Here is a 55,428-nt window from a genome sequence, read left to right on the forward strand (position 1 = left end):
CGCCTGAAGAAGTGCACAAAAAAGCCAGCGCTGAATTGGCGCTGGCTTAATAGAAAACCGTCAACTTATTTTAGGACGGCACAAAGGTTTAGTTGCCTGTCAACGTCAGCGGCACCAGTAGGGTCATGCCTTCATCTTTTGGTGTACTGACTTCAATAGAGATAAAGCCAGCTTCCGTTGGATCTCCGGCTTCCAAAGTGTTGGTCAGGCTAAAAGTGAGTGTATTACGATAGGGCGTTGCGCTACCGATAGCCGCTCCTATACTGTTTGAGACGGTCAGGGCGCTTGCGCCGGCAAGTTCTCCCGCATCAGAAGAAACGGTAATTTCTGTTTGATATGGCAGGATCTGGTCTGCACTGTCGCCCGCGGCAAAGCTCAACAGAACTATCTCGCCTGCATCAAGTGTGATGCCACTGCTTGAAATCACTCCACTTGTTGCAGTTCCCGATTGTTGGTTAGTGGTATCGTCAAAGCTAGCGCCTTGAATATCCAGTTCCCAATTGGTGCTAGAATCAGACATCACCAGCACGATGGCACGACGGATATGCAGCTTGTTGGTGCCATCGTCAGCACTACCACAAAGTACCCCACTGCATTGAGGGCCATTAAACAGGCCATCTGCCGCACTGAAACTGCCGGTGTTGGAGTAATCCAGGAACGGCTCCCCCTGTTCCCAACTTCCGCTTTCGTCATCATCACGCCAAGCATCGCTCATATCGATGAAACCACTGGCCTGCACGCTGTTGCGGGCAAATCCCGCGTTCACTAAAGCATCGGGATTTAATGCAGAGCCATCCGCATCATCAAACTGGCCATTACCATTGGTATCGAAGAAGGTCTCGTGGCCAACCGCTGATGCCAAAATTGTCACCCTATGATTGGCGGGGCGAGGATCGGTACTGGTCCAGTTAACTGAGCAGGTGCCTGAGATCGTCGTACAACTGGCATCGACTTGGCCCCCTTCGGTGGTGAAGTTGACCGCGGTGCCATCTGGCACAGGGTTATTGAAGTTATCCGCCAGCCAAACCGTCAGTGGTACCGTTTCACCATTGTGACGCCAGGCCTCTGGATTCAATGTTTCCGCAGAGAGCGTGAAGGAGCTCTGCTCGGCCAAGCCGGTATTCACACTCAAAAGATCTGATTGTGTCTGAATGATGCCTTCACCGGTAAGTGGACACGCAGTTGCGTCTTGTTGTGTTTGTGCTGTTACACGCACAGGCGTAGGGATTGTGCCCGACAGTACCTTGGTCGTTACTAACCCTTCTGAATTTGTTAAACCTGACGCTTGGCTGAGTGCCAGTCCGCCAGCTTGAGTATCTAGGCTGAAACACACTAAACGCTGAGGGAGTACGGATCCTTCACTGCCTCGGACCAAAAACGTCACTGTCGACGTTTCCTGATTGCCCTGACCACCAGTACCTTTCAGCACGATCTGCTCAGGAACTGCGGAAACAAATTCAATGGCGCCAAGGGCTTCGGCGTCAATGGTAAAGCTGGCGGTTGCTGTCAGTGTGGTTGAGTTATTGGTAACCGTCGCCAGAAGCGAGTCTGTCACCTCTCCACCGCTGGCACAGCTAATATCCTGGAACGTCGCCTGAGCGCGGCCGGCAATCGTCTGTGCTGACGCATCTAATGTCGCTTTGCCATCCGCTGAGCAGCCAGACGTGAAGGTTACGGTTGCAGGCTCCAACAATGACGTTAAAGAGCCGTCGTCTGCTTGCTCGACAATATCTACCGTTAAACCCAGGGTGCCGCCTGCGCTAATCGTGCTGGTGGCCAGCCCGATCACACCTTGCTGGAAGCTGGCTGGGTCTGCTTTGTCTGGCCAGTAACCCAGCAGTAAAGTGCTGCCGTCGCCGATTGAGCCTGTCGGTAAAATCTCATAATTCAATGATGCTGACAGACCAGTGCCATCCTGGGTTAAGCTGGCTATAGCCTCTGATGCGCCAAGATCTGCGTCAGTGGCGGATAGGCTTACTTCGGCTTCGCCACTGGCACTGGTTAATGCACTGGCAGGTGTCAGAGTACCTAAACCGGCAGTAAAGTTAATCACCTGGTTTTCAATAGGATTGCCTTCGTCATCAAGCAGTGTAGCCCTTAGTTGGACAGTCTCGTCAGCGTTGAATCGGTTTACCGTGTCTGCACCGTTAAGCATCACCAGCGTCAGGCTGGGGTTTTCACCACCGATATCTCCGGTTGAGGTGAATTCATACACTGCTTCGTCGGTCAAATCGCCATTGGTGGCAGTAGCTGTGCTAGCGCCCAGAGTACTGCTGTCGCTGCTAACCAACACGTTGGCAATGCCATTAGCATTGGTAAGCGCAGTTGTTGTTGCCAATGTTCCCAGCGGTGCCGTGAAGGTGATGATGGTGTCTGCAACAGGTCCGTCATCGTTGCTTAAACTGGCTTGAAGACAGAAGCTGGATCCCGCAACAAAACTGAGGCCGGTTGTTGTGACACAATCGTCAGCCAGTATGGTCAGTTGCAATGCTTCATTGGCTCCGCCACTGCTATTGACCTGGAAGTTGGTTTGGGCGGTTAGGTCTTCCTCATCCAGAGTGGTGGTAGCTGTTAATGTGCCAGCACCGGATGTGCCGCTGGTAAGCAACTGAACCCTTGCTCTGCCGCCGCTGTCAGTCAGGGCACTGGCAGCACTGAGTGAACCAAGCGTGGAACTGAAGTCGACAATCTGCCCTTCAATACCCTCACCGTAAATATCTACTACTTTGGCTTCAGCCCATGCGGTTTCACCGGCAGTGATAGTGGTCGTTGATTCACCGTCGCTGTTGCGTAGCGTTAGCTCGATCTGGCTGAACTCTTCAAAATCACCATCGCCTGAACTGCCATTACATGCAGCCAGAACAAACAGGGACACCAGAGTGAAAAGTAATCTGGAAAGCGCTTTGGTTCTGATCATATCCGTGCCTTTGTCGACGCGTGTTATTTATTGCTCATCTTCGCCCACCGTTTCACGCAGATAGCGAAACAGCTCTCTGGCAGCTTTCGGCGGCTTGTTTTGTTGTTGTTCTTTCTTCGACTGACGAACCAGCTGACGTAGTTTCTGCCTATCACCGGTAGGGTGTTCTGACAGCCAGGCATTAATGGTGTCGTCATCACCTGCAAGCAATTTGTCTCGCCACTTCTCCAGATGATGGAAGTGGACATTGGCCTGTTGATGATGGCTATTCACACCATCCAGCGCATTTTTGATCGCTTCGCCGTCGGCATGGCGCATCAGTTTGCCAATCAGTTGCAGTTGACGGCGGTATCCCTCTCGTTTGCTTCGAATACGGATCGCCAGTTCGACCGCTTCCCTGAGGCTATCCCCAAGTGGCATTTTGGCCAGTTCACTGGGTTTTAGTTTTGTTAGCTGTTCGCCAAGTTTTTGCAGCGCTTCAACTTCGCGCTTAAGCTGTGTTTTTGAAACCCACTCGGTTTCTGATTGGTTGTGGTCGTCGTTGTGACTCATATGAGGGAAAAACTGTTTTCTCAAGCAAGATGAGTAACCTATACCACATGGATCAAGGTTCTCGCCAGTTCTAAGCTGAGAGATGAGGCCGATTGCAGTATTATGGCGAAATTGTTAACTCAAACCGCGGAGTTTTTGTGCACCAGAATGAATTTGAACAACAGTTACCCGTATTGAAACAAGCCGTTGCTGATGCGCTGGCGCTCGCTCAGTCGCAGGGCGTCTCTGGGGCTGAAGTCGCGATTAGCAGGCAACAGGGGCTGTCTGTGTCGATGCGAAAAAGTGAAGTCGATACACTAGAGTTCAATCAGGATGGTGCGTTAGGGATCAGCGTATATGTGGGGCAGCGAAAAGGCTCTGCATCGACCTCGGATCTGAGTCAGAAAGCGCTTGCTCAAGCGGTCAGTGCGGCGGTAGATATCGCTAAACACACATCGGAAGACCCATGCAATGGTCCCGCAGACCCGTTATGGCTTGCGACCGATGTACCCGACTTGGACTTATATCATCCTCAGCCGCTGGATGTGGAGCAGGCGATAGATATCGCAACAGAAGCCGAGTCAGTTGCGCTCGCTTATGATCCGCGTATCACCAATAGTGATGGTGCGACTTTTGGCAGCCACAACGGTATTCGGGTATATGGCAATAGCCATGGGTTTCTGCATGGATACAAGAGTTCTCGCCACAGCCTCAGCTGCGTAGTGATTGGCAGTGAAGGCGAGCAGATGCAGCGTGATTACGGTTATTCAGTGGCTCGTGATCCAGCTGATGTCTGGTCTGCTCAACGAGTGGGTGAAGAGGCTGCCAGGAAAACGGTGGAGCGTTTGGGTGCACGTAAGCTCGATACCTGTTCGGTACCCATATTGATGTCGCCTGAGATGGCCAGTGGATTAGTTGGTCATCTGGTGGCTGCTATTTCTGGTAGCAACCTTTACCGTAAATCCAGTTTCTTGCTGGATCAGTTAGGGGAGCAGATTTTTCCTGAGCTTTTCACTATCGAAGAGCGTCCCCATATGCCAAAGGCTCTGGGCAGTAGTCCTTTTGACTCTGAAGGTGTCGCGACGATTGATAGAGACATTATCAAAGACGGTGTACTCTCCTCTTATCTGCTTACAAGCTATGCCGCACGTAAGTTAGGTATGGCGTCAACTGGTCATGCGGGCGGTATCCACAACTGGCAGGTTACCAGTAATGCCGGCAACCAGGCTGCATTGTTGAAACAGATGGACCGAGGCCTGTTGGTGACAGAAGTGATGGGACAGGGTGTGAATATTGTGACTGGAGACTACTCCCGTGGCGCAGCTGGATTCTGGGTCGAGAATGGCGAGATCCAGTTCCCGGTTGAAGAGATCACGATTGCAGGCAATCTCAAGGATATGTTCAAGCAGGTGGTTGCTGTCGGCAATGATATTGACTATCGCGGCTCGATTCACGCCGGTTCGATGCTGTTGGAAAATATGAAAGTAGCTGGCAACTAAGCAACAGCTATTGTTCCAATGATTAGAAGGCTGCGTCAGATTAATAGAGTCTGGTGCAGCCTTTTTATTTGGTATTTTTTAATTTAGTCGCGTGGAGCCAGCTACAACAGCAGCCAGGTAGCGACCCCAAGGAAGGCGAATAAGCCAACCACGTCGGTAATGGTGGTGAGAACCACCCCACCAGCAAGTGCGGGATCGATATTGAGTCGCTTCATTAATAGTGGGATAAGTACGCCACTGGCACCTGCGCAAACCATATTAACCAACATGGCAAAGGCGATAACCGCTCCCACACGGATATCCTGTTTCCAAACTGCGACCACTGCGGCGATTAACAGGGCCCAGATAAGGCCATTCAGCAGACCGATTAGGGCCTCCTTACCCAAAAGCCACCGAGAGTTGCTTTCGCCGATATGACCCAGTGCCATGCCACGGATCACCAGGGTCAGGGTCTGACTGCCGGCAATGCCGCCCATGCTGGGTACGATAGTCATCAATACTGCGAGAGTGGCCATCTGTGCCAGCGTATCTTCAAACAGGTTGCTGACAAAGGCTGCCATCAATGCGGTTAGCAGGTTGATACCCAGCCATACTGTGCGGCGCTTAGTACTCTTCAATACCGGTGCAAAGGTATCCTCTTCATCATCCAGACCCGCCATGCTCATCATTGAGTGTTCAGCGTCTTCACGAATGATATCGACCACGTCATCAATAGTGATACGACCAAGCAGTATGCCACTGTCGTCGACTACGGGAGCTGACACCCAGTTGTAACGCTCAAACATCTGAGCGACCTCGGTTTCATCCATTTCAACCGGGATCTTTTCAGCGTCTTTGTCCATCACCTCTTCGATCGTGGCACTGGGGTTTGCGGTGACCAGGGTCGCCAGCGCTACCTGGCCAATGAGCTCGTCGCGCTTGTTGACGACGTAGAGGTGATCCGTGGCTTCGGGCAGCTCACCTTTTAGCCTTAGATAGCGGAGGATGACATCGACGGTGACATCAGGGCGCAGTGACACCGTATCGGTGTTCATAATGGCGCCAGCGGTTTCCTCGGGGAACGAGAGTGCGGCCTCGACACGATGCCTGTCCTGCGCATCCATTTGCGCCAGGATCTCCTGATAGACACTGTCGGGCAGACCTCGGAGCAGGTTTGCCAAGTCATCGGTATCCATCCCTTCGGTTGCCGCAGCAACCAGTTCAGGATCCATCAGGCGGATAATACTGTCTTTTACATCTTCGGAGAGTTCTTCGAGGATTTCACCGTGTTGATCAGGATCTACTAACTGCCAGAGTACGGTACGCCCTTTGGTTGGCGTTGACTCAAACAAGAGGGCGACATCAGAGGGCTCCATCGACTGGAGAATGCGGCGAACATGAATGAACATGCCGCTATCTAGCGCATCTCTGACTTGTTTTAACTTTTGCTGGGGAAGGTCCTGCTCGTAAATCTCAGACATCGATATTCACCTCCCCAAGTGTTTATTTAGAACAGATAGGAGAATTGTATCGTAACAACCAGAAAAATAGAGAGAATTTTTGTTTAAATGTGGTTATTCGTTTTCGTCGAAGCGATCATTGATTAACGCTTCAACGGCATTCATTGCTTCTTGCGCTTCATCGCCTTCACTGACCACGGATATCTCCTGACCCATGCAGGTTTCCAGCATCAGAAGTCCCATCACACTGGCTGCTGATGCGGATTTTCCCTGATGCTCGATTAGCACTTCAGCGTCAAATCGATTTACCAATGTCACCAGCTTGGTTGCAGCACGAGCGTGCAGGCCAAGTTTGTTCTTAATCAGGAGTTTTTTTTCTACACGTTGGCTCATGGACTAGTGATCTAATTCTCTGTGGCGGATCTGGATATCTTCGCGCAGCTCTTTGAATTGTGCGGCCAGTGATTCGGCGATAAACACTGAGCGATGTTGGCCTCCGGTACAACCGATAGCCACGGTCACATAGCTGCGATTATTAAGTTCAAGATGTGGCAGCCAGGTGTTTAGCAGATTATTTATCTGCCAGATAAACTTTGATACCAGCGGCTGTTGGCCAAAAAACTGCTGTACTGGCAAATCCCTGCCTGTCAGCGGCCTTAGTTCTGGCTCCCAGTGGGGATTTGGTAGGAATCTGGCATCGAATACATAGTCTGCATCCTGAGGGATGCCGTACTTAAACCCGAACGACTCAAACACTAAAACCAAACTCCGTTCGGCGTTACCTAATATCCGCTCTCGGACCAGCTCACTCAATTGGTGAATAGATAAGGACGAGCTGTCTATCTGCAGGTCTGCTCGCGATATTAAAGGTTCCAGCAGACGCTCTTCAGCTGCAATTGCCTGCTCAAGAGAGCCTCCGTTTTTAGACAGAGGGTGCAATCTGCGGGTCTCGCTGAATCGTTTTATCAGCGCGCTTTGGTCTGCATCCAGAAACAGTAAAGTGCAACGATACTGTTGGCACAGCATGTCTAAAATGGTTTCTAACGTATGCGGCTCTTCAGGCAGGTTTCGAACGTCGATGCTGACCGCTATCTCGCCATAGCGCTCACTGACCTGAGTGACCAATGTCGGTAGCATTTCTACAGGAAGGTTATCGACACAGTAATAACCAAGATCTTCCAGAACACGTAAAGCGACACTTTTGCCAGAGCCTGATCGGCCGCTGACAATAGTAAGTTTAATGGGTGACGCTACGTCCGTGTCGCTCATGGGTGAGTGATGATCTCGTAGAGTTCCTGATCGTTATCTGCACATCTTAACTTCTTCAGAATTTGCTTGTCTGAGAGTTTTGCTGCAATTGCTGACAGGGTTTTCAGGTGTTCCTGGCAGCTCTGTTCTGGGACCAGTAGCGCGAATATGAGGTCTACTGGTTGATTGTCGATGGCATCAAAGGCAATAGGCTCATCGCACTGCAACAAGACTGCAACAGCTTTACTGGCATTTGAGATCCGCCCATGAGGAATAGCAATACCATTTCCAATACCTGTACTGCCCTTTTTCTCTCTATCCAGAATGCTTTCAAAGATCATTTTGCAGCCGTGATCCGGCAGGTGCTTGGCAGCCAGTTCGCTGGCCATCTCAAGCACTCGTTTTTTGCTTGAACCGTGGACTGCACTTCGAGTGCAGTCCAGGCTGAGAATGGATGATATATCCATAGTGTAATTAGTGCGCGTTTAGCTTTTCTTTATGTTTAATTACTTGTCGATCGAGTTTATCGACCAACGCGTCGATTGCGGCATACATATCTGAATGCTCTGCGTTAGCAAATATCTCACCACCATTTAGGTGCAGTTTTGCTTCTGCTTTTTGCGTTAACTTCTCAACGTTGAGGATAACGTAAACGTTATTGATGTGGTCGAAATGGCGCTCTAGCTTAGTGAACTTTTCATTCACATAGTTTCGGAGTGAATCAGTAACTTCGACATGATGGCCGGTAAGATTGATTTGCATAGACCTCATCCTTTTATTGGTGAGCTTTTTACAGCAAGCTCTTTCGCTGATTTGACGGTGGGATAGACAAGGACTCCCGATACTTGGCGATCGTTCGTCTTGCTACCTGAATTCCCTGGTCTGCCAGTAGGTCAGCAATTTTGCTATCTGACAAAGGCTTGCTGGGGATTTCAGCCGCCACTAGTTTCTTGATCAGTGCTCGAATAGCTGTTGAGGAGCATTCTCCACCCCCTTCAGTACTGACGTGGCTGGAGAAGAAATATTTAAGCTCGAAGATACCTCTGGGGGTATGCATATACTTTTGTGTGGTCACACGGGATATGGTTGATTCATGCATATCAACCGCTTGAGCGATATCGTTAAGCACCATTGGCTTCATCGCTTCATCGCCGTATTCAAAGAAATCCCGTTGAAACTGAACAATGCAGTTTGCCACTTTCATCAGCGTATCATTGCGGCTTTCCAGGCTCTTGATGAACCATTTTGCTTCCTGCAGATGAGAGCGAATGTACTGGCTGTCTGCTGAATTCTTCACCGTGCGGCTCATGGCAGCATATTGCTGATTTACTTTGAGTTTAGGTACGGCATCAGGGTTGAGCTCTACAACCCAGCGACCGCTTTTTTTGGTCACCGATACGTCTGGAATCACGTATTGTTCTTCGCCACTGATCACCGCACTGCCTGGGCGAGGATTAAGTGACTGGATCAAGCGGAGAACTTCGCGTAACTGGTCTTCCTTGAGCTTGCTTTTACGCATCAACTGGCGATAGTCACGGCTGGCGAGTAGCTCGATATGATTGCCCAGAACCTGCTTACATTCTTTCAACCAAGGTGTATCTTCTGCAAATTGGTTGACCTGCACCAGCAGGCACTCTTGCAGTGAGCGAGCGCCAACGCCGATCGGGTCAAACAACTGAATACGTTTGATTACAGCTTCAACTTCATCCAGCTCAACCGCTTCTTCATCTTGTCCGAGCGCGGTAAGAATGTCTTCTGCTGACACAGTCAGATAGCCGGATTCGTCGATGGCATCAATGATGGCGGTGGCGATTGCACGGTCTACGTCACTGAATGGAGTCAGTTGCATCTGCCACTCGAGGTGGCTTTGCAGTGAATCTGTTGTCTCGCCCTGATAGCTGAACTCACTATCGTCGCCGTAGGAGGCTCCGGAAACTGGCGCTGCAGAGAGGTGATCATCCCAGGTGCTGTCTACTGGAAGTTCGTCAGATATCTGCTCTTTGTTGAGTGCTTCCGACGTTTCAACCGCAGCAGCATCATGTTCGTCTTGGAAACCATCGTTGCTGTCAGCTGATGCCGTTTCAGCTTTTTGAGGAAGATCTTGAGCCTCGCCGTTGACAGGCTGCTCAGCTACGTCGCTTTGTTCTGTCTGTTCCAGAAGCGGATTATTGTCGAGCGCATCCTGAACTTCCTGCTGGAGGTCCAGAGTCGATAATTGCAACAGCCGAATTGCCTGTTGCAATTGCGGCGTCATGGTAAGTTGCTGGCCTAAACGTAACTGTAATGACGGTTTCATTTACTTCCGTGACAATAAAAAAACGCACTTGCTTACAACGGACGTGGAGTTCGAGTGAGAGACTAAAAAATGCGTCACCCGTTAATTAAACTATAGCTGGAATTGCTCGCCGAGATACACGTCACGTACCTTTTGATCCGATAATACATCTTCCGGCTTGCCTTTGGCTATCAACTCTCCGTGGCTAACGATGTAAGCGTACTCACATACATCCAGAGTCTCTCTCACATTGTGATCAGTAATCAAGACACCAAGACCTCGATCGCGTAAGTGTTCAATGATTTTCTTGATATCGGTTACAGATATTGGATCTACTCCTGCAAAAGGTTCATCCAATAAAACGAACTGAGGCTCTGCAGCCAGTGCTCTTGCTATCTCAACTCGTCGACGCTCACCGCCCGACAGAGACATTCCTAAGCTGTCACGAATGTGAGTAATGCTGAACTCTTCAAGCAGCTGCTCCAGTATTTCCAGTCGTTGGACCCGGCTCAGTTCAGCGCGGGTTTGCAACACGGCCATAATGTTGTCGGATACAGACAGCTTGCGAAAGATGGAGGATTCCTGTGGTAGGTAACCAATCCCCTTGCGTGCGCGAACGTGCATGGGGGATAGAGTGACATCTTCATCATTGATTGTGATGCGCCCTTTATCATTTGGTACCAGGCCAACCACCATATAAAAGGTGGTTGTTTTGCCCGCCCCGTTGGGGCCCAACAAGCCGACAATTTGGCCCTTGTTTAACGCCAAAGAGACATCTTTCACCACTTGGCGCCCTTTATAGCTTTTTGCCAGATGGTTGGCGGTGAGGGTTGCCATGACTATTCGGTATCCTCTTCTTCATCTTTCTGACCCAACTGCTGTTGCAGCTGTTCGGGTAAAAAGATGGTTGTGACGCGGTCACCTTCCTGTTTGCCGCTTTCAGCCACCAGTTTTTGCTTGGCGATGTCGTAACGTATCAGCTCTCCTTGCACCACACTGTCCTGTTGAGTCAGGGTCGCGCCACCGGTAAGAATTAACGTCTTGTCCGCCAAGCGGTAGCGTATCTCTTTTGCTTCTGCTGTCATGGTGCGACCATTTTCCAGCAGTTGACTGAATTTTGCGGGTTCGCCTGCGGCGATCAAAACTTCTTTTCCCGCACCTGCAGACTGTTCAACCTGAAGGGTGTCAGCAAAAATCTTCAATGTGCCTTGAGTAACGCTGACATCTTCAAAGAACGAGATGATACCTTTTTGTATATCAATGCTTTGGCGCTTGGCATCCACACGGACTTCTTGCTGAAAGTCAGCTTCAACAGCCTGGATATGAGGGGTTACCGCGATCAGCAGTCCAGCCAGGCCGAGATAAAATCTATTTTTCAGGTTCATAGGTCGCTTTTACATCACTGAGCAGTTCAATCTGCTCTTTTTCTACATTGCCTCGCAATCCAACTCCCTGGAGTTGGTAGCTCGGCCCTTTGACCGTAACAGGTTGATCGCTGCTGACTTCATTTGATGCCAGATCCATTTCTACATACTCGGTCAGCAGAGTATTGGTTTGATTCTGTTCTGTTTGGGTTTCAATAACAACCTGCTGCTCAAGAATCAACTGGTTCTCTCTCAGTCGTCCCTGTTCTGCATTGAGCGTCCAGCCCGCTTGTTTACCATTAGGGTAGACGACCACTTTAGGTGACTTGAAACTGGTGAATTCATTGTTGCTGAAGTGCGCCATATCGGACGCCCAGATCTGATGAGCGAGCAAGCCATTTTCATCATAACTGCGACTGCGGAGCGTTTTGGCCGTGAAGTCAGGGCGCTGTTCTCCCTCGGCACCAGCAACTTCAATTTGTTGCTGACGAACGCTGTCCTGATAGTAGTAAAGCGCGATTGCAGCAGCGAAAAGAATAACGCTGAATATCAGCACGCGATTCATATACTCAGCCCCTGGCTGCTTTCAAGTTTACCTTGTGACTGCAGAAGTAAATCGCATACCTCTCTGACCGCACCATGGCCACCCTCAATGTTGGTGCGATAATGGCTGAACTTATGAAGCATTGGGTGGGCGTCTTGGACGCTGACAGCAAGTCCACACCGTTTCATAACGGGAGCGTCTACCATATCGTCACCTATGTAACCGCACTGTTCCGGCACCAGGCTTGTTTTCAGAAGCAGGGATTCGAATGCGGAGAGCTTGTCATCCTGCCCTTGAAAAATGTGTTCAACGCCAAGAGCCGTCATCCGTTGTTGGACTATGTTCGACTTTCTTCCGGTAATAACGGCGACAGAAACTCCTGCATATTGCAGCGCTTTGACACCATACCCATCGCGAGTATGGAATGCCTTTAACTCTTCCCCTTGATTGCCCAGATAGATGCGTCCATCGGAAAACACGCCATCAACATCGCAGATCAACAGGCGAACCTGTTTTGCTCGGTCAATGATGTCTGTGCTCACTTCGCCATATAGGGTGCTAATCAAATCTGCCATCTCGTCATCTGTTACGGCTTCGCAACGATACCGCTATCTTAGCCTAAGTTGTTGAATAAAAGGATCTGGTAACCAATAAATGCGGCCGCTAATACGCCACCTTCCCAGCGTGCCAGTATTCGCTTGCCTCTGAGCCCATAACAAAATAGGAACAGCAGCAGGGTCAAACCAAGCATCACAGGAATGTCTCGATGCAAGGCAAAGGCGTCAACAGCACCCGGCGAGATCAGCGCTGGCATAGCCAAAACTGCCAGTAAGTTAAATATATTCGAACCTATGACATTGCCTAGCGCCAGGTCACCTTCATTTCTTAAGGCGCCTGCGACGCTGGCAGCAAGCTCTGGCAAACTGGTGCCAATGGCGATAATGGTTAAACCAATAACTAAATCACTGACACCAAAATGGTGCGCCAGTTCCACAGCATTTTGTACCAGCAGTTCACTGCTTACCAGCAAAAGTGCCAGACCTGCAATCAGCCAAATTACTGCTTTGGGTGTTGGTAGATCATCGGGTATCTCTGCTTCGCTCTCCTCTATCAGAGGGTCGCCCTGGCCTGACTGTGCCATAGAGATCTTGAGCATATAACCGGTAAAACCGAGTATCCCTGCGACTAAAATAATGCCATCTACACGAGATAGATTCAGGTCAAGAAACATTGCACTGGCAGCCAGCGTAATGATGATTAGAAGCGGAAACTCTCTTTTAAGCGTACCTGAAGATACGCTTAGAGGACGAACTAAGGCGGTGATGCCTAGCACCATGGCAATATTGGTAATGTTTGAGCCCAACGCATTACCTACGGCAGTATCTGGATTGCCATTGAGAGACGCTGAAGCTGCAACAAGCATCTCTGGTGCGGACGACCCAAAGGCTACGATGGTCAGGCCAATGATTAGCGGAGATATCCCGAGATTACGGGCTAACCCTGCGGCGCCGTAGACAAACTTGTCTGCGCTCCAGACTAAAATTGCCAGTGAAACAATAATTATAAGCGCGGGAATCAACATAACATATCGCCGTAGTAGCTATCTCAAAGCAAGAAAGGAGCCATTTTGTGGCGAGAGAGTGACACTTTTTTACCTTAATGTCGATTACAGCAATAATCAGAAACAGTTTTTTGACTAGCTTTTAATTTTGCCGTCCGCATTAAAAAGGATACAATCGACGGCCCGCCATCAGGGATACTCGTAGTCCGCTGACAGGAGCTCGTCGGTTAAGGTTATGGAACATGCCAAAAGATAACGTCGTCGACATTCGCAATCTCACGTTTCGCCGTGGTCAACGATACATTTATAAGGACCTGAACCTCACTATTCCGAGAGGAAAGGTGGTGGCCATTATGGGGCCCAGCGGTATCGGTAAAACGACCTTGCTGCGACTCATCGGTGGGCAATTAAAGCCTGAGCAGGGCGAGGTTCTGTTTGATGGGGAAGATATTCCATCAATGAATCGTCATCGGCTTTATGAAGCCCGTAAGCGCATGAGCATGTTGTTCCAGAGCGGCGCTTTGTTCACTGAGCTGGATGTTTTTGACAATGTCGCTTTTCCAATTCGCGAACATACTGCCCTGCCTGAGGAATTGATTCGTTCCATTGTGTTAATGAAATTAGAGGCTGTTGGATTGCGAGGTGCCAGAGACTTGGCTCCGAGTGAATTATCAGGCGGCATGGCAAGGCGCGCTGCGTTAGCGAGAGCGATTGCACTGGACCCGGATTTGATGATGTACGATGAGCCGTTCGCTGGTCAGGACCCAATCTCGCTTGGGATCCTGGTTAAATTGATCAAGCAGTTGAACGATGCATTGAATATGACCTCTATAGTCGTGACTCACGATGTGCCGGAAGTTATGAGTATCGCTGATTATGTTTACATCATTGCTGACAAGAAAGTGATTGGAGAGGGAACCCCAGAGATTGTCGCTCAATCGGATTCCCCTCTGGTACAACAGTTTTTGAAAGGAAACCATGACGGACCGGTTCCTTTCCATTACCCAGCGGCAAGTTTTGCCGAAGATCTAAAAGGAGTCGATCCTCAGTGATTGAAAAGATCCGCCAGATAGGCGTCAGCGCATTGGATAGCCTGGCTGGAGCGGGAAGGGCAACTATGATCCTCGGCTCCGTGATTATAGGCCGATTCTCTATTCGTCGAGGCATACCGCTACTGATCAAGCAGATCTATGTGTCGGGTGTATTGTCGATGCTGATCGTGTTGGTATCAGGTTTGTTCATCGGCATGGTTTTGGGGCTACAGGCCTATAATGTGCTGGTGGACTACAGTGCTGAAGAGAGTATCGGCCCAATGGTGGCTCTGGCTTTGCTTAGAGAACTTGGTCCTGTTGTTACCGCGCTATTGTTTGCTGGACGTGCGGGTTCGGCGATGACTGCTGAAATCGGTTTGATGAAAGCCACTGAGCAGCTTACCAGCCTCGAGATGATGGCTGTTGACCCGTTGAAACGTATCGTTGCACCTCGGTTCTGGGCCGGCGTGATAAGTATGCCGTTGTTGGCGACAATGTTCAGCAGTGTTGGCATTTTTGGTGGTTACCTGGTCGGAGTGGAGTGGCTGGGTGTTGATAGTGGTGCTTTTTGGTCGGTGATGAATTCAGCGGTCGAATGGCGAGAAGATATTGGCAACGGGATGATTAAAAGTGTGGTTTTCGCTGTTGTCGTGACGTGGATATCGGTATTCAAGGGATATGACGCGGTACCAACGTCTGAGGGGATCAGTCGGGCAACGACTGAAACCGTAGTTCATTCTTCTTTAGCGGTTTTGGGACTGGATTTTGTTCTCACCGCATTAATGTTTGGGTAAATGGATGCAGAAACGTAAACGCTTTGACCAGCGCAAAATAGAAATCTTGGTGGGCTTCTTTGTATTGGCTAGCTTCTTAGCCTTGCTAATGCTATCTCTCAAAGTGGCAACCTCTGAGCTGGGTACCAGTACCAGCTCGTACACACTGTTTGCGAAGTTTGACAATATTGGCGGCTTAAAAGTGCGTGCACCGATCAAGGTCGGTGGTGTCGTTATCGGTCGTGTCGCCAGTATTGAGTTGGATCCCAATGACTGGGTTCCTGTGGTTGAAATGCGTTTGGACGCAGATTACAACCGTTTTACTGATTCAACTTCGGCTTCGATTCTCACCTCTGGACTGTTGGGTGAACAATACATTGGTTTGCAACCTGGCTTTGAAGATGAGGAAAGTGAATTTCTCGCCGATGGTGATCGTATTCCTGATACCAAGTCCGCTCTTGTGCTTGAAGACTTGATAGGTCAGTTCCTTTATAGCCAGAAAGATTAATGACTGGAGACCGCATGACTTTGTTGCTTCGCCGTTTATCTCTGTTGGTAGCCTGCTACCTGTTGGCATTTGCCGCAGTCGCGGCAGAGCCTATTAAACAAGAAGACCCATTTGCATTAGCACAGGAAGTGGCAAAGCGAACCTTTGGACGCATCAATAATGAGCAACCAAAAATTCAGGCGGATCCTGAGCATCTGAAAACCATTGTTGTTGAAGAGTTGATTCCTTACGCGGATTATCGTTTTGCTGCTTACAAAGTGATCGGTCAGAGCTCACTGAAAAAATCGACTAAAGAGCAGAGAAAACGTTTCGTCGAGGCATTTAAGGGCAACCTTATTGTTACCTACGCTCAGCTGTTTACTGAATACAATGGCCAGACAGTGGCATTTTTACCCGGAAAACTGAGTGATGAGAATTATGCGACAGTAAAGACCGTCATTCAGCAGCCTGGCAGACCGGATATCAGCGTCGACTTTAAGATGCGCAGGAACAAGAAGACAGGGTTATGGCGAGCTTATGACATGGTAGCAGAGAACCTTAGCATGCTTAGCCAGAAAGAGGCTGAACTTCGTGGTTTGATACGGCAGAAAGGGCTGGACGAAGTCAGCGCCATGCTTGAGCAGAAAAATCAGGCTAAGATAGTTTTCGAAGAGCCTGAGAAAGAGGAAGCGCCATGAGTGCAACATTCGACAAGCTTGGCCCCAACAAATTTCAGATAACAGGGGTACTGGACAGAAACTCTGTACCCACTCTTTGGGCGAAACGTGAGGGACTTTGCTGCGGTGATGGCGTAACTGAGGTAAATTTATCGAAGTTAGACCACTGTGATAGTGCTGGTATGGCGTTTTTGCTCGAACTCTATGTCTGCCATAGCCGTCACGGGCGCGAGCTTCACTTTGTAAACGCGCCAGAACAGTTAATGCGGCTGGTAGAAGTTTCCGACCTGAATAATATCCTTCCTATTGAAGCAGCTCAGGCTGCTTAAATACCCAAGAGGTTGTAATGGACAACGAAAAAATTCAGTCGCTGCTGACTGAAGCGCTGTCTCTTGACGAAGTGTACGTGAAGAGTGATGGCAGCCATTATGAAATTATTGCTGTAGGCGAGTGTTTTGAGGGCATGCGCTCTGTTAAACGCCAGCAAACGGTTTATGGCCCGCTGATGGACACTATTGCGGCGGGTGATATGCACGCTGTCTCTATCAAAGCGTTTACACCGAGTGAGTGGCAACGCGATCGCAAGTTAATGATGCCCTCCTGATAAGTTTTTGTAATGGATAGATTAATTGTAAAGAAAAGTGGCCCACTTAAGGGCGATGTCACTATTTCTGGTGCCAAAAATGCGGCTTTGCCGATCTTGTTTGCGACCCTGCTGTGCCCTGAACCTCTTTCTATAAGCAACGTACCTAGACTGCGAGACATCAATACCACTTTGGCGCTGCTGAAGCGAATGGGTGTTAACGCTGATTGGAGTGATGACAATCAGGTCGCCATCAATGCTTCAAACCTAACTAGCTATGAAGCTCCTTATGATCTGGTGAAAACCATGCGAGCGTCGATTTTAGCGCTCGGTCCATTGGTGGCTAGAACAGGTAAGGCACGCGTATCCCTGCCTGGCGGATGTGCGATTGGAGCAAGACCAGTCAACCTTCATATTCATGGTTTGGAGATGATGGGCGCTGAAATTGAGGTTGAAGGTGGCTATATCAATGCGACCGCGCCTAAAGGTGGGTTGCGTGGTGCGACTATCTTTCTCGACACGGTAAGTGTTACCGGCACTGAAAACTTGATGGCTGCCGCTGTATTGGCTAATGGCACAACCGTTATCGAGAATGCAGCGAAAGAGCCAGAAGTGGTTGATCTGGCGGATTTCCTGAATTCACTTGGCGCCAAAATTCGTGGCGCGGGTACCGATAAAATCGAGATTGAAGGGGTAGAACGCCTTACCAGTGGTGAATATGCGGTTTTGCCGGATCGCATTGAGACGGGCACCTTCTTGGTGGCTGCTGCGGTGACTGGCGGTGATGTCACTTGCCGTAAAACCAGCGCAAAATTATTGGAACCCGTACTGGCTAAGCTAGAAGAATCGGGCGCACATGTCACATCCGGAGAGGACTGGATCCGCCTGGACATGCGCGGCCGCAAGCTCAAAGCGGTAAGTATTAGAACGGCTCCTCATCCAGGCTTCCCAACAGATATGCAAGCGCAGTTTACCGTGCTGAATATCTTGGCCGAAGGCAGCGGCAAAGTGACCGAAACCATCTTTGAAAACCGCTTTATGCATGTTCCTGAGTTGGGACGTATGGGCGCGGATATCGAGCTGGAAGGTAACACTGCTATTTGCCACCACACCGATAAACTGACCGGAGCTCAAGTGATGGCAACGGATTTGCGTGCTTCAGCTTGTTTGGTGATAGCAGGCTTGATGGCTGATGGTGAAACCGTGGTTGACCGTATTTACCATCTGGATCGTGGTTATGAAACCATCGAAAAGAAATTTGATGGGTTAGGTGCCACCATTGTTCGAGCCAGTGCATAACTCAGTTCTGAACATAAAAAAACGCCGCCTTCGCGGCGTTTTTTTATGCTTAGTCTTGGATTCCGCTGGCCGGAAACGGCTAAGTTCCAGGTAGGGCTGGAGGCTCTTGCACGGTAACGGGAAGCTCCAGTAGTTCACCGCGACGCATAACGGTGATTTTCACTGATGTGCCGGGGCGAGTTTCGGCGATTCTGTCCATCGCGTCATGAACACCTTCAACGGCTTTGTTGTTCATTTTGATCATCACATCATTTGGCAACAGGCCGCCTTTTGCCGCTGGGCCATTGGGCTCCATGTTGTCGATAACGACGCCGGTTAAACTGCCCAGCTTCAGTTGCTTGGCTAGAACAGGATTAATCTGCTGCCCGGTAATACCCAGATAACCACGAATAACGCGACCATCGGCTATCAGTTTGGTCATAATTTTGTGGGCAAGCTGATAGGGGATGGCAAAGCTTATCCCCTGGCTTTCCACGTTAGGGCTGGTGTAGAAAGCTGCGGTATTAATGCCTACCAGTTGGCCAAGGCTATTAACTAATGCTCCCCCGGAGTTTCCGCGATTGATAGCGGCGTCTGTCTGCAAGAAATCCTGATAACTGGTAGACGCCATACCACTGCGGCCTGTCGCACTGACAATGCCCTGAGTGATGGTTTGTCCCAGGTTGTAGGGGTTGCCAATGGCAAGCACCACATCACCCACCATAGGCACTGCTTCTTGGTTTTGTGGAATCACCGGGAGGTGGTCAGACTCAATATATAACACCGCCAGATCGGTATAGATGTCGCTGCCGATAAGTTCTGCGGTAAAAATACGACCATCTTGAAGCGCGACGATAATTTGGTCGGCATCTGCAATTACGTGGTAGTTAGTCAGGATGTAGCCTTTTTTGCTCATTAACACACCTGAGCCGAGTCCCTGAGGACGTAATTTGGCAGGTTGTGAGTCGGTTAAAGAGCGCAGGCTTCGGGTATATACATTAACAACTGCAGGTGCAGCACGCCTTACGGCATCACTGAAGGTCAGCGGTGCGGGCTCATTACTGGTTAGAATGCCACCATTGCCGCCTTGCTGCCGCAAATTTGGAGAAATCAAAAGTAGTACGCCGGCAATGGCCAAGCCAAGCAAGATACTTTTGACAATATAAACGGTAATGGAGGTCAAACGAGCGGTCATTTACTGCAATATCCCTTTGATTACCTTGCCAGCATAGCACTGGAATAGATTAAAAGGGAGTAGGCCGCGCCATCAAGGCGCGGCTGGTTTTAGGTTTCTTTGCTATCTCACAACCAGGTAGAGTCGTTGATTGCCTCTTTGCACATTCAGCGCCATCACTGACGGCTGTTCATCAATTAATGCTCTCAGCGCTTTTAGGTCTTTGGTTGCTTGTTTGTTCAAGCCGATGATGACATCACCCTGTTTCAAGCCTATCCGTGCTGCAGGTGAGCGGGCTGCAACCTGTTCAACTACGACACCGGTGATATCTTCTTCATCAGTACTGTTGCGGAGCACGGCGCCTTCAAATACAGGGTGTAGAACCTGCGCTTGTACTCGAGTTTCTTCGGCTTGTTTCAGCGTCACCATAAAGTCAACTTGGTCGCCATCACGGATAACACCTAACTTAACCTGACTACCTGCGCCTCGTGTAGCAATCTTTGCTCTGAGCTCGCCGAAGCTCTTAATCATCTGGCCATCCACACTGACGATAATGTCACCGGCTTTCAGGCCTGCTTCTTCTGCAGCTGAACCTTCAAATACTTGATTTACAAAAGCACCGTGTTTGGTTTCATAGCCAAAGGCTTCAGCTAGGTCTGGGGTTAACTCGCCACCGGATACCCCCAGCACACCGCGACGGACTTCACCATACTCAATAAACTGGTTTACTAGGTCGTTTACCATGTCTATCGGGATAGCGAAGCCAATCCCCACATTGCCACCATTGGGCGCGACAATAGCGGTATTGATGCCTACCAGCTCACCATTCAGGTTCACCAGCGCACCACCAGAATTTCCTGAGTTGATGGCCGCGTCGGTTTGAATAAAGTTTTCGTACTGGCCAATGTTTAAGTTAGAGCGGCCCAGTGCACTGATGATGCCTGACGTTGCTGTTTGTCCTAAGCCAAACGGATTACCTACGGCGACGACAAAATCTCCCACTCTGAGTTTGCTGGCCTCTGCGCGAGGAAGCGCAATCAGGCCATCCTCTTCAACCTGGAGAAGTGCGATATCTGACTCCTGATCAGAGCCAATCACACGTGCTTCCAACTCTCGGCCATCTTGCAGTGTTACTTTGATTTTGTCCGCTTGGTCGATAACGTGGTGATTGGTCACGATGTAACCTTTATCAGCATCAATAATCACACCGGAACCCAGGCCTCGGAAAGGGCGCTCCTGGACCTGCTCTTGCGGCGCGCCGAAGAAATAGCGATAGATATCAGGAATGCGTTGTTTCGACACTTGGGTGCCAGACACCGAAATGTCGACTACGGCTGGTGTCACGCGCTCCAGCATGGGAGCCAAACTTGGCACGGGTTGCCCTTCAACGGAGCGCGGTAAAGAAGCGGCTGCTTCGGTAGGGGTCACAATAAGACTGGCGCAAAGGGCCAAAGAGGCAAGTGACAACAAATGTTTCATACGGCTTTCATTCTCCCTAACGGTTTGAGACGTAATACATCAGAAACAGACAGAGAGATGTGGGGAGGGTTCCCCACAAATTGTTAATCAGCTGTTTCTTTCTGTTTCTCTTTGTTAGCGCCACTGATCAGACCTGAAGGTGCACCTGAATAATCTCGAGGTTGCTGCTTCTCATCATCGCCCTCTGCAGGTAGTGCTTTTGCTGGCGCAGTTAATGCCTCCAGTTCTGGAAGTTCAGCTCGGCTCTTTTCGTCGAGCAGGGCGTGTGCGCTGTCGTTTAGCTGTCCGCAAAGTTTGCGATAGTTTTCGTTGGCCTGCTCCAGCAGCTCTGCAGTGGCAGCAAAGTGATCAGAGACCTCTTGCTTATACTGCTCTAACTCAAATTGGGTCGCCTCCAGTGCTTTTTCAACCGATGCTTTACCTGCACCGTCGCCGTTTGAGCGAGAAAAGAACCAACCAGCGACAAAACCCGCGGCGATACACAAAATTGCTACTAACCAAATCATTAGGCGAGGCCTCCATCAAATACTCGGCACAGGGCCGTCAACGACAATATACCTTGGTGAAATACGCCGTGGTACCATGCCAAGTGTAAACAATTATTCATCGAAGGTAAGTGGTAGATGTCTGATTCCCCGCGTGGGCGCTATATAAAGGATTTGGATTCGGCAGGATTTATGGCCGACGCAGCTCAAGCCCATGCCGTGGATCGCCTGGAGGATCTTTACCAACGAATGAACAATCGCCCAGAACCTGGCTGGTGGCAAAAATTGCGAGGGCAATCACAACCATCGGAACGAGGTCTGTATTTTTGGGGCGGGGTTGGTCGTGGAAAAACCTACTTGGTTGATACTTTCTTCGAATGTTTGCCCACGGACAAGAAACTCCGACTGCACTTTCACCGCTTTATGCATCGTGTGCATCAGATGATGCAGGCGTTGACAGATGTGTCTGATCCTTTGGAAACAGTATCTGCGCAACTTGCAGAAGAAGCTGAGATTATCTGTCTCGATGAGTTCTTTGTTTCTGATATTACCGACGCCATGATCCTGGGTCATCTGCTCAAAGGCCTTTTCAGTCGTGGCGTGACACTGGTTACTACATCCAATATTCCACCTGATGACCTTTATCGCAACGGGTTGCAACGCGCCCGTTTTCTTCCTGCGATTGCTCTCCTGAATCAACACTGCGAAGTGGTGAATGTTGACTCGGGCGTGGATTATCGTTTGCGTACGTTGGAGCGGGCAGAGATCTACCACTACCCGTTAGATGCTGAAGCAGAATCAAATCTTCTCACTTATTTTTCGCAGTTAGCGCCGGAGCACGGACAAACAGACGCCGAGATTGAAGTTAACAATCGACAGTTAAAGACTCGTCGATTATCCGACGGTGTGGTGATGTTTGATTTCAGCGAGCTATGCGAAACAGCGAGAAGCCAACTCGATTACATCGAACTGTCCAAAGAGTTTCATTCGGTGCTGGTACATGGCGTGAAACCCATGGGAAGCCACAATGACGACGTTGCGCGTAGGTTTATTGCCTTGGTCGACGAGTTCTATGAGCGCAATGTAAAACTGATTCTTGCGGCTGAAGTTGCCTTGGAGTCCCTCTATGGGGATGGGCGGTTGGCGTTCGAGTTTAAACGCTGTCAGAGCAGATTACTGGAAATGCAATCCCACCAGTATTTAGAGCTCGCTCATTTGCCCTGAAAAAATTCAAATCAAACCAAGAAAGTGGGTGATCTTTGTCCAAGGTTTGTCTATAATCCCGCGCTGCCCACGTTCCGACCTGTCAATACGACAGTGTAAATAGGCCAATACTTGTATTCGAAGGGATATAAGCCGGCTTCTTTAATGTCTCAAATTCAATTGAGGCGTGGTGTAAACGATTTTTTTAGGTTTGGATAAATGAAAACTTTTTCCGCAAAGCCAGAAACAGTGAAGCGCGACTGGTTCGTTGTAGACGCTGAAGGCAAAACCCTGGGTCGCTTGGCGACTGAAGTAGCTCGTCGTCTGCGCGGCAAGCATAAGCCAGAGTATACTCCTCACGTTGACACCGGTGATTACATCATCGTTGTAAACGCTGACAAAGTTCACGTTACTGGTAACAAAGCTCAGGGCAAGATCTACTACAGCCACACTGGCTTCCCTGGTGGATTGAAAGAGATGAGCTTCGAAAAGCTGATCGCTAAAGCACCAGAGCGTGTAATTGAAAGCGCAGTTAAAGGCATGTTGCCAAAAGGCCCTCTGGGTCGTGCAATGTACCGCAAGCTGAAAGTATACGCAGGCGCTGAGCACAATCATGCTGCTCAACAGCCTCAGGCTTTAGAAATATAATTGGGGGTTCAGACCATGGCAGATAATCAATACTACGGTACTGGCCGCCGCAAGAGCTCAACTGCACGCGTATTCGTTAAAGCTGGTAGCGGCAACATCACTGTTAACCGCCGTCCGCTGGATACTTATTTCAGCATCGAAACAGCTCGCATGGTTGTTCGTCAGCCGCTAGAGCTGGCTGAATTGCTGGAGAAGCTTGATGTGAACGTCACTGTTAAAGGTGGTGGTACCACTGGTCAAGCAGGCGCAATCCGTCACGGTATCACCCGTGCACTGATGGCGTACGACGAGTCACTGCGTGGCGACCTGCGTAAAGCTGGCTTTGTTACTCGTGACGCACGTCGCGTTGAACGTAAGAAAGTTGGTCTTCACAAAGCACGTAAGCGTCCTCAGTTCTCCAAACGTTAATTTGGATATACTGGCGATCGCCAGAAGCTTGCAAAAAAGCCCCGTTTTTCGGGGCTTTTTTTTCATAAGTAGGTTAGGGTTGTATGATGAGTCTCCTTGCCAGCGCAGGGGGTTTTTTTTACAATCTTGACTCTTTTTTGTAGCGAATCGTTTTCTTTCGGGTAAAAACCTGGCAAGAAACGGCTCGTCGCGCTCCAAAGCCGCAGGTAAAAGCGGATGGTATGTGGGAGAAAACTGGATGAGCAATGCGCCTGTCGATAACAGTCGTCGCCGCTTTCTAACTGCCGCGACAGCTGTCGTAGGTGGTGTGGGAGCAGTGGCCGCTGCTGTCCCTTTTATTAAGTCCTGGAATCCGAGCGAAAAGGCGAAAGCCGCCGGTGCCCCCGTTGAGGTGGACATCAGTAAGCTCGAGCCGGGGCAACTGCTTCGCGTTGAGTGGCGCGGTAAGCCTGTTTGGGTGGTTCGTCGCACAGATGCTGTGCTGGAAGAGATGAAAGCGAACCAAGACAAACTGAAAGATCCCGGTTCAAGTGAAGTGGACCAGCAGCCAGATTATGCCAAGAACGAATATCGTTCTTTGAAGCCTGAGCTTTTGGTCGCTGTCGGTCTGTGTACCCACCTGGGATGCTCTCCAACCTACCTGCCCGGTAACTTCAGTGAACAGGTAGAAGGCATGAACTATGGCTTCTTCTGTCCGTGCCACGGTTCCAAGTTTGATATGGCTGGTCGCGTATTTAAAGACGTACCGGCGCCATTGAACCTGGTTATCCCACCTTATCACTTCAAAGATGACACCACGATTTTGGTGGGTGTTGATGGAGGTACCGTATAATGTGGCGCAATCTACTTGAGTGGATCGAATACCGCATACCTATGCAGCGTGTATGGAACATGCACCTTGCTCAGTATCCGACTCCTGTAAATTTCAATTTCTGGTACTTCTTCGGTTCACTGGCAATGATAGTGCTGGTGAATCAGATTGTAACCGGTATTTGGTTGACCATGAACTATGTGCCTTCTGCTGAAGGGGCATTCGCGTCAATCGAATACATCATGCGTGATGTAGAATACGGCTGGCTGCTTCGATATATGCACTCAACCGGTGCCTCAGCCTTCTTCGTGGTTGTCTACCTGCACATGTTCCGTGGATTGATCTACGGCTCATATCAAAAGCCCCGAGAACTGCTGTGGCTGTTTGGTATGTTTATCTTCCTTGCGCTTATGGCGGAAGCCTTTATGGGCTACCTGCTGCCATGGGGGCAGATGTCTTACTGGGGCGCACAGGTAATTATCTCGCTGTTCGGTGCTATTCCTGTCATTGGCGATGACCTGACGTTGTGGATCCGTGGTGACTATGTGGTTTCGGGTGCGACGCTGAATCGCTTCTTCGCATTGCATGTGATTGCATTGCCATTGGTGCTTGTTGTCCTTGTCTTCCTGCACCTTGTTGCATTACATGAAGTAGGCTCTAACAACCCTGATGGCGTCGATATCAAACGTCCTAAGGGCTCTGTGGCTGATGAAGACAAGCCTAAGTTCAAGTTCCACGAGTACTACACAAGCAAGAAAGACATTATCGATGCGGCACCTTTCTTCCCTTACTTTGTTGTGAAGGATCTGATCGGTATCGGTGTCTTCCTGTTCTTCTTTGCCTGGGTGATCTTCTTTAACCCAGAGATGGGCGGATTTTTCCTTGAGCCACCTAACTTTGAAGCAGCAAACCCGCTTAAAACGCCTGAGCATATTGCGCCAGTTTGGTACTTCACACCGTTCTACGCCATTCTGCGTGCTATCCCACACAAGTTGGGTGGGGTGATTTTCATGGGCTTGGCCATCGTTGTTCTAGCGCTGCTACCTTGGTTGGACCGCTGTAAGGTGCGCTCCATTCGCTACCGTAGTGGTTTCCACAAACTGAACATCGCTCAGTTCTCAGTAAGCTTTATTGCTCTGGGTATTCTTGGGGCATTGCCTGCTACAGATACTTACACATTGTTCGCTCGTATATTTACTTTCCTGTACTTTGCGTTCTTCGTGTTGCTGTGGTTCTACAGTAAGAATGAAAATACTAAACCTGTACCGGCGAGGCTGACCCGATGAAAAGGATTATCGTTGTATTGATGACGCTTCTTCCCTGCTTCGCGTTTGCCGCAGGTAGCAGCGTGCCGCTAGATAAAGCTAATTACGATCTGAGTGACCAAGCGTCTTTGCAGACCGGTGCCAAGCTGTTTATGAACTACTGCTCTGGCTGTCACTCAACCCAGTATCAGCGTTATGAGCGTGTAGCGCGTGATTTGGGGATCCCCAATGAGTTGATGCAGGAAAACCTGATGTTCATTAAGGACACCAAAATTGGTGCTTTGATGGAAAACAGCATGTCTGAAGAGTTGGGCGCGAAGTGGTTCGGTGCCACCCCTCCTGACCTGACATTAGTTGCCCGTGTGCGCGGTGCAGATTGGCTTTATACCTATCTGCGTGGCTTCTATGAAGATCCGAGTCGTCCGTTTGGCGTCAACAATACGGTCTTCAAGGACGTAGGTATGCCACACGTGCTGCAGGAGTTGCAGGGCGTACCCAGAAAAGCGTTTGAAACTCAGCTTATTGACGGTGAGCAGAAAGAGGTTTACGTAGGTATTCGTGCGGATGGCTCTGGTGAGATGAGCTCCGATGAGTATGACAAAGCGGTATTAGATCTGGTTAACTTCATGGTCTATTCCGGAGAACCAATGCAACTTGAACGCCGCTCTATGGGCTGGTGGGTGATGGGCTTTTTAGTCATTTTCACCATCCTTGCTGTATTACTGAAGAAAGAGTACTTCCGCGATCTACACTAAGTTGCGGGAGATATAAGTTTGTTACCGGGAGACAGGGGTTACCTTGTCTCCTGTTTTTGCTTGAGAGATAAACGGAGGCTTCCCCATGGCCGTTGCTGCCAATAAGCGTTCTGTCATGACCCTATTTTCAGGGGCTGACGACCTGTACAGTCACCAAGTACGCATCGTACTGGCAGAGAAGGGGGTGAGTGTTGAGATCAACCAGGTTGACCCCAGCCACCTTCCGGAAGAGTTGATTGAATACAACCCGTACAACACAGTTCCAACTTTGGTTGACCGTGAATTGGTGTTGTATAACGCACGCATCATTATGGAATATCTGGATGAGCGTTTCCCCCATCCACCACTGATGCCTGTTTACCCCGTTGCACGTGGTAACAGCCGCCTGATGATGCATCGCATTGAGCAGGACTGGTACACCCTGGTAGACAAGATTGTTGCTGGTGAAGATGCCGATGCGGCTCGCAAAGAGTTGAGCGACAGCCTGCTGGCATTGGCTCCAGTGTTTGCTGAATCGCCTTACTTCCTGAGCGAAGAGTTCAGCCTGGTGGATTGTTATCTGGCCCCACTGCTGTGGCGTCTGCCCCAGTTGGGTATCGAATTGACTGGTCGTGGTGCTAAAGAGATTAAGTCCTACATGACTCGTGTATTCGATCGTGACTCCTTTCAGGCCTCACTGACTGAGACCGAAAGAGAGATGTTGGTAGGCCTGTAAGCGATGACACCTAGCCGCCCTTATCTGTTACGAGCCTTCTACGAATGGTTGGTAGATAACCACCTGACGCCACACATTGTGGTGGATGCATCGGTGGCCGGCGTACAGGTACCCAAGCAATACGTTAAGCATGGCCAGATCGTGCTTAACGTAGCCCCGCATGCTGTTGGCCAGTTAGAGCTGGGCAATGATGCTGTGTCTTTCAACGCCCGTTTCGGCGGGGCGCCGATGAATGTGTATCTGCCGATTGTTTCAGTGACTGCTATTTATGCGCGTGAGAACGGTGCAGGCACAGTGTTTGCGGATGATTTGGCACCTGAAGCGGGACTTGAAGATCAGCCTGTTTTGAAAGATGAGCCATTACCAGAGCAGATGGATGCAGGGCATGATGGAGGAGATCCTGAAGATCCGCCTCCTTCACCTTCGGGTAGCAAAGGGTCACACCTTCGTGTCATTAAATAAAAAGGAGCCGCAGGCTCCTTTTTATTTAAATAGCGCTTCTAAATCTTTCAATTGACCCCAAAAAAGTTCAACGAGACAACCCAAATCAACTTCCGCTCCAAAATCTATCTGTTTTTCCACTAACTGGCTAAAGTTAACTCTGTAAGTTTATTCGTTCAGTTTTAATTTTGTTTACTGGGGGAGTTATGCTGGGAGAAGATCACTCACTTATTCATGAGTTTCCCGAATATGAACAGGTTATCGCCAAATTGATGACCAGCGATGAGAGCTTTACTAAAGACGCAAAGCATTACAATGCATTAGATAAGGAGATCCGGACGTTAGAACTGCAGGGTGCGCCTATCGGCGACGATGCTATGCATAAGTTAAAGCATGATAGGGCAGAGTTGAAAGATACATTGTTTGAACGGCTGAAGGCGGTTGATAGTTAGACTTGGTATAAATACTAAAAAGCGCCAGACAGTACTGGCGCTTTTTATTAGAACGAAAACACGTCAGTTTGCTAACTATTTAGTGGTGTACTCGAATACACGTACAACCTGTTTAACGCCGGTGACGTTTCGTGCAATCTCAGTGGCACGAGCTGCTTCAGCCTGTGTTACCAGCCCCAGGAGGTAAACCTCGCTGTTTTCGGTGACCACTTTTACCTGGTTGCCGTTGACACTCTTGTCTCCGATCAGGTCGGCTTTGACCTTAGTCGTTATCCAAGCATCGTTGGTTTGTGTCGACAGGCCAATCGGTGTGCCTATCTTTATCTGATTATGCACGGTTTTAACACTGGTAATACCGGAGACAGTTTTCGCTATCTCGCTACGCAAGTGGGCCGTAGGAGTCTGGCCAACCAGTAACAATGTACCATTGACCGAACTGATGCTGATACGGCTGTGGTCCCAGATGTCTTTGCGTTCGCGAAGACGCCCAACCGCTTTGATTTCAATTGCATTGTCGTCAATTTGAGAGCCAATGGTGCGTCTGTCATCAATGGCAGCAGCTGTACCAGCAGCACCGGCGATAATGACAGCGGCGCAACCTTGCAGTGCTAACGCGCCAACAACAACTGCGGGTAAAAGATGGCGTAGCCGCATTGGTTACTCCTCATCCTGCGGGAACAATGTTCGGTCAATCAAGTCACAAAGGCAGTGAATAGCGAGCAGGTGAACCTCCTGGATACGCGCCGTGCGGGTTGAAGGAACACGAATCTCGGCGTCGTTTGGCCCCAGCAGGCCGGCCATTTCACCACCGTCTTTGCCGGTAAGTGCAACAATGGTCATGTCGCGAGACAATGCAGCTTCCATCGCTTTAATCACGTTGCGGCTGTTACCGCTGGTTGAGATAGCCAGCAGAATATCACCACTATTGCCCAGCGCACGTACCTGCTTAGAGAAGACTTCATCATAGCTGTAATCGTTGGCGATAGAGGTCAGTGTTGAGCTGTCGGTAGTCAGGGCAATAGCGGGAAGACTGGGGCGCTCCTGCTCGAAACGGTTCAGCAATTCTGATGAGAAATGCTGAGCATCACCGGCCGAGCCGCCGTTACCACAGCTCAGGATCTTATTGCCCGATAGCAAACACTGCACCATCATCTGTGCCGCTTTTTCGATAGCTGGCGGCAAGGCTTCTGCCGCAGCGATTTTTGTTTGTATGCTTTCTTTGAAGCTTTCTTCAATGCGATTCAACATTCGAGGGCCCTTCGTTTTCGACTACTCAGATCGCGTTCTGGATCCATTCATACTGGTCGCCGGTAATGGCAACCACATCTATTCGACACGGTGTGACGTTTTCGTTCATTTTATGTTGCTGCAAATAAACACGCACACTGTGTACTAATTTAGCCGCTTTCTGCCCATTCACTGCGCTTATAGAGCCGCCGAAATGGTCAGATTGGCGATACTTTACCTCAACAAAGACCCAGGTGTCTTTGTCGCGCATAACCAGATCTATTTCGCCACCGCGGCAATGGAAATTGGCAGTGACAAAAGAGAGCCCCTGCCTTTCAAGATATTTACGAGCATTCTGTTCATGTGCTTCGCCAACAGCTCTATGATTGCGGCGCCACTTCACTTTCCACCTGCCTTGGTAGTAATTCTGCGCTTCCATTGCGCATTTTTGCCCAGTTCAGTTCTCGACTGATGTAACCATATTCATTCACCTGCAGGCGACCGGTCATGCCTTCAACGCTGAAGCCAGGGAATGCGCGCATTTGCGCAAGTTGGCCTATCACCTGATAAGCATCCAAACCCAGAGCAAACAAACGTTGTTCTGAAGCGCGGCGTTGGGGCCAGAGCGTCTTCACACTGGCCAGGGTTGCAGACTGCGTGTCTGACGCTGGCAGAAGTAATGGAATTTCGCTGAATACCACGCCGGTAAGCTCACGCGTCTGCGCATCGGTCAGTCCTTTGTCATGACTGCGAGAGCTGGCATAAATGGGAAGTGGATCGGCAAATGGGCTCACGGTGACATCAACAAAAGGTTTCAACAAGCGTGTTTCAGTGGGGTTGCTGAACAGGTAGACAGCATCGATATCTCGACGACTACGAGGCTCAACTTCAATACTGGAACCCAGCAAGCGTTTCATATGAAGAATGCGGGCCTGACTCTCGTTGACCCCCAATGCTTGCTGAACAAGTTTCTGCATCGCCTTGCGGTCACTGTAGAATTGGATCTCAATGCTTTGTGATGAATCATCGCCAGCATCCAGCCCATTGTCCGCTACCAACTGTTCCCAACTTTGTTTAAATGCACCAGCGATCCTGTTTCCTAAGCCACCTTTAGGCAGTAGCAGGAGTGGATAGCGGTGACCGTCTTTCCACATTTTCTGTGCTGCCTGTACGGCTTCATCTTCCGGGGCTAGAGGAAAGGCAAACAGATTAGGCTGCATCTTATCCAGCTCAAGACGGTTGAGAGCCAGAACCGGCACGCTAAGTTCGCCCTCGTTGAGTAGCGTATCGATATTACCTTTCAGCAATGGTCCGATAACAAAGTCGCTTTCCGCCATCATTGCCGATTCATAGGCTTTGAGCACCCCTTCACTGGCGGTATCGTAATAGGTAATAGTGAGTCCGGGTGTAGCCTGTTGCAGATAGCCATAAACCATGCCGTCTCGTATTGCTTCACCCTGACTCTGGAAACGGCCGCTTAAAGGCAATAGCACGGCGATGTTTTGGGGGGCGAAAGGGCGAGTTTCCAAGGCGGTTTGCAGCTCTGCAGGCAGAGACGTCGCCGCAGGGTGTTCCGGGAACTCCAATCGCCATCCCTCTAACGCATCAACCATGCCAGCAGGGCGCGTAACCATGGTTTTGGTCAGAGCCATCAATTTCAGCCAACCAGTAAACGGGTCGGGCGCTGGCGCTTCCTGATTCACTTCGAGGGCAAAAGGCGTCAGTGGCTTCAGATAGTTCCAGATGTGCTGATGGTTTTCGACTTGCTGCTCGGCATTCAAAGATGGATCGAGCTCGACAAGTGCGCGTGCCGCTTCAATGCGGTTACCGCTGGCTAATTGGGCGCGCGCCAGCAGGTGGTAAGCGTTGATTTTGGCTTCATCGCTGAGTGTTTCTGGTTTTAATGACTCTACCAGTTCAATGGCTTCACGGGTCGCGCCGCGATAAAGGGCAAACTCAGCACCCAGAAAACTGTACTCGAGGCGCTGGTCTTCCAGGTTGAGTGGCACCTGAACCGTTTCGTAAGCTGAGCGTGCTAGTTCTTGCTGCCCTTCGAGCAAGTGAGCTCGTGCTGCCAGCAGCAGATATGCCTGCCTAGCGTCACCTTGGGCCGTCTTGGCTTTTTGCAGATAATCAGCCGCAGGCGCTGTTGGCTGCCCTACTGTTTCTATGTTTACCTCTGGCGCTTTTTCCTCTGGCACAGGGGTCGGTGTACAGGCAGCAACTAAAAAGAGAATCGTTAGTGAAGCTGTCAGGCGTGGTAGAATGCTCATCAGGTTCCATTACCCGCGTTGTTAATTCGGCGTATCTTCAAGCATTTGAAGTCTGGGCTTAGTGTACCTTCACCCTTTGATCTTAACAAACCGCGGATTGCTTAATATGAGTTTGCCCAGTGCGCTATACATCGTGCCTACCCCAATCGGTAACTTGGGGGATATTACCCAGCGCGCGATTGAGGTGTTGTCAGCGGCGGATCTGATCGCTGCTGAAGATACGCGACATAGCCGAAAACTACTTGATGCTTTCAATATCAAGGGACAGCTTTGGTCATTGCACGAACATAATGAACGAGCGCGCAGTGGGGCAATCATCGAGCGGGTGCAGGCAGGGCAGATTGTGGCTTTGATCTCTGATGCCGGAACACCGCTGATAAGTGATCCAGGCTACCCTTTACTACGTGCTTGCCGAGAAGCAGGTGTTGACGTGATCCCGCTGCCTGGTCCGTGTGCGGCTATCACGGCATTGAGTGCGGCTGGGTTACCTACAGACAGGTTTTCATTTGAGGGCTTTCTTCCCGCTAAGAGTGGTGCACTGAATAGTCGCATCTCTGATCTAGCCAAAGAGTCTCGAACCATGGTGTTTTATGAGTCGCCTCGCCGAGTGGTGGCGACCCTGAGTGCTATGACGGAACATTTTGGCGCAGACCGTGAAGCCACGCTGGCCAAAGAGATCACCAAGCGGTTTGAAGCGATAGTGCAGTCAGATTTGGCAGGTCTGATCGAATGGCTTGAAGCTGAGCCTGAGCGCCAACAGGGCGAGTTTGTTTTGGTTGTGGCGGGTTATCAGGCGCCGGATACAGAGCAATTACCAACGGACGCTGAGAAGTGGTTGGTTCGACTGATGGAAGAGTTGCCATTAAAGAAAGCTGCTGCCGTTATCGCCGATATGTATGACCTGAAGAAAAAGCAGGTTTACGATCTTGGCCTGAAACTGCAGGGGCGCTAGATCCTGATTGCGCTGGCTCAAGTGGGTGGGTTCTGCTAGACTCCGCCGCCGGAGTTGGCCAGATGATCGCCGCTGCTATTTAGCAGGGGAGGAAAGTCCGGGCTCCATAGGGCAGGGTGCCAGGTAACGCCTGGGCGGCGCGAGCCGACGACCAGTGCAGCAGAGAGTAAACCGCCGATGGCTGACTTGTCAGTACAGGTAAGGGTGAAAGGGTGCGGTAAGAGCGCACCGCGCGACTGGCAACAGTTCGTGGCACGGTAAACTCCACCCGGAGCAAGACCAAATAGGCTTCCTTACGGTATGGCCCATATCGGAAGCGGGTAGGTTGCTTGAGCCTGTGAGCGATTGCAGGCCTAGAGGAATGATCATCCAACGACAGAACCCGGCTTATCGGCCAACTCCCTCAATTTTCGATTGGGGCTTTCACTCATACGAGAGCCCCAAATCGACACCAATCTTCCCCATTGAGCGTTATGTGTAGTCAATCCTGCGTTCAAAAATTTAATTTTTGGTTCTGAGTTACCTTTTGTTGCCACTTTTCTCCACTTAATCAACAGCTTTCAAATTTTACTCCAAAACCCCATGGTGACGGGCTTCACAGCATGATTCTGACTGCTTGACAAGGGTTGTTGACCGCCCCTACACTTTAGCACCGTGGGGGAAAGTGGATAATTGTGGATCTAAAGGGCAAAACAACAGGGAGCCCAATCTGATTATGTTTCGCGGTGCTAACGCCATTAATCTTGACAGCAAAGGTCGCCTAGCGATGCCTACCCGGTATCGAGAGACCCTTGTGGATCGCTGTCAGGGGCAGTTGGTGTGTACCATCGATATAAAGGATCCCTGCCTGCTGCTCTATCCGTTACCTGAATGGGAAGCGATAGAGCGAAAACTTCAACAACTCTCCAGTATGCACCCCGCCGAACGGCGTATGCAGCGTTTGCTGCTTGGATACGCCACAGAAGTCGAAATGGACAAAAACGGCCGCTTACTGCTCTCGTCACCACTGCGTCAGCACGCCAGCTTAGATAAAAAGCTGATGTTGGTTGGCCAGCTCAACAAGTTTGAGATTTGGGATGAGCAAGCCTGGCAAGCTCAGGTAGAAGCGGATAAAGAACTAGACCTGTCTAGCCCGGATATGTTCAGTGAACGGCTACAGGATTTCTCTCTCTAACAATAGAGGCGATGGCATTGGTGCATGAAACCGTATTGCTGCGCGAGGCAGTAGACGGACTCGCAATTAAACCAGACGGAATTTACGTTGACGGTACATTTGGCCGCGGCGGGCATTCCCGTGCCATCCTCTCACAGCTTGGCCCGAAGGGCCGATTGCTGGCGATTGATCGTGACCCCACCGCGATCGCTGTTGCCCAGCAAATAGATGACCCAAGATTTGAAATCATCCACGGCACTTTCTCCCAATTAGCTACCTACATGGAAGAGCGCGATCTTGTCGGTCAAATAGATGGTGTGTTGCTCGATCTCGGTGTCTCATCCCCACAACTTGATGACAGCGAGCGCGGCTTCAGTTTTATCCACGATGGCCCGCTAGATATGCGCATGGACAACAGCAGCGGTATGACCGCGGCTGACTGGCTGGCCACCGCTGAAGTCGACGAGATCGCTCGCGTGCTCAAGGAGTATGGCGAGGAACGTTACGCCAGAAAAATTGCCCGTGCCATCGTCCACGATCGTGAAGAAACGCCGTTTACGCGTACTTCCGAGTTGGCATCTTTAATTGAGCGCGTTTCGCCCTCAAAGGAGAAGCATAAACACGCGGCAACTCGCAGCTTTCAGGCGATCCGCATCGAGATTAACCAGGAACTGAAGCAGATCCATGAGGTTCTGGACGCTGCACTGAATGTACTGGCACCTAAAGGCCGACTGTCAGTGATCAGTTTCCATTCGTTGGAAGATCGCATCGTCAAACAGTTTATGCGTCGTCAAAGCCAGGGCGAACCGCTTCCACGCGGTTTGCCGCTGACAGAAGAGCAACTCGCAGGACGCACCAAGCTGAAGACGTTGAGCAGAGCGATAAAGCCCGGTGCTGAAGAGGTGGAGGCAAATCCACGCTCACGCAGCTCGGTGCTGAGAATTGCTGAAAGGTTGGAGGAAGGGGCATGACCCAGGCCACCAACCTGACCAAATTGGTGTTGCTGGATCTTTGGCAACACAAAGGTCTGGTGCTGATGGGGGTGATAAACCTCAGCTGTGCGTTTGGGGTGATCCTAACCGTTCACCATGCACGTCAAGGCACCATTGCTCTTGAGCAGTTGTTGGAGCATCAGGACCAACTGCAGGTGGAGTATCGCCACCTGCTGCTAGAAGAAAATGCATTGGCTGAGCATTCGCGCATCGAGCGCTTAGCCAGTAATCGATTGAATATGGTTCGTCCTGCTCCCGAGCAGGAGAAGGTGGTAAGGCTGCCATGAGTAAGCAGGCCAAAGTAACTAAAGGACATCAGCATTTCGCTTGGCGCTTCTATTGCGTCATCGGCGCCGTGTTGCTGTTGTTTGTTGCTTTGATTTCCCGTGCTGCTTACATCCAGGTATTGGAGCCAGACCGCTTGCGCCTGGAAGGCGACATGCGTTCCCTGCGAACCAAAACAGAGACAGTCCAACGCAGTTTGATCACTGACCGCAACGGAGTTGAGCTGGCTGTGAGTGTGCCAGTCGAAGCGGTTTGGGTTGACCCTAAGATCCTGTTTGAAAAAGACGGCTTGTCGATGACCCGCCGCTGGGAAGCCCTATGCGAAGTGTTGGACCTTGATTTCGACACCGTGATGGCTCGCATGGAAAAGAGCAAAGGTAAACGTTTCGTTTACCTGCAGCGTCAGCTCTCTCCTGCGATGTCGAGTTACGTTAAGAATCTGAAGATCCCTGGCGTGTATTTGAAACCAGAGTCTCGCCGTTTCTATCCAGCTGGCGAAGTGACCGCTCACTTAATCGGTTTTACCGATATTGATGATCGCGGCTTGGAAGGGCTGGAGCGTTCGTACGACCAGTGGCTGACTGGCACCGATGGCAAGCGCAAAGTGCGCAAAGATCGCGGTGGTCGCGTGATTGAATCGATTGAGGTGCTGGAAGAAGCACAGAAGCCTCAGGACCTTGTTCTGAGTATTGACCAGCGGATCCAGGCGCTTGCTTATCAGGAGTTGAAAAAGGCCACCGAATATCATCGAGCAACGTCAGGCTCCGTTGTTGTGTTGGATGTTAAGACCGGTGAAGTGCTGGCCATGGTCAATACACCGTCGTACAACCCTAACAATCGAAAAGGTCTTAAGAATCATCGCACGCGTAACCGTGCGGTGACAGATACGTTTGAACCGGGCTCTTCGGTGAAGCCGTTAGCGGTGATCAGTGCGCTGGATGCGGGAGCTGTAGATTCAGATGCAGTCGTTGATACATCGCCGGGTTGGATGCGTTTGGGCGGCCGTCAGGTGCGTGATTCTCGCAACTACGGTGAGATGTCGCTCGCTACGATTTTGCAGAAGTCCAGTAACGTCGGTGTCAGTAAGCTGGCGCTTTCGGTACCTATCGAACAATTCCTAGGTACTTTCTACAGTCTCGGTTTTGGCAGTGATACAGGTTTAGGACTTCCCGGTGAAAGCACGGGTGTTATTCATGAACGTCGCCGCTGGTCAGATTTTGAAGTAGCCACGCTGAGTTTTGGCTACGGTATTACCGTTACGCCATTGCAGTTAGCACAAGCTTATGCGGTGTTGGGTAGTGGTGGTCAGATGCATCCGCTCTCAATTATCAAGGTCGATGAGCCATTGCCAGCGAAACAGGTGTTGGAGCCGCAGGTGGCGCGTGATGTGTTGACCATGCTGCACTCGGTGACAGAAGAGGGCGGCACAGGTTTAAGTGCAAGAGTCCCTGGTTACATGGTGGCGGGAAAAACCGGCACATCCAGAAAGGCGGTTGCGGGTGGTTACGGTGACGACTATGTCGCATCGTTTGCTGGCGTTGCACCACTGACTGATCCGAGATTGGCGATTGCTGTGGTGGTTAATGAACCCGCAGGCGACAGATATTACGGCGGCGATGTCGCTGCCCCAGTGTTTGGCCAGGTGATGGCCGGCGCATTGAGAATGATGAACATCGCCCCCGATGATGTGGGGGACAGCCGCATTGCGGCAATCAGTGGAGGTAAGGCTGATGGCCCAGCTCGCTGATTTAATAAAAGATTTCCCTGTAGAACTGCCAGCGCTTGCGCTGGCACAGATGCATCTGGACAGTCGCCGAATCAAACCCGGTGATCTTTTTGTCGCTATTCAAGGACACGAGATTGATGGGCGCCGCTTTATTTCCCAAGCGATTGCGGCTGGAGCTGCAGCAATCCTGTCCCATGGGGATGTTGCTGAACTGATCTGGCATTCTGCTGAGCAGGGCCAAAAAGCACAGAAAGTACCGGAAGTACGCCTGCCTGAACTGAATTCACGTTTGCCTGCGCTCGCTTCTGCGTTTTACGACAACCCCGGCGCCGCGATGGATATCGTCGGTGTCACTGGTACCAATGGGAAGTCCTCAGTGTGCGCCATGGTTGCGCAACTTGCGGATCAAGTTAATGGCGGTGGCGCCATGGTGGGTACGCTTGGCTGGGGCCGCTTTGACCAGGTTCATGAAACGGCAAACACCACGCCAGATGCGGTGGTGTTCCAGCAGATCCTAAGGCAATTGGCAGACGAGCAGGTGACGACACTGGGGATAGAAGTTTCGTCCCACGGCTTAGTACAAGGCCGTGTTGACGCAGTCCCCATTAAAACTGCCGTATTTACAAACTTAAGTCGCGAACATCTCGATTATCACGGCGATATGGACAGTTACTTTGAGGCCAAAAAACGATTGTTCGTTTTGCCAGGTTTAGCCCATGCGGTGGTTAATGTTGACAGTAACGAAGGTCGCATACTGACGACTCAGATATCTACTGAGGTATCGCTTTGTGCGGTAGGCGCTATCGATAGCGTGCGTGAAGTCGGTAGTGAGCATTTTATTGGTTATCGAAATCTAAGCCGATTTGCGGATGGGCTGCGGTGCGAACTGGAAAGCAGTTGGGGTAGTGCAGATTTCTATCTCCCACTACTTGGTGATTTTAATTTAGATAACTTCCTCTGTGCTGCAGGTGCGCTCTGTCTGAATGGCGCAGCATTCGAAGCAGTTATTACGGCTGCTGCAAAGTTAAAACCTGCGGCCGGGCGGATGGAGCTGTTTCATAAAGAGGGGCTACCTGCGCTGGTTGTAGATTATGCCCACACACCTGATGCATTGGAGAAGGCGCTGTTAGCCAGTCGTCATCACTGTCGTGGGCAGCTTTGGTGTGTATTCGGGTGTGGCGGCGATCGTGACAAGGGCAAGCGCCCGTTGATGGCAAAAGTGGCAGAGGCGCACGCAGAGCAGCTGATAGTCACAGCTGATAACCCAAGAACAGAGCCGCAGGCGCAGATAACCTCAGACATATTGCGTGGTCTGAGTGAACACGCGCCCGTATCTGTTATTGAGGACAGAACGAAAGCAATTACAGAAGCTTTTCGCCAGGCCGCCAATGAAGATCTCATTCTGGTTGCAGGCAAAGGGCACGAAGATTATCAGGTGGTTGGTGAGCAGGTGCTTACTCATGATGACCGCTTGATCGCACGTCAACTGCTGGAGGAGGCGATATGATCTCCCTGAAATTGAGTCAGTTAACTGCGCCACTGAAGGCGCGTTTGGTTGGTGAAGACATTTCGCTGGACAGCGTAAGTACGGACACTCGGGCTATCAGTGAAGGCGATCTGTTTATCGCCTTGAAAGGGCTGCGTTTTGACGCCCATGAATTTGCAGAACAAGCGGTGGCAGACGGTGCCGCTGCGCTGGTGGTCGATCACGAATTGCCTTTGGATGTACCACAACTGGTGGTTGAAGATACCCGGTTGGCGCTGGGTGCGCTGGGGAATTGGGTGCGTCAGCAGGTTAACCCTAAGGTGATTGCCATCACCGGGAGCACCGGCAAAACCACGGTGAAAGAGATGACGGCCGCGATCTTGGCTGAAAAAGGTCAGGTGTTATCGACCAAGGGTAATTTTAACAACGACATTGGTGCGCCATTGACGCTGTTGAGGCTAACGCCTGAAGACACATATGCAGTGATTGAGCTGGGTGCCAATCATGTCGGTGAGATTGCGTATACCGTTGGCTTAACCGAACCTGACGTTGCCATGATCACTAATGCAGGAGCATCGCATTTAGAAGGGTTTGGCAGCCTGCACGGTGTGGTTCGAGCTAAGGGAGAAATCTTGAGTGGTATTCAGTCGGGCGGTAAAGCGGTACTGAACTATGACTCCCCCGATCTGGGTTATTGGCAGAGCCGCTGCACCGAACACCCCATTATTGGCTTCGGCAGTGAAGATGCCGATGCAGATGTTTTTGCCAGTGAAGTTAATTTTGATGATGAAGGTTGCGCCAGTTTTGTGCTCAATCTGCCGAACGGCTCTGCACAGGTAAATCTGACTGTACCCGGTGAACACAATGTCAGCAATGCACTGGCCGCTGCAGCGGCTTGTTATTGCATCGGCGTAGATGCCGCCACCATCGCAGCTGGGCTGGCACATATGAATGCGGTGAAAGGGCGGTTGAATGTCTACCACCCGCAGGAAAAACTGCGTCTGATTGATGACACCTACAACGCTAACGAAGCATCAGTAAAAGCTGCAATCAGCCTACTGGCCCGCTACACAGGGCAAAAAGTGCTGGTGCTCGGAGACATGAAAGAGTTAGGCGCACAGGCGAAAGAGCTGCACGAAGGCGTCGGCCTGTTTGCCCAGCAGCAGGGTATCGACATGCTGTTTGCAGTCGGAGAACTCAGTGGCTGTGCTGCGGGACGCCATGCCAACGGTAAACATTTTAATGACAAAGCGGCGTTGGTTGAGAGCCTGATGGAAAACCTGGCTCCAGGGGTGGAAACCACGTTACTGGTTAAAGGTTCACGCAGCTCTGGGATGGAGCAGGTGGTAAGTGCCTTGCTAGATGAATTTAAACAACAAGAAGAAACGGTAGGAGCAGCAGGATGCTAGTTTGGCTGGCGGATTACCTGACCCAGTACTACACAGGATTCAACGTATTTTCGTATCTGACGATGCGCTCAATTTTGGGCGTACTGACCGCGTTGGTTATGTCACTGTTGATGGGGCCATGGGTGATCCGCAAACTGCAGATGATGCAGATTGGACAGACAGTTCGTGATGATGGCCCACAAAGTCATCTGTCCAAGTCTGGCACCCCAACCATGGGTGGTTTGATGATTTTGGGATCAGTACTCACTAGCATTTTGCTTTGGGCTGATCTGTCTAACCACTATGTTTGGGTCATGTTGTTCGTGATCGTTTCTTTCGGTCTGATTGGCCTGATTGATGATTACCGCAAAGTCGTGCGCAAAGATCCAAAAGGGCTGATTGCCCGCTGGAAGTACTTCTGGCAATCGGTGGCGGCACTCACAATTGCTGCATTTCTCTATTACAACGCGCAGTTGGATGCTGAGACAGTATTGGTAGTACCTTTCCTCAAAAATGTCGTGCCTCAGCTTGGGTTGTTCTATTTGGTGGTGGCCTATTTTGCGATTGTTGGTACCAGTAATGCGGTTAACCTGACTGATGGCTTGGATGGCTTGGCAATTATGCCGACCATCATGGTGGCGACAGCTTTGGGCTTTATCGCCTACTTGACAGGTAACGTGAATTTTTCTGCCTATCTGAATATTCCATATATCCCTTTCACCAGCGAGTTGGTGGTGGTCTGTGCCGCGATAGCCGGGGCTGGACTCGGTTTTCTCTGGTTTAACACTTATCCTGCACAGGTTTTTATGGGCGATGTAGGCTCTCTGACTTTGGGCGCCGCATTGGGAGCGATCGCGGTGATGGTTCGTCAGGAGTTGGTGTTGGTGATCATGGGTGGTGTGTTTGTGATGGAGACACTGTCAGTGATTCTGCAGGTGGGCTCTTACAAATTGCGTGGGCAACGCATATTCCGGATGGCGCCAATTCATCACCACTATGAATTAAAAGGCTGGCCAGAGCCCCGTGTCATCGTGCGCTTTTGGATCATCTCTCTGATCCTGGTGCTGGTTGGCCTGGCCACATTGAAGGTACGTTAATGATCGATTACGGCGGACAACAGATAGTTATCGTAGGACTCGGGCAGAGCGGTGTCTCTTGTGCCCGTTTTCTGCGTGCGCGAGGCGCCTGTCCGTTGCTGATGGACACTCGTGAAAGCCCCGCAGCTTATGAAGCGGCGACTGACCTGCATGGTATGCCTACCTGTTTTGGCGGCCTGAATGAAGATATGTTGCTGACTGCTGAACTGATTGTGGTCAGCCCCGGGCTGTCTTTGAAGCTGCCAGCGTTGGATAAGGCGATTGAAGCAGGGATTGATGTGGTTGGTGATATTGAGCTGTTTGCTCGTGAAGTGACCGCACCAGTCGTTGCCATTACTGGCTCAAACGGAAAATCGACAGTGACTACGCTGCTGGGTGAAATGGCCCATGAAGCGAAACTGCGGGTGGCTGTTGGTGGCAATATTGGCGTACCTGCGCTCGATCTGATTTCACCGGATATCGAACTCTATGTTTTGGAGTTATCCAGCTTCCAACTGGAAACCACATCGAGCCTGAAGTGCATTGCAGCAACTGTTTTAAATGTATCTGAAGACCATATGGACAGATACGATGATTTGTCGGCGTACAGCTTGGCCAAACAACGTATTTATACCAATGCAGAAAACATCGTATTTAACCGTGCTGATAGCCAGACCTGGTGTAGTCGCTTCCTGACCCATGGCTGCCGTTTCAGCTATGGCCTGGATACACCTCCTGACACCAACTCTATTGGTGTTGCCGAACATGATGGCGAGCGCTGGTTGATGCGCGGCACTAAGCCATTACTTGCAGTAAAAGAATTGAAACTGCTGGGGGCCCATAACCTGGCAAACGTTGCTGCGGCAATGTCACTCGGCACGCTGGCTGGGTTACCTCTTTCTGCGATGCAGGAGGCGGTCCGTAAGTTCAGAGGTTTGGCTCATCGTTGTGAATTTGCCTGCGAACGTAACGGCGTGGTTTACGTTAATGACTCTAAAGCTACCAATGTTGGTGCCACAGAAGCGGCCATCAATGGTTTGATCGACAGTGTCGATGGCGGTCTGATTTTGCTGGCTGGTGGAGATGGCAAGGGTGCCGATTTCGAACCGCTGGCGGTTGCGTTAGAGAAAGTGGCTACTTTGATCACCTTTGGCCGTGATGGTGAAAAAATTGCGGTGTTGAAACCTGGCAGCCACGAACTGCATACGCTGGACCAGGCAGTAGCCAAAGCGAGTCAAATCGCCAAGCCCGGTGATGTTGTGCTGCTTTCACCAGCTTGTGCCAGCTTTGACCAATTCCAGAGTTTTGAACATCGCGGACAACGCTTTGCTCAGTTGGCCATGGAGATCTCTGCATGACACAGATGCTAGGCCAACTTCGACTTCCTCTGCATTGGTTTGCAGAGAGCAACACCAGCCCGGCGCCTTATGACAGGCAGTTGTTGGTGCTGGTGTTTGCGTTGATGTCGCTTGGCCTGGTGATGGTGGCTTCTGCGTCCATGCCTGTTTCAGAAAAGTTGTATGGTCAGCCATTCCACTTCTTGATCCGCCATCTGGTTTACGTGGTGTTGAGCGTGGCTGCGCTATTTACCGTTATCCGGATCCCGATGGAGCGCTGGCAGCAAGCCAACTTCATGTTGCTGCTGGTCGCGATCCTGATGTTGATCGCTGTACTCATTGTTGGCCGAAAGGTAAACGGCAGTATGCGCTGGTTGGCGCTGGGACCCATTACGATACAGGCCGCAGAGCCTGCCAAACTTTTCTTCTTCTGCTACCTGGCTGGTTATCTGGTACGTCGCAGAGATGAAGTCCGGGAGAACATTAAGGGCTTTATCAAGCCACTGGCGGTGTTCTTTATTATTGCCGTGTTGTTATTGCTTGAGCCGGATTTGGGCACCGTAGTGGTGATGTTTATGACCACGGTTGGCATGCTGTTCCTGGCCGGGGCCAAGCTGTGGCAGTTCTTCTCTCTGGCATTGATGGGCGTTGCTGCCATCGGTGTGCTGGCAGTGACCTCCGAGTATCGACTGCGGCGGATTACCTCATTTATGGATCCTTGGGCTGACCCTTTTGGTAGCGGCTACCAGCTGACCCAATCATTGATGGCATTCGGGCGAGGTAGCTGGTTTGGTGAGGGCCTGGGTAACAGCATTCAGAAGTTAGAGTATTTGCCTGAGGCGCATACCGACTTTGTTATCGCCGTGTTGGCTGAAGAGCTTGGGTTTATTGGTGTGTCTCTGGTGCTGGTTCTGCTGCTAGGTCTGGTGGTCAAAGCGCTGCTAATCGGCCGCAGAGCGCTGGATATAGATCGTGGATTTGAAGGCTATTTTGCCTACGGTATTGCTATTTGGATGGCTTTTCAGGGCGCTGTTAATGTTGGAGCCAGTTCTGGACTGTTCCCAACTAAAGGTTTGACCCTACCGCTGGTCAGTTACGGTGGCAGTAGTTTACTGACGCTTGCTGTGACCGTTGGGATTTTGCTTCGGATCGAACATGAGGTCCGGATGGAAACTCAGCAGGCGATCGTGATGCCTCCGGCCGATAAACCGAAAAAGGCGCGGAAGCGCAAAGCCAAGTCTGACCAACAGGTTTCCGACGAGGAAGGAACACAGGAGGAGCAAGCATGAGTGGCAAGCTCCTTGTGATGGCTGGTGGTACCGGCGGACATGTATTCCCTGCGCTGGCTGTGGCGGACGAACTCAAGTCGCGAGGTTGGCAAGTCAGCTGGTTGGGAACCCGAGGCCGCCTGGAAGAACAGTTGGTGCCCAAATACGGTTATGAGATCGATTACATCGACGTACAGGGTGTCCGTGGCAACGGTTTGATTCGACTGCTTACAGCGCCTTTTAAGATCCTGAAATCGATTTTTCAGGCCAAAAAAGTGATTAAACAGCGTCAGCCTGATGTCGTGCTTGGAATGGGTGGATATGCCAGTGGCCCTGGAGGCGTTGCTGCCTGGCTCTCCGGCCGAGAGTTGGTGTTACACGAGCAGAATGCGGCTGCAGGCCTGACAAACAAGCTGTTATCGCGTATCGCTTCAGATGTGCTGGTGGCGTTTAACGGTGCATTTCCCGGCAGCGAACAGGTGGTTGGGAATCCGGTAAGAGCCGATTTCTGCGAGTTAGCTGCCCCTGCGCAGCGCAAGCAGGACATTGGCGAGCGTCCCATTCGCTTGCTGGTTGTTGGTGGCAGTCTGGGCGCCAAAGTATTGAATGAAGTGGTGCCGGAGGCCGTTGCTTATCTGGATCAGGAGATTGCTGTTCGACATCAGACCGGCAAAGGCAAACAGGCGGAAGTGATAGAACGCTATCACGGTTCGACCAAGGCCAAGGTGGAGGTCAACGAGTTTATCACTGACATGGCAGAAGCCTATGGTTGGGCAGATTTGGTGGTGTGTCGTGCGGGCGCACTGACAGTTTCCGAAATTGCGATGGCAGGCGTGGCAAGCATCTTTGTGCCGCTTCCGCACGCTGTGGATGACCACCAGACCAAGAATGCTCAGTACCTGGTGAAAGCTGGAGCTGCAAAGCTACTGCCGCAGCAGACATTTAATGTTGCCAGTTTGACAGGGTTACTGAAGCCACTGCTTCAGTCTCCCGAAAAGTTGGTCGCGATGGGTGAATCAGCAAGAGACGCTGCCACGCCAGATGCAACCGCTGATGTAGCCAATATCATCAGCGAAAGAGCGAAGAGGAAATAGCTGACATGGCAGCAATGAACGAACAACAAATTAGTCAGATTCGGCAGTGGGTGCCAGAGATGCGCCGCGTAAGCCGGATCCATTTTGTTGGTATTGGTGGTGCTGGCATGGCGGGTATCGCTGAGGTACTGGTCAATGAAGGCTACAAGGTGACAGGCTCAGATATTGGCACTAATCGCGCCACTGAGCACTTGAGCTCTCTTGGTGCCGAAGTTTTCATCGGCCATAGTGCTGAACAGGTATTGGGTGCGAGTGTTGTGGTGGTTTCTACCGCCATCAACGAAGACAACCCTGAATTGATCGCCGCACGAGAAGAGCGGATCCCGGTGGTACGCCGTGCCGAAATGTTGGCCGAGCTGATGCGCTATCGCCACGGTGTTGCGATTGCTGGTACTCATGGCAAAACCACGACTACCAGTCTGACTGCAACTCTGTTTGCCGAGGGTGGTTTGGACCCAACGTTTGTTATCGGCGGACTACTCAACAGCGCAGGCACCAATGCCAGGCTGGGAACCAGCCGATACCTTATCGCTGAAGCGGATGAGAGCGATGCATCGTTCCTGCATTTGCAGCCTATGGTAGCCGTGATCACCAATATCGAAGCAGATCACATGGATACCTATGGCGGTGATTTTGAGCAGTTGAAGTCGACCTTTATTGAGTTCCTGCACAACCTGCCATTTTATGGAATGGCAGTGCTCTGCGTTGATGATGATGTTGTGCGCGAGCTGCTACCGAGAGTTAGCCGTCATTCGATCACTTACGGCTTTAGTGAAGAAGCTGATGTGCGAGCGGTGGATTTTGTGCAATCGGGTCATTCATCTGAATTTACGGTGAAACGCCCTTGCCGAGCCGATCTGAAAGTGAAGTTGAATCTTCCCGGTCGCCACAACGTGTTAAATGCGTTAGCGGCGATCGCCGTAGCGACTGAAGACGGTGTTTCTGATGAGGCCATAGTTAAGGCGCTGGAAGCCTTCGAGGGCATTGGTCGTCGTTTTGAGCACTACGGCGAATTCGACACTGGAAACGGCAAGGCGATGTTGGTTGATGACTACGGTCACCATCCTTCTGAAGTGCAAATGACTATTAAGGCCGCGCGTGCTGGTTGGCCCGAGAAACGTTTAGTGTTGGCATTCCAGCCCCATAGATACACACGAACCCGCGACTTATATGAGGACTTCGCTGACGTTCTTTCTGAAGTTGACCTGTTGCTGCTATTGGATGTTTACCCGGCAGGAGAGAAGCCGATTCCCGGCGCTGACGGGCGCGCTTTGTGTCGCACCATACGTCAACGCGGCAAGTTAGACCCGGTGTTTGTTGCGACCCCTGAAGAGCTTCCGGCCAAATTGGCTGAGCAGCTGCAAGAAGGAGACCTGGTTCTAACTCAGGGCGCAGGGAACGTTGGCGCAGTGGCAAAAAGGCTGGCAGCACTGAAATTAGATATCGCAGCGATGAAAGCGACAGGAGAGAGTAACGATGGCTTTTAAGCGATTTGGCAAGGTTGCTGTGTTGTATGGCGGCAATTCGGCCGAGCGAGAGGTATCGCTGAAGTCTGGTGAAGCTGTGCTTAAAGGTCTGCATAGTGCGGGCATTGACGCGCATGGCTTTGACCCCAGGCATCAGCCGCTTGAAAGCCTGAAAAAGCTGGGCTTTGAGCAGGTCTTTATTGCTCTGCATGGGCGGGGTGGCGAAGACGGCAGTGTTCAGGGGTTGTTGGAAATCATGGGGCTACCTCATACCGGCAGTGGTGTGTTGGGCTCCGCATTGGCGATGGACAAAGTTCGTACCAAACAGGTATGGCAAAGCCTCGGGCTGCCGACCGCCGGCTACCGAGTGGTTAATCGAGATGACTTTGACTCGCAGACATTGCCTGAGATTTTGGAAGCGCTGGGTGGCTGTGTGATGGTCAAGCCGGCTCAGGAAGGCTCAAGTATTGGCATGGCCAAAGTGAGTTCAGTCGATGAGCTGGCTACCGCGGTGAAAACGGCGTTCGAATACGATGCGGAAGTGTTGTTAGAGCAATACATTGTTGGTCAGGAGTATACGGTAGCGATCCTCGAAGATCGCGCATTGCCGATGATTCGGATGGAGACGCCTAATACCTTTTACGACTATGAAGCCAAATACCAAAGCAACACGACTCAATATCATTGTCCGTGTGGCTTAGAGGATGAGGTTGAAAGCAGGTTGCAGGCGGTTTCATTAAAAGCGTTTGATGCTGTCGCCGCTTCTGGTTGGGGGCGTGTTGACCTGATGATAAATGACGCTGGTGATGTGTTCCTGCTCGAGGTGAATACGGTGCCGGGTATGACAGAGAAAAGCCTGGTACCGATGGCGGCAAAAGCAGCTGGGATCAGTTTCGCTGAGCTGACTTTGCGGATTTTACAAACGGCGGGCTAGATGACGATTGCCATGACCACAGAGCCAGAATTTACACCTGAACCAAACCAAGCCGGCAGAGGCTGGGGTGGCATGGTGTTTTTCGCTCTGACCCTTATGGCATTGGTTTATGGCGTTTATCAACTAACTGAGGCTGTTGCCGACAGGGAAGTGCTCCCTATCGCGCAACTGAAAGTGATTGGTGATCGGCGTTTTACCACGGATCAGGAGATCCGGCAGGTACTGGAAGAAGGACCGGGGCTTGAATCGCTGATGATGCAGGATGTTGCAGAGGTTCAGCGCCGAATTGAAGCATTGCCTTGGGTTGATGCGGTGCAAGTGCGTAAATCGTGGCCAGATGGGCTCACTCTGTTTATTACGGAGCAGGAGCCTTTAGCGCAGTGGGATCAGCAGCGCCTACTGAACAGTCGTGGCGAGCTGTTTGAAGTGCCAGAGCCAGCATTGGCCGAGCCTTTGCCGCTGATACAGGGGCCCGACGGAAGCGAAGCACGAGTGCTTGACTATTTTCAGCGATTTGATGGCTTGCTGAAGTATCACCAGATCGAGTTGGTAGAACTCAGTATGAGTCAGCGCCAGGCGTGGAAATTGCAACTTGGTACAGGGCTTGAACTGAGATTAGGGCGGGAAGACGAAATTGCCCGTCTGCAGCGATTTATCGATCTCTATCGGACTATACCGGCAGAGACCAAGGAAAAGATGGCTTACGTCGACGCCCGATATGACACGGGCATGGCTGTAGGTTGGCTCACGGACGAAGAGAAGTAACGGCAGCGAGAGAGTGGGAATGAGTAAGACCACGGATGCAAGATTAATAGTTGGCTTGGACATCGGCACGTCGAAAGTGACGGCGGTAGTGGGTGAAGTCATGGCCGATGGCGAGATCAGCGTCATTGGCCTAGGTAGTAATGCATCCCGCGGCATGGACAAAGGTGGTGTGAACGACCTGGACTCCGTTGCTCGCTCGGTGCAGCGCGCGTTGGACGAAGCAGAGCTGATGGCTGGCTGCCAGATAGCCTCGGTTTTCCTAAGCATCAGCGGTCGTCATATCGATTGTCAGAATGAAAATGGCATGGTGTCGATTAACCAGGAAGAGGTGACTCAGGAAGATGTGGATGCAGTTATTCACACCGCCAAGTCGGTACCGATTTCTGACGAACGCCGCATTTTGCATGTGTTACCGCAGGAGTTTGCCATCGACTGGCAGGAGGGGATTAAGAGCCCCATCGGTATGTCCGGTATGCGATTGGAAGCCAAGGTGCACATTATCACCTGCGCTAACGATATGGCGAAAAACATCGTCAAGTGTGTTGAGCGCTGCGGGCTGAAAGTCGACAAGTTGATCTTCTCATCTCTGGCTTCGAGCTATGCCGTTCTGACAGATGATGAGAAAGAGCTGGGCGTATGCCTGGTAGATATCGGTGGTGGCACCATGGATATCTCCGTGTTTACCGCTGGTGCATTGCGTCATACCGCAGTGATACCTATCGCGGGTAATCAGGTGACTAGTGATATTGCCAAGATTTTCAGAACGCCACTGTCACATGCAGAGGAGATCAAGGTTCAATATGCCTGTGCTCTGCGCCAGTTGGTGAGCCTGGAAGACAGTATTGAGGTGCCCAGTGTTGGTGGGCGCCCCTCTCGTACCATGAGTCGTCATACATTGGCGGAAGTGGTCGAGCCCCGTTACCACGAGCTGTTCGATCTGGTACGGGAAGAGTTGAAACGAAGTGGTATGGAAGACCAAGTAGCTGCCGGTGTGGTTTTGACCGGTGGCACAGCCAAAATGGAGGGCACGGTAGAGTTTGCGGAAGATGTGTTCCAGATGCCTGTCAGATTGGGCACACCTCTGCACATTAAAGGATTAACGGACTACGTAGATGACCCGGTGTACGCAACTGCGGTTGGTCTGCTGCACTACGGCAAGGATGATTTGCTGGGACAGCGCCGGGATAAGCGCGGAACAGAAGGAGTCTCAGGGCTCTGGAGCCGCGTGCATAGTTGGTTTAAAGGTGAATTTTAAAACGTTCTGGGTGAGAACAAAATAAATCGGAGATCGCATCATGTTTGAGTTCATGGAAAGTCATAGCAATGACGCTGTTATTAAGGTCGTTGGTGTGGGCGGCGGTGGCGGTAACGCCATTCAGCATATGGTAGAAAACACCATTGAAGGTGTGGAGTTCTACGCAGCCAACACTGACGCTCAGGCACTTCGTAGTAACGCTGCTGAACATAAAATCCAGTTAGGTGGCGCTATTACCAAAGGTTTGGGTGCAGGTGCCAACCCTGAAATTGGTCGCCAGTCAGCGTTGGAAGATCGTGAAAACATCAAGAAGGCACTGGAAGGTGCTGACATGATTTTTGTTGCCGCAGGCATGGGTGGCGGTACAGGTACCGGTGCGGCACCTGTGGTCGCTGAAGTTGCTCGCGAGATGGGAATTCTGACGGTTGCCGTGGTGACTAAACCCTTCCCGTTCGAAGGTAAGAAGCGTATGGAATACGCGGATGTAGGTATCGAATCACTGCGTGAGCACGTCGATTCCCTGATTACTATTCCAAACGATAAGTTGATGAAAGTATTGGGCCCTCGTACCAGCCTGCTTGACGCATTTAAAGCGGCGAACGACGTTTTGAATGGCGCTGTTCAGGGTATTGCAGAGCTTATCACGCGTCCGGGTCTGATTAACGTTGACTTTGCTGACGTTAAAACCGTGATGTCTGAAATGGGCACAGCGATGATGGGCACAGGAATCGCATCTGGCGAAGACCGTGCAGAGGAAGCGGCTGAAGCTGCGATATCTAGCCCATTGCTGGAAGATGTTGATTTAGCTGGAGCTCGCGGTATTCTGGTTAATATTACAGCAGGTCTCGACATCAGCATTGAAGAGTTTGAGACAGTAGGTAACGCCGTGAAAGGCTTCGCCTCAGAAAACGCAACCGTCGTTGTAGGTGCAGTGATTGACCCTGAAATGAGTGATGAACTGCGTGTGACTGTTGTTGCGACTGGCATTGGTGCCGAACGTAAGCCAGATATCACTTTGGTATCACGCCCTGCGCCAACAGTTGAGCCAGTTAGCAAGCCTGCGCCGGCCATTGAACCTATGTCTCAGACTGCGGTCTCAGAACCAGCAATGCCTGAGAAGAAAGTGGTTAACGGCCCGGCGACATCAGGCCAGGGAGAACTGGATTACTTGGACATTCCAGCCTTCTTGCGTAAGCAGGCAGACTAGGAATTAGAGTAAAAGCTTGAAATTTAGCCAGCAGATCGCTAAGATCGGCGGCCATTTTAAGCGGCTGTTCTATACTTAGAAGGATAGCTAGAGCGGGTAACTATATGATCAGACAGCGAACTCTAAAACAGAGTGTCAGCTCAACCGGAGTTGGTTTGCACTCAGGAAACAAGGTCACTCTGACTTTGCGTCCTGCGCCTGTAAACACCGGCGTGATCTTTCGTCGCGTCGACCTGAACCCGGCAGTGGATATTCCGGCAGACCCAGCCTTGGTACGAGATACCATGCTGTGTACATGCCTGATCACGGATGATGGGGTCAGATTATCTACAGTAGAACATTTATGTTCTGCTTTAGCTGGTCTTGGCGTTGATAACGTGATTGTTGAAGTAGACGCACCTGAGATTCCGATCATGGATGGTAGCGCCAGTCCTTTCGTTTACTTGCTACAAAGCGCAGGTATCGAAGAACAGGGCGCTGCTAAGAAGTTTATCCGAGTTAAGCAGACGGTACGTGTGGAAGATGGTGATAAGTGGGCCGAGTTCTCACCCCATAACGGTTTCCGCATGAATTTTGCCATCGACTTTGAACACCCGGCGATCGACGGTGAAAAGCAGCGCTTGTCTATGGACTTGAGTGCATGCTCTTTCACTAAAGAGATCAGCCGAGCTCGTACCTTCGGTTTTATGAAGGATATTGAGTACTTACGTGCCAACAATCTGGCTTTGGGCGGTAGCTTTGAAAACGCTATCGTTCTGGATGAGTACCGTATTCTCAACGAAGATGGTCTGCGCTATGAAGATGAGTTCGTCAAACACAAGATGCTTGATGCGGTCGGCGATCTCTTCCTTGGTGGCTATTCTATTATTGGTGAAGTAACAGCCTACAAATCAGGCCACGCGCTGAACAACATGCTTATCCGAGAGCTGTTGCAAAATCAGGAAGCGTGGGAGTTTGTGACCTTCGAGGACACTGAAGAAGCTCCGGTATCTTATATGATGCCAAGCTTAGCCTGATAACTCGTTGTTATTATTAAAAACCAGCCGAAAGGCTGGTTTTGTTGTTTTAGGACCTGTGTTTTGCGAGTTTTAGCAGCTGCTTTTTGAGTTGCTCCGGGGCGTGCTCAGCGAGTGCTTCCAACTGGTCGGCAGCGCTGTTTGAGAGTTTTCGATGCGGTAGCTCAGTTGGCTTTGAACTTGCTTCGGTTGCGGAGCTTGGCTGAATTCGCACCTCAATGGTGCTAAGCGCTGACAGACCTTGTTGTCTGAGTTTACTCACCAGCATGGTTTGCGCGAATTTAACCCGCTGGGCCCACGCGGAAGAGGGGGCCAAAAGGACCAGCACACCATCACGGTAGTTGGCGACAGAAACATGGGCTGCAAGGTTATCCGGTAAAAGTTGTTTTACCGTTTTGCTAATGTGAGTGATTTGTTGTGCGCCGTGTTGAAGTTTCGACATGCTTCCTGTGGTATGGTCTAGGAGGTGTGCCAACGTCTTAGGTCGTTTCGGTCGCATTAAAAACGGTTCCTGATTTAGAGAAATCGATAGGTTAAAGACAAGAAGTATTTGTCATGAGTGTATCAGTATCGTTAAAGACGAGAAATCGCGAGTATCACTTTCGCATCTGTGCCTGGCACTTGAGTATTGTGCTGGGGGCTTTCGCATTGCTGATAGGTCTAGTTGTAACTCGTCAAATGGACCAGATTGATCCTGCACAGCTGAAGGTGGCTGAGCAGCGTATCGAGAATGAAGTTAAGGCTGCTCAGCTGGATGCGCTGCGCCAGTCGACCGCATTACAGCTGCAACAGTTGGCTGGTAGAGTCGGCATGTTGCAGGCTCACGCTCAGCGCTTAGAGGCCTTGGGGGCAAGGTTGACCGAAGTCCATCAGCTTGATTCTGCTGAGTTTGATTTTGGTGCAGAACCGCCAGTGGGTGGCCCTGTTGAACTCGTCACCAATGTGCAGATGGTTGATCCGGGAACTAAGTTGGCAGAGATACTAGAAAAGATCGATCGCCTCTCTGCACAGCTAAATGATCGATCTCGTCAGTTGGCACTACTTGAAAATCTGTTGTTGAATCACCAGATCTCTGATGAGAGCTATGTTTCAGGTCGTCCAATTAGCGATGGTTGGCTCTCATCATACTACGGTATGCGTACCGACCCGTTTACCCGCAAGCCCGCAATGCACAAAGGAATTGATTTTGCAGGTAAAGAGGGGGGCGACGTGGTTGCTACAGGTGCTGGTATAGTGACCTGGGCATCTCGCCGTAGTGGCTATGGTGAATTGGTTGAGATTAATCATGGCAGTGGCGTGACAACGCGCTATGGTCACAATCAGGAATTGTTGGTGGAAGTTGGCGATGTGGTGACCAAGGGGCAGGTGATTGCTCGAATGGGAAGCACGGGACGCTCAACGGGTCCACATGTTCACTATGAAGTTCTAAAGCAAGGACGTCAGATAGACCCAATTAAATATGTCTATCGCAAAGCCAAGTAATTAGGAATAATGCGCGAGTCATGAATCCATGGCGATTCATGACTTTTATTTTTCAGGGATAACCCGGCGTCACTTTTTTCTTTGACGCTATAACAACTAGTAATCACACCCATGTTCGTAAAAGCTCTCACCAAATTGTTCGGCAGCCGTAATGAGCGCGTGCTCAAGCGGTATCGCAAAGTTGTAAATCAAATCAATGCGCTAGAAGCAGATCTCGAATCACTTTCTGACGAGGCATTGAAAGCAAAAACTGAAGAATTTAAGCAGCGTTTGACTGACGGTGCCACGCTTGATCAGATCTTGCCTGAGGCATTTGCTACGGTAAGAGAAGCAAGTAAGCGTGTCTTTGGTATGCGTCACTTTGATGTTCAGTTAATCGGCGGCATGGTGTTGCATGAAGGCAATATTGCTGAAATGCGTACGGGTGAAGGTAAAACGCTGACCGCAACCCTTCCTGCATATCTGAATGGTCTGTCAGGCAAGGGCGTTCACGTGATTACAGTGAATGATTACTTGGCCAAACGTGACGGTGAGTGGAACCGTCCACTGTTTGAATTCCTCGGCATGACGGTTGGTATCAACCTCTCGCAGATGGAAGGTGTGGCTAAGCGCGAAGCATATGCTGCCGATATTACTTATGGAACAAACAACGAATTTGGCTTCGATTACCTGCGCGACAACATGGCATTTGCGCCAGATGACCGTGTTCAGAAAGGACTGAATTTTGCTGTAGTGGATGAGGTCGACTCGATTTTGATCGATGAAGCCCGTACTCCACTGATTATTTCTGGAGCTGCCGAAGACAGCTCAGAAAAGTACCGCCAAATTAACGCGCTGATCCCTCTGCTTGAGAAAGCAGAAACAGATGATAGTGAAGAGTCCCGTGCCGAGGGTGACTTTACCGTTGATGAAAAAGGTAAGCAGGTATTCCTGACTGAACAAGGTCAAGAGCGCGTAGAAGCTCTGCTTAAAGAGAAAGGCATGTTGGAGGAGGGCGATTCGCTCTACTCAGCAGCAAACATCTCCCTGATGCACCACATCAACGCAGGCCTGCGTGCTCACGTACTGTTCCATCGCGATGTCGACTACATCGTACAAAATGGTGAAGTGGTTATTGTAGATGAGCATACTGGCCGCACTATGCCTGGCCGTCGCTGGTCAGAAGGCCTTCATCAGGCGGTAGAAGCCAAAGAAGGCGTTGATATTCGCAATGAAAACCAAACACTTGCATCTATCACATTCCAGAACTATTTCCGTATGTACAACACCCTGTCAGGTATGACGGGTACCGCAGACACGGAAGCGTTCGAATTCCAGAGCATTTATGGCCTGGAAACTATCGTTATTCCTACCAACCTGCCGATGATCCGTGACGATAGACCTGATTTGGTTTACCTCACGGCCGAAGAGAAGTTCGAAGCGATCATCGAAGATATTCAGGATTGCGTTAAACGCGGTCAGCCGGTGCTTGTGGGTACCATCTCGATTGAGATATCTGAGTATCTCGCGGGACTTCTTAAGAAGGCTAAGATCAAACACAACGTACTGAATGCGAAATTCCACGAAAAAGAAGCAGAGATCGTCGCTGACGCAGGTTTGCCAAGTGCGGTGACCATTGCGACCAACATGGCCGGCCGTGGTACGGATATTGTGTTGGGTGGTAGCTGGCAGGCAAAAGTTGACCAACTGGGCGAATCCGCAACTGACGAAAAAATTGCGGAAATTAAAGCCGAATGGCAGAAAGTGCATGAGCAAGTGCTTGAAGCGGGCGGTCTGCACATTATTGGTACTGAGCGTCACGAGTCTCGTCGTATCGATAACCAGCTGCGTGGTCGTTCAGGTCGTCAGGGTGATGCCGGTTCAAGCCGCTTTTATCTGTCGATGGAAGATTCTCTGATGCGTATTTTTGCATCAGACCGAGTTTCTGGTTTGATGAAGAAGCTGGGCATGGAGCGTGGCGAAGCTATCGAACACCCTTGGGTCACTCGAGCCATCGAAAACGCACAGCGCAAAGTGGAAGGCCGTAACTTCGATATTCGTAAGCAGCTACTCGAATTTGACGATGTTTCTAATGACCAACGTAAGGTGGTTTACGAACAGCGCGATGAACTGCTGAATGAAGGCGATGTCCACGAAACTATCACCGCCATCCGCGAAAGTGTCGTCGACAGTATGATCAGTGAATACATTCCGCCTCAGTCTCTCGAAGAGATGTGGGATGTTCCAGGTCTGGAAGAGCGACTGAAAGCTGATTTTGCTATCGAGCTGCCTTTGCAGAAGTGGTTGGATGAAGACGATAAGTTGTTTGAAGATTCGCTTCGCGAGCGTATTTTGAGCGAGATCGTGAAAGCCTACGACGACAAAGAAGAGATGGTTGGCAAAGATGTCCTGCGTCACTTCGAAAAAGCTATCATGCTGCAGAGTCTTGATGGGCACTGGAAGGAACATCTTGCGAACATGGATCACCTGCGTCAGGGCATTCATCTGCGAAGCTACGCGCAGAAGAATCCTAAGCAGGAGTATAAGCGCGAAGCATTTGAGTTGTTCTCAAACATGCTGGAAGCACTTAAGTCTGATGTAGTTTCCATCATCTCTAAAGTTCAGGTTCGAGCTCAGGAAGATGTGGATGCGGTAGAAGCCAAACGCCGTGAAGAGGAACAGAAAGTTGCTCGCAATTATCAGCATGCTCAAGCTGGTGCGATGGCTGGCGAGGGTGAAGCGTCAGAGGCCCCTCAACAAGGCACGTTTATTCGAGATGAACGCAAAGTAGGGCGAAATGAACCTTGTCCCTGTGGCTCTGGCAAGAAGTTTAAGCAGTGCTGCGGTAAGATCTCGTAAGAGCGGCTGCTGATGAATGAAAAAACGGCGGTTTATCCGCCGTTTTTTGTGACTGTTCAGAAAGCACTAACCCCCTCATCCCTGTACAAACCGGCAGGATAGGTAACAAAACAAACCGGGAACATAGGTTACACATAAGCTGCATGGGTAAGGAGGACTTGCCCA

Annotated in this window: 57 protein-coding genes and 1 other RNA gene; 37 read left to right on the top strand and 21 right to left on the bottom strand. The window is 50.7% G+C overall.

Features of this window, described 5'->3' with window-relative positions; genetic code table 11:
* Positions 1-88: 88 nt before the first annotated feature.
* Together ABEA14_RS16635 and yjgA are read right to left on the bottom strand one after the other, a co-directional pair.
* On the bottom strand, positions 89-2,917 hold the full coding sequence (locus ABEA14_RS16635) for an Ig-like domain-containing protein (RefSeq protein ID WP_345341560.1): 2,829 nt from the start codon (positions 2,915-2,917) through the stop codon (positions 89-91).
* 27 nt (positions 2,918-2,944) lie between these two features.
* Entirely contained in the window at positions 2,945-3,469 is a 525-nt protein-coding gene (gene yjgA / locus ABEA14_RS16640; RefSeq protein WP_345341562.1) for a ribosome biogenesis factor YjgA, read from the bottom strand.
* Positions 3,470-3,606: 137 nt separating this feature from the next.
* On the opposite strand from yjgA, the gene pmbA reads away from it, so the two are divergent.
* Positions 3,607-4,947, top strand: coding sequence for a metalloprotease PmbA (gene pmbA / locus ABEA14_RS16645; protein ID WP_345341564.1), 1,341 nt, complete (start codon positions 3,607-3,609; stop codon positions 4,945-4,947).
* Positions 4,948-5,048: 101 nt separating this feature from the next.
* On the opposite strand, the gene mgtE is transcribed toward pmbA, so the two are convergent.
* From mgtE to ABEA14_RS16700, 11 genes are all read right to left on the bottom strand, one after another.
* The gene (mgtE, locus tag ABEA14_RS16650; protein ID WP_345341566.1) at positions 5,049-6,407 is read right to left on the bottom strand and encodes a magnesium transporter; all 1,359 of its coding nucleotides are present in this window, start codon (positions 6,405-6,407) and stop codon (positions 5,049-5,051) included.
* A gap of 93 nt (positions 6,408-6,500) precedes the next feature.
* Complete coding sequence (locus ABEA14_RS16655) at positions 6,501-6,779, bottom strand: HPr family phosphocarrier protein (RefSeq protein WP_345341568.1); 279 nt, start codon at positions 6,777-6,779, stop codon at positions 6,501-6,503.
* 3 nt (positions 6,780-6,782) lie between these two features.
* Positions 6,783-7,628, bottom strand: a complete 846-nt coding sequence (rapZ, locus tag ABEA14_RS16660; protein ID WP_345341617.1) for an RNase adapter RapZ — start codon at positions 7,626-7,628, stop codon at positions 6,783-6,785.
* A gap of 23 nt (positions 7,629-7,651) precedes the next feature.
* On the bottom strand, positions 7,652-8,101 hold the full coding sequence (gene ptsN / locus ABEA14_RS16665; RefSeq protein WP_345341569.1) for a PTS IIA-like nitrogen regulatory protein PtsN: 450 nt from the start codon (positions 8,099-8,101) through the stop codon (positions 7,652-7,654).
* Positions 8,102-8,108: 7 nt separating this feature from the next.
* Entirely contained in the window at positions 8,109-8,396 is a 288-nt protein-coding gene (gene hpf / locus ABEA14_RS16670; RefSeq protein ID WP_345341570.1) for a ribosome hibernation promoting factor, read from the bottom strand.
* A gap of 28 nt (positions 8,397-8,424) precedes the next feature.
* Positions 8,425-9,930 (bottom strand): RNA polymerase factor sigma-54, encoded by a 1,506-nt coding sequence (locus tag ABEA14_RS16675; protein ID WP_345341571.1) that lies wholly within the window; start codon positions 9,928-9,930, stop codon positions 8,425-8,427.
* A gap of 90 nt (positions 9,931-10,020) precedes the next feature.
* The gene (lptB, locus tag ABEA14_RS16680) at positions 10,021-10,746 is read right to left on the bottom strand and encodes an LPS export ABC transporter ATP-binding protein (RefSeq protein ID WP_345341572.1); all 726 of its coding nucleotides are present in this window, start codon (positions 10,744-10,746) and stop codon (positions 10,021-10,023) included.
* Positions 10,747-10,748: 2 nt separating this feature from the next.
* Complete coding sequence (gene lptA, locus ABEA14_RS16685; RefSeq protein ID WP_345341573.1) at positions 10,749-11,294, bottom strand: lipopolysaccharide transport periplasmic protein LptA; 546 nt, start codon at positions 11,292-11,294, stop codon at positions 10,749-10,751.
* Positions 11,278-11,838, bottom strand: coding sequence for an LPS export ABC transporter periplasmic protein LptC (gene lptC / locus ABEA14_RS16690; RefSeq protein ID WP_345341574.1), 561 nt, complete (start codon positions 11,836-11,838; stop codon positions 11,278-11,280). Before lptC ends, lptA begins: the two co-directional genes overlap by 17 nt.
* Positions 11,835-12,383: a 3-deoxy-manno-octulosonate-8-phosphatase KdsC gene (gene kdsC / locus ABEA14_RS16695; RefSeq protein ID WP_345341618.1), complete on the bottom strand. Its 549-nt coding sequence runs from the start codon at positions 12,381-12,383 to the stop codon at positions 11,835-11,837. Before kdsC ends, lptC begins: the two co-directional genes overlap by 4 nt.
* A gap of 47 nt (positions 12,384-12,430) precedes the next feature.
* Positions 12,431-13,399 (bottom strand): calcium/sodium antiporter, encoded by a 969-nt coding sequence (locus tag ABEA14_RS16700; RefSeq protein ID WP_345341575.1) that lies wholly within the window; start codon positions 13,397-13,399, stop codon positions 12,431-12,433.
* Between the two features lie 221 nt (positions 13,400-13,620).
* Here ABEA14_RS16700 and mlaF point away from each other — a divergent pair, with 221 nt between their 5' ends.
* The 7 genes from mlaF to murA are packed head-to-tail and all read left to right on the top strand — an operon-like array spanning position 13,621 to position 18,228.
* Positions 13,621-14,430, top strand: coding sequence for a phospholipid ABC transporter ATP-binding protein MlaF (gene mlaF / locus ABEA14_RS16705; protein ID WP_345341576.1), 810 nt, complete (start codon positions 13,621-13,623; stop codon positions 14,428-14,430).
* Positions 14,427-15,203: a lipid asymmetry maintenance ABC transporter permease subunit MlaE gene (gene mlaE / locus ABEA14_RS16710; protein ID WP_377776253.1), complete on the top strand. Its 777-nt coding sequence runs from the start codon at positions 14,427-14,429 to the stop codon at positions 15,201-15,203. Before mlaF ends, mlaE begins: the two co-directional genes overlap by 4 nt.
* A 4-nt stretch (positions 15,204-15,207) precedes the next feature.
* Positions 15,208-15,690, top strand: a complete 483-nt coding sequence (mlaD, locus tag ABEA14_RS16715) for an outer membrane lipid asymmetry maintenance protein MlaD (protein ID WP_345341577.1) — start codon at positions 15,208-15,210, stop codon at positions 15,688-15,690.
* Positions 15,691-15,704: 14 nt separating this feature from the next.
* Entirely contained in the window at positions 15,705-16,367 is a 663-nt protein-coding gene (locus ABEA14_RS16720) for an MlaC/ttg2D family ABC transporter substrate-binding protein (protein WP_345341578.1), read from the top strand.
* Positions 16,364-16,675, top strand: coding sequence for an STAS domain-containing protein (locus tag ABEA14_RS16725; protein ID WP_345341579.1), 312 nt, complete (start codon positions 16,364-16,366; stop codon positions 16,673-16,675). Before ABEA14_RS16720 ends, ABEA14_RS16725 begins: the two co-directional genes overlap by 4 nt.
* Before the next feature lie 17 nt (positions 16,676-16,692).
* Entirely contained in the window at positions 16,693-16,950 is a 258-nt protein-coding gene (gene ibaG, locus ABEA14_RS16730; RefSeq protein ID WP_345341580.1) for a BolA family iron metabolism protein IbaG, read from the top strand.
* Between the two features lie 12 nt (positions 16,951-16,962).
* Positions 16,963-18,228 carry a UDP-N-acetylglucosamine 1-carboxyvinyltransferase gene (murA, locus tag ABEA14_RS16735; RefSeq protein WP_345341581.1) on the top strand — a complete coding sequence of 422 codons (1,266 nt, stop codon included), beginning with the start codon at positions 16,963-16,965 and terminating at the stop codon, positions 18,226-18,228.
* 79 nt (positions 18,229-18,307) lie between these two features.
* Here murA and degS read toward each other — a convergent pair whose 3' ends face one another.
* From degS to ABEA14_RS16750, 3 genes are all read right to left on the bottom strand, one after another.
* Positions 18,308-19,402: an outer membrane-stress sensor serine endopeptidase DegS gene (gene degS, locus ABEA14_RS16740; RefSeq protein ID WP_345341582.1), complete on the bottom strand. Its 1,095-nt coding sequence runs from the start codon at positions 19,400-19,402 to the stop codon at positions 18,308-18,310.
* 102 nt (positions 19,403-19,504) lie between these two features.
* Entirely contained in the window at positions 19,505-20,860 is a 1,356-nt protein-coding gene (locus ABEA14_RS16745) for a DegQ family serine endoprotease (RefSeq protein WP_345341583.1), read from the bottom strand.
* 83 nt (positions 20,861-20,943) lie between these two features.
* A complete protein-coding gene (locus ABEA14_RS16750; RefSeq protein WP_345341584.1) occupies positions 20,944-21,366 on the bottom strand; it encodes a Z-ring associated ZapG family protein in 423 nt (140 codons plus the stop codon).
* 117 nt (positions 21,367-21,483) lie between these two features.
* On the opposite strand from ABEA14_RS16750, the gene zapE reads away from it, so the two are divergent.
* The 9 genes from zapE (at position 21,484) to ABEA14_RS16795 (ending at position 28,043) form a co-directional block, all read left to right on the top strand.
* A complete protein-coding gene (gene zapE / locus ABEA14_RS16755; RefSeq protein ID WP_345341586.1) occupies positions 21,484-22,569 on the top strand; it encodes a cell division protein ZapE in 1,086 nt (361 codons plus the stop codon).
* A gap of 198 nt (positions 22,570-22,767) precedes the next feature.
* Positions 22,768-23,196, top strand: coding sequence for a 50S ribosomal protein L13 (rplM, locus tag ABEA14_RS16760; protein WP_345341587.1), 429 nt, complete (start codon positions 22,768-22,770; stop codon positions 23,194-23,196).
* Positions 23,197-23,211: 15 nt separating this feature from the next.
* Complete coding sequence (gene rpsI, locus ABEA14_RS16765) at positions 23,212-23,604, top strand: 30S ribosomal protein S9 (protein ID WP_345341588.1); 393 nt, start codon at positions 23,212-23,214, stop codon at positions 23,602-23,604.
* A 238-nt stretch (positions 23,605-23,842) separates the two neighbouring features.
* Entirely contained in the window at positions 23,843-24,436 is a 594-nt protein-coding gene (gene petA, locus ABEA14_RS16770; RefSeq protein WP_345341589.1) for a ubiquinol-cytochrome c reductase iron-sulfur subunit, read from the top strand.
* The gene (locus tag ABEA14_RS16775; RefSeq protein ID WP_345341590.1) at positions 24,436-25,701 is read left to right on the top strand and encodes a cytochrome b; all 1,266 of its coding nucleotides are present in this window, start codon (positions 24,436-24,438) and stop codon (positions 25,699-25,701) included. Before petA ends, ABEA14_RS16775 begins: the two co-directional genes overlap by 1 nt.
* The gene (locus tag ABEA14_RS16780; protein WP_345341591.1) at positions 25,698-26,435 is read left to right on the top strand and encodes a cytochrome c1; all 738 of its coding nucleotides are present in this window, start codon (positions 25,698-25,700) and stop codon (positions 26,433-26,435) included. The genes ABEA14_RS16775 and ABEA14_RS16780 overlap by 4 nt, the downstream gene beginning before the upstream one ends.
* Positions 26,436-26,520: 85 nt before the next feature.
* Positions 26,521-27,150, top strand: a complete 630-nt coding sequence (sspA, locus tag ABEA14_RS16785) for a stringent starvation protein SspA (protein WP_345341592.1) — start codon at positions 26,521-26,523, stop codon at positions 27,148-27,150.
* Positions 27,151-27,153: 3 nt separating this feature from the next.
* Positions 27,154-27,612: a ClpXP protease specificity-enhancing factor gene (locus ABEA14_RS16790; RefSeq protein ID WP_345341593.1), complete on the top strand. Its 459-nt coding sequence runs from the start codon at positions 27,154-27,156 to the stop codon at positions 27,610-27,612.
* Positions 27,613-27,797: 185 nt separating this feature from the next.
* Positions 27,798-28,043, top strand: coding sequence for an HP1242/YdcH family protein (locus ABEA14_RS16795; protein WP_345341594.1), 246 nt, complete (start codon positions 27,798-27,800; stop codon positions 28,041-28,043).
* A 75-nt stretch (positions 28,044-28,118) separates the two neighbouring features.
* Here ABEA14_RS16795 and ABEA14_RS16800 read toward each other — a convergent pair whose 3' ends face one another.
* From ABEA14_RS16800 to ABEA14_RS16815, 4 genes are read right to left on the bottom strand one after another with little or no spacing between them, the layout of a single operon-like run.
* Positions 28,119-28,697 carry a BON domain-containing protein gene (locus ABEA14_RS16800; RefSeq protein ID WP_345341595.1) on the bottom strand — a complete coding sequence of 193 codons (579 nt, stop codon included), beginning with the start codon at positions 28,695-28,697 and terminating at the stop codon, positions 28,119-28,121.
* A 3-nt stretch (positions 28,698-28,700) separates the two neighbouring features.
* On the bottom strand, positions 28,701-29,291 hold the full coding sequence (locus tag ABEA14_RS16805; protein ID WP_345341596.1) for a phosphoheptose isomerase: 591 nt from the start codon (positions 29,289-29,291) through the stop codon (positions 28,701-28,703).
* 25 nt (positions 29,292-29,316) lie between these two features.
* Positions 29,317-29,673 carry a YraN family protein gene (locus ABEA14_RS16810; RefSeq protein ID WP_345341597.1) on the bottom strand — a complete coding sequence of 119 codons (357 nt, stop codon included), beginning with the start codon at positions 29,671-29,673 and terminating at the stop codon, positions 29,317-29,319.
* Positions 29,651-31,543: a penicillin-binding protein activator gene (locus ABEA14_RS16815; protein WP_345341598.1), complete on the bottom strand. Its 1,893-nt coding sequence runs from the start codon at positions 31,541-31,543 to the stop codon at positions 29,651-29,653. Before ABEA14_RS16815 ends, ABEA14_RS16810 begins: the two co-directional genes overlap by 23 nt.
* 106 nt (positions 31,544-31,649) lie before the next feature.
* Here ABEA14_RS16815 and rsmI point away from each other — a divergent pair, with 106 nt between their 5' ends.
* The 18 genes from rsmI (at position 31,650) to lpxC (ending at position 50,943) form a co-directional block, all read left to right on the top strand.
* Positions 31,650-32,495: a 16S rRNA (cytidine(1402)-2'-O)-methyltransferase gene (gene rsmI, locus ABEA14_RS16820; RefSeq protein ID WP_345341599.1), complete on the top strand. Its 846-nt coding sequence runs from the start codon at positions 31,650-31,652 to the stop codon at positions 32,493-32,495.
* 50 nt (positions 32,496-32,545) lie between these two features.
* An RNA gene (gene rnpB, locus ABEA14_RS16825) (RNase P RNA component class A) lies at positions 32,546-32,901 on the top strand.
* Between the two features lie 309 nt (positions 32,902-33,210).
* Positions 33,211-33,669 (top strand): division/cell wall cluster transcriptional repressor MraZ, encoded by a 459-nt coding sequence (gene mraZ, locus ABEA14_RS16830; RefSeq protein ID WP_345341600.1) that lies wholly within the window; start codon positions 33,211-33,213, stop codon positions 33,667-33,669.
* A gap of 11 nt (positions 33,670-33,680) precedes the next feature.
* Positions 33,681-34,619, top strand: a complete 939-nt coding sequence (rsmH, locus tag ABEA14_RS16835) for a 16S rRNA (cytosine(1402)-N(4))-methyltransferase RsmH (protein WP_345341601.1) — start codon at positions 33,681-33,683, stop codon at positions 34,617-34,619.
* Complete coding sequence (gene ftsL / locus ABEA14_RS16840) at positions 34,616-34,927, top strand: cell division protein FtsL (RefSeq protein ID WP_345341602.1); 312 nt, start codon at positions 34,616-34,618, stop codon at positions 34,925-34,927. The genes rsmH and ftsL overlap by 4 nt, the downstream gene beginning before the upstream one ends.
* Positions 34,924-36,672 carry a penicillin-binding transpeptidase domain-containing protein gene (locus ABEA14_RS16845; protein ID WP_345341603.1) on the top strand — a complete coding sequence of 583 codons (1,749 nt, stop codon included), beginning with the start codon at positions 34,924-34,926 and terminating at the stop codon, positions 36,670-36,672. The genes ftsL and ABEA14_RS16845 overlap by 4 nt, the downstream gene beginning before the upstream one ends.
* A complete protein-coding gene (locus ABEA14_RS16850) occupies positions 36,656-38,158 on the top strand; it encodes a UDP-N-acetylmuramoyl-L-alanyl-D-glutamate--2,6-diaminopimelate ligase (RefSeq protein ID WP_345341604.1) in 1,503 nt (500 codons plus the stop codon). The genes ABEA14_RS16845 and ABEA14_RS16850 overlap by 17 nt, the downstream gene beginning before the upstream one ends.
* A complete protein-coding gene (locus ABEA14_RS16855; RefSeq protein WP_345341605.1) occupies positions 38,155-39,546 on the top strand; it encodes a UDP-N-acetylmuramoyl-tripeptide--D-alanyl-D-alanine ligase in 1,392 nt (463 codons plus the stop codon). The genes ABEA14_RS16850 and ABEA14_RS16855 overlap by 4 nt, the downstream gene beginning before the upstream one ends.
* Positions 39,540-40,622, top strand: coding sequence for a phospho-N-acetylmuramoyl-pentapeptide-transferase (gene mraY, locus ABEA14_RS16860; protein ID WP_345341606.1), 1,083 nt, complete (start codon positions 39,540-39,542; stop codon positions 40,620-40,622). Before ABEA14_RS16855 ends, mraY begins: the two co-directional genes overlap by 7 nt.
* Positions 40,622-41,959, top strand: coding sequence for a UDP-N-acetylmuramoyl-L-alanine--D-glutamate ligase (murD, locus tag ABEA14_RS16865; RefSeq protein ID WP_345341607.1), 1,338 nt, complete (start codon positions 40,622-40,624; stop codon positions 41,957-41,959). Before mraY ends, murD begins: the two co-directional genes overlap by 1 nt.
* A 5-nt stretch (positions 41,960-41,964) precedes the next feature.
* The gene (gene ftsW, locus ABEA14_RS16870) at positions 41,965-43,227 is read left to right on the top strand and encodes a cell division protein FtsW (protein ID WP_345341620.1); all 1,263 of its coding nucleotides are present in this window, start codon (positions 41,965-41,967) and stop codon (positions 43,225-43,227) included.
* Positions 43,224-44,300 (top strand): undecaprenyldiphospho-muramoylpentapeptide beta-N-acetylglucosaminyltransferase, encoded by a 1,077-nt coding sequence (gene murG, locus ABEA14_RS16875; RefSeq protein ID WP_345341608.1) that lies wholly within the window; start codon positions 43,224-43,226, stop codon positions 44,298-44,300. Before ftsW ends, murG begins: the two co-directional genes overlap by 4 nt.
* A gap of 14 nt (positions 44,301-44,314) precedes the next feature.
* A complete protein-coding gene (gene murC, locus ABEA14_RS16880) occupies positions 44,315-45,787 on the top strand; it encodes a UDP-N-acetylmuramate--L-alanine ligase (RefSeq protein ID WP_345341621.1) in 1,473 nt (490 codons plus the stop codon).
* Positions 45,777-46,700, top strand: a complete 924-nt coding sequence (locus ABEA14_RS16885; protein ID WP_345341609.1) for a D-alanine--D-alanine ligase — start codon at positions 45,777-45,779, stop codon at positions 46,698-46,700. Before murC ends, ABEA14_RS16885 begins: the two co-directional genes overlap by 11 nt.
* Positions 46,701-47,465 carry a cell division protein FtsQ/DivIB gene (locus tag ABEA14_RS16890; protein WP_345341610.1) on the top strand — a complete coding sequence of 255 codons (765 nt, stop codon included), beginning with the start codon at positions 46,701-46,703 and terminating at the stop codon, positions 47,463-47,465. It abuts the gene before it with no gap.
* A gap of 19 nt (positions 47,466-47,484) precedes the next feature.
* Positions 47,485-48,720 carry a cell division protein FtsA gene (gene ftsA / locus ABEA14_RS16895; protein ID WP_345341611.1) on the top strand — a complete coding sequence of 412 codons (1,236 nt, stop codon included), beginning with the start codon at positions 47,485-47,487 and terminating at the stop codon, positions 48,718-48,720.
* Positions 48,721-48,760: 40 nt separating this feature from the next.
* Positions 48,761-49,927, top strand: coding sequence for a cell division protein FtsZ (ftsZ, locus tag ABEA14_RS16900; protein WP_345341612.1), 1,167 nt, complete (start codon positions 48,761-48,763; stop codon positions 49,925-49,927).
* A gap of 104 nt (positions 49,928-50,031) precedes the next feature.
* On the top strand, positions 50,032-50,943 hold the full coding sequence (lpxC, locus tag ABEA14_RS16905; RefSeq protein WP_345341613.1) for a UDP-3-O-acyl-N-acetylglucosamine deacetylase: 912 nt from the start codon (positions 50,032-50,034) through the stop codon (positions 50,941-50,943).
* Between the two features lie 49 nt (positions 50,944-50,992).
* Here the strand turns inward: lpxC and ABEA14_RS16910 are convergent, their stop codons facing one another.
* The gene (locus ABEA14_RS16910) at positions 50,993-51,442 is read right to left on the bottom strand and encodes a DUF721 domain-containing protein (RefSeq protein WP_345341614.1); all 450 of its coding nucleotides are present in this window, start codon (positions 51,440-51,442) and stop codon (positions 50,993-50,995) included.
* Positions 51,443-51,498: 56 nt separating this feature from the next.
* Here ABEA14_RS16910 and ABEA14_RS16915 point away from each other — a divergent pair, with 56 nt between their 5' ends.
* Positions 51,499-52,425, top strand: a complete 927-nt coding sequence (locus ABEA14_RS16915; RefSeq protein ID WP_345341615.1) for a M23 family metallopeptidase — start codon at positions 51,499-51,501, stop codon at positions 52,423-52,425.
* A gap of 111 nt (positions 52,426-52,536) precedes the next feature.
* The gene (secA, locus tag ABEA14_RS16920; RefSeq protein ID WP_345341616.1) at positions 52,537-55,263 is read left to right on the top strand and encodes a preprotein translocase subunit SecA; all 2,727 of its coding nucleotides are present in this window, start codon (positions 52,537-52,539) and stop codon (positions 55,261-55,263) included.
* Positions 55,264-55,428: the final 165 nt, after the last annotated feature.

This window comes from Corallincola platygyrae (assembly GCF_039544265.1).
GTDB lineage: Bacteria > Pseudomonadota > Gammaproteobacteria > Enterobacterales > Neiellaceae > Corallincola > Corallincola platygyrae.

What these genes read in the sequence shown, in the direction of transcription:
- lptB (WP_345341572.1), bottom strand. Translation starts at nt 10,746, where the DNA reads ATGGCAACCCTCACCGCCAACCATCTGGCAAAAAGCTATAAAGGGCGC.
- ABEA14_RS16850 (WP_345341604.1), top strand. Translation starts at nt 36,656, where the DNA reads ATGGCCCAGCTCGCTGATTTAATAAAAGATTTCCCTGTAGAACTGCCA.
- ABEA14_RS16775 (WP_345341590.1), top strand. Translation starts at nt 24,436, where the DNA reads ATGTGGCGCAATCTACTTGAGTGGATCGAATACCGCATACCTATGCAG.
- ftsA (WP_345341611.1), top strand. Translation starts at nt 47,485, where the DNA reads ATGAGTAAGACCACGGATGCAAGATTAATAGTTGGCTTGGACATCGGC.
- lpxC (WP_345341613.1), top strand. Translation starts at nt 50,032, where the DNA reads ATGATCAGACAGCGAACTCTAAAACAGAGTGTCAGCTCAACCGGAGTT.
- petA (WP_345341589.1), top strand. Translation starts at nt 23,843, where the DNA reads ATGAGCAATGCGCCTGTCGATAACAGTCGTCGCCGCTTTCTAACTGCC.
- ABEA14_RS16795 (WP_345341594.1), top strand. Translation starts at nt 27,798, where the DNA reads ATGCTGGGAGAAGATCACTCACTTATTCATGAGTTTCCCGAATATGAA.
- ABEA14_RS16815 (WP_345341598.1), bottom strand. Translation starts at nt 31,543, where the DNA reads ATGAGCATTCTACCACGCCTGACAGCTTCACTAACGATTCTCTTTTTA.
- mraY (WP_345341606.1), top strand. Translation starts at nt 39,540, where the DNA reads ATGCTAGTTTGGCTGGCGGATTACCTGACCCAGTACTACACAGGATTC.
- ABEA14_RS16750 (WP_345341584.1), bottom strand. Translation starts at nt 21,366, where the DNA reads ATGATTTGGTTAGTAGCAATTTTGTGTATCGCCGCGGGTTTTGTCGCT.
- mlaF (WP_345341576.1), top strand. Translation starts at nt 13,621, where the DNA reads ATGCCAAAAGATAACGTCGTCGACATTCGCAATCTCACGTTTCGCCGT.
- lptC (WP_345341574.1), bottom strand. Translation starts at nt 11,838, where the DNA reads ATGAATCGCGTGCTGATATTCAGCGTTATTCTTTTCGCTGCTGCAATC.
- mraZ (WP_345341600.1), top strand. Translation starts at nt 33,211, where the DNA reads ATGTTTCGCGGTGCTAACGCCATTAATCTTGACAGCAAAGGTCGCCTA.
- murD (WP_345341607.1), top strand. Translation starts at nt 40,622, where the DNA reads ATGATCGATTACGGCGGACAACAGATAGTTATCGTAGGACTCGGGCAG.
- mgtE (WP_345341566.1), bottom strand. Translation starts at nt 6,407, where the DNA reads ATGTCTGAGATTTACGAGCAGGACCTTCCCCAGCAAAAGTTAAAACAA.
- rpsI (WP_345341588.1), top strand. Translation starts at nt 23,212, where the DNA reads ATGGCAGATAATCAATACTACGGTACTGGCCGCCGCAAGAGCTCAACT.
- ABEA14_RS16780 (WP_345341591.1), top strand. Translation starts at nt 25,698, where the DNA reads ATGAAAAGGATTATCGTTGTATTGATGACGCTTCTTCCCTGCTTCGCG.
- ABEA14_RS16790 (WP_345341593.1), top strand. Translation starts at nt 27,154, where the DNA reads ATGACACCTAGCCGCCCTTATCTGTTACGAGCCTTCTACGAATGGTTG.
- ftsW (WP_345341620.1), top strand. Translation starts at nt 41,965, where the DNA reads ATGCTAGGCCAACTTCGACTTCCTCTGCATTGGTTTGCAGAGAGCAAC.
- sspA (WP_345341592.1), top strand. Translation starts at nt 26,521, where the DNA reads ATGGCCGTTGCTGCCAATAAGCGTTCTGTCATGACCCTATTTTCAGGG.
- ABEA14_RS16720 (WP_345341578.1), top strand. Translation starts at nt 15,705, where the DNA reads ATGACTTTGTTGCTTCGCCGTTTATCTCTGTTGGTAGCCTGCTACCTG.
- lptA (WP_345341573.1), bottom strand. Translation starts at nt 11,294, where the DNA reads ATGAACCTGAAAAATAGATTTTATCTCGGCCTGGCTGGACTGCTGATC.
- ABEA14_RS16805 (WP_345341596.1), bottom strand. Translation starts at nt 29,291, where the DNA reads ATGTTGAATCGCATTGAAGAAAGCTTCAAAGAAAGCATACAAACAAAA.
- zapE (WP_345341586.1), top strand. Translation starts at nt 21,484, where the DNA reads ATGTCTGATTCCCCGCGTGGGCGCTATATAAAGGATTTGGATTCGGCA.
- ftsZ (WP_345341612.1), top strand. Translation starts at nt 48,761, where the DNA reads ATGTTTGAGTTCATGGAAAGTCATAGCAATGACGCTGTTATTAAGGTC.
- ABEA14_RS16635 (WP_345341560.1), bottom strand. Translation starts at nt 2,917, where the DNA reads ATGATCAGAACCAAAGCGCTTTCCAGATTACTTTTCACTCTGGTGTCC.
- ibaG (WP_345341580.1), top strand. Translation starts at nt 16,693, where the DNA reads ATGGACAACGAAAAAATTCAGTCGCTGCTGACTGAAGCGCTGTCTCTT.
- murC (WP_345341621.1), top strand. Translation starts at nt 44,315, where the DNA reads ATGAACGAACAACAAATTAGTCAGATTCGGCAGTGGGTGCCAGAGATG.
- secA (WP_345341616.1), top strand. Translation starts at nt 52,537, where the DNA reads ATGTTCGTAAAAGCTCTCACCAAATTGTTCGGCAGCCGTAATGAGCGC.
- degS (WP_345341582.1), bottom strand. Translation starts at nt 19,402, where the DNA reads ATGACCGCTCGTTTGACCTCCATTACCGTTTATATTGTCAAAAGTATC.
- ABEA14_RS16745 (WP_345341583.1), bottom strand. Translation starts at nt 20,860, where the DNA reads ATGAAACATTTGTTGTCACTTGCCTCTTTGGCCCTTTGCGCCAGTCTT.
- ABEA14_RS16910 (WP_345341614.1), bottom strand. Translation starts at nt 51,442, where the DNA reads ATGCGACCGAAACGACCTAAGACGTTGGCACACCTCCTAGACCATACC.
- ABEA14_RS16725 (WP_345341579.1), top strand. Translation starts at nt 16,364, where the DNA reads ATGAGTGCAACATTCGACAAGCTTGGCCCCAACAAATTTCAGATAACA.
- ABEA14_RS16890 (WP_345341610.1), top strand. Translation starts at nt 46,701, where the DNA reads ATGACGATTGCCATGACCACAGAGCCAGAATTTACACCTGAACCAAAC.
- yjgA (WP_345341562.1), bottom strand. Translation starts at nt 3,469, where the DNA reads ATGAGTCACAACGACGACCACAACCAATCAGAAACCGAGTGGGTTTCA.
- rplM (WP_345341587.1), top strand. Translation starts at nt 22,768, where the DNA reads ATGAAAACTTTTTCCGCAAAGCCAGAAACAGTGAAGCGCGACTGGTTC.
- ftsL (WP_345341602.1), top strand. Translation starts at nt 34,616, where the DNA reads ATGACCCAGGCCACCAACCTGACCAAATTGGTGTTGCTGGATCTTTGG.
- mlaD (WP_345341577.1), top strand. Translation starts at nt 15,208, where the DNA reads ATGCAGAAACGTAAACGCTTTGACCAGCGCAAAATAGAAATCTTGGTG.
- murA (WP_345341581.1), top strand. Translation starts at nt 16,963, where the DNA reads ATGGATAGATTAATTGTAAAGAAAAGTGGCCCACTTAAGGGCGATGTC.
- rsmH (WP_345341601.1), top strand. Translation starts at nt 33,681, where the DNA reads ATGGCATTGGTGCATGAAACCGTATTGCTGCGCGAGGCAGTAGACGGA.
- ABEA14_RS16845 (WP_345341603.1), top strand. Translation starts at nt 34,924, where the DNA reads ATGAGTAAGCAGGCCAAAGTAACTAAAGGACATCAGCATTTCGCTTGG.
- hpf (WP_345341570.1), bottom strand. Translation starts at nt 8,396, where the DNA reads ATGCAAATCAATCTTACCGGCCATCATGTCGAAGTTACTGATTCACTC.
- rsmI (WP_345341599.1), top strand. Translation starts at nt 31,650, where the DNA reads ATGAGTTTGCCCAGTGCGCTATACATCGTGCCTACCCCAATCGGTAAC.
- ABEA14_RS16855 (WP_345341605.1), top strand. Translation starts at nt 38,155, where the DNA reads ATGATCTCCCTGAAATTGAGTCAGTTAACTGCGCCACTGAAGGCGCGT.
- ABEA14_RS16655 (WP_345341568.1), bottom strand. Translation starts at nt 6,779, where the DNA reads ATGAGCCAACGTGTAGAAAAAAAACTCCTGATTAAGAACAAACTTGGC.
- ABEA14_RS16885 (WP_345341609.1), top strand. Translation starts at nt 45,777, where the DNA reads ATGGCTTTTAAGCGATTTGGCAAGGTTGCTGTGTTGTATGGCGGCAAT.
- ABEA14_RS16800 (WP_345341595.1), bottom strand. Translation starts at nt 28,697, where the DNA reads ATGCGGCTACGCCATCTTTTACCCGCAGTTGTTGTTGGCGCGTTAGCA.
- murG (WP_345341608.1), top strand. Translation starts at nt 43,224, where the DNA reads ATGAGTGGCAAGCTCCTTGTGATGGCTGGTGGTACCGGCGGACATGTA.
- ptsN (WP_345341569.1), bottom strand. Translation starts at nt 8,101, where the DNA reads ATGGATATATCATCCATTCTCAGCCTGGACTGCACTCGAAGTGCAGTC.
- ABEA14_RS16700 (WP_345341575.1), bottom strand. Translation starts at nt 13,399, where the DNA reads ATGTTGATTCCCGCGCTTATAATTATTGTTTCACTGGCAATTTTAGTC.
- ABEA14_RS16675 (WP_345341571.1), bottom strand. Translation starts at nt 9,930, where the DNA reads ATGAAACCGTCATTACAGTTACGTTTAGGCCAGCAACTTACCATGACG.
- ABEA14_RS16915 (WP_345341615.1), top strand. Translation starts at nt 51,499, where the DNA reads ATGAGTGTATCAGTATCGTTAAAGACGAGAAATCGCGAGTATCACTTT.